Annotated in this window: 65 protein-coding genes and 1 pseudogene (1 of these 66 cut by a window edge); 25 read left to right on the forward strand and 41 right to left on the reverse strand. The window is 69.0% G+C overall.

What is annotated here, in order from left to right; translation table 11 throughout:
* Positions 1-125 precede the first annotated feature (125 nt).
* The 13 genes and pseudogenes from IPN92_06865 to IPN92_06925 all read right to left on the reverse strand — a co-directional run bounded on the left by IPN92_06865 (position 126) and on the right by IPN92_06925 (position 12,457).
* Entirely contained in the window at positions 126-1,061 is a 936-nt protein-coding gene (locus IPN92_06865) for a hypothetical protein (protein MBK8638010.1), read from the reverse strand.
* Positions 1,045-1,212, reverse strand: a complete 168-nt coding sequence (locus IPN92_06870) for a hypothetical protein (protein MBK8638011.1) — start codon at positions 1,210-1,212, stop codon at positions 1,045-1,047. Before IPN92_06870 ends, IPN92_06865 begins: the two co-directional genes overlap by 17 nt.
* A 10-nt stretch (positions 1,213-1,222) precedes the next feature.
* Complete coding sequence (locus tag IPN92_06875; GenBank protein ID MBK8638012.1) at positions 1,223-3,418, reverse strand: hypothetical protein; 2,196 nt, start codon at positions 3,416-3,418, stop codon at positions 1,223-1,225.
* 11 nt (positions 3,419-3,429) lie between these two features.
* Positions 3,430-4,668: a phage tail protein gene (locus tag IPN92_06880; GenBank protein ID MBK8638013.1), complete on the reverse strand. Its 1,239-nt coding sequence runs from the start codon at positions 4,666-4,668 to the stop codon at positions 3,430-3,432.
* Complete coding sequence (locus IPN92_06885; GenBank protein ID MBK8638014.1) at positions 4,661-5,764, reverse strand: baseplate J/gp47 family protein; 1,104 nt, start codon at positions 5,762-5,764, stop codon at positions 4,661-4,663. The genes IPN92_06880 and IPN92_06885 overlap by 8 nt, the downstream gene beginning before the upstream one ends.
* Positions 5,761-6,129 (reverse strand): GPW/gp25 family protein, encoded by a 369-nt coding sequence (locus tag IPN92_06890; protein ID MBK8638015.1) that lies wholly within the window; start codon positions 6,127-6,129, stop codon positions 5,761-5,763. Before IPN92_06890 ends, IPN92_06885 begins: the two co-directional genes overlap by 4 nt.
* Positions 6,126-7,589 carry a tail fiber domain-containing protein gene (locus IPN92_06895; GenBank protein MBK8638016.1) on the reverse strand — a complete coding sequence of 488 codons (1,464 nt, stop codon included), beginning with the start codon at positions 7,587-7,589 and terminating at the stop codon, positions 6,126-6,128. Before IPN92_06895 ends, IPN92_06890 begins: the two co-directional genes overlap by 4 nt.
* A complete protein-coding gene (locus IPN92_06900; protein MBK8638017.1) occupies positions 7,589-8,161 on the reverse strand; it encodes a phage baseplate assembly protein V in 573 nt (190 codons plus the stop codon). Before IPN92_06900 ends, IPN92_06895 begins: the two co-directional genes overlap by 1 nt.
* The gene (locus IPN92_06905; GenBank protein MBK8638018.1) at positions 8,158-9,156 is read right to left on the reverse strand and encodes a Cro/Cl family transcriptional regulator; all 999 of its coding nucleotides are present in this window, start codon (positions 9,154-9,156) and stop codon (positions 8,158-8,160) included. Before IPN92_06905 ends, IPN92_06900 begins: the two co-directional genes overlap by 4 nt.
* 1 nt (position 9,157) lies before the next feature.
* Positions 9,158-9,385, reverse strand: a complete 228-nt coding sequence (locus IPN92_06910; protein MBK8638019.1) for a tail protein X — start codon at positions 9,383-9,385, stop codon at positions 9,158-9,160.
* Entirely contained in the window at positions 9,382-10,062 is a 681-nt protein-coding gene (locus tag IPN92_06915) for a phage tail protein (GenBank protein ID MBK8638020.1), read from the reverse strand. The genes IPN92_06910 and IPN92_06915 overlap by 4 nt, the downstream gene beginning before the upstream one ends.
* A complete protein-coding gene (locus IPN92_06920; GenBank protein ID MBK8638021.1) occupies positions 10,059-11,057 on the reverse strand; it encodes a hypothetical protein in 999 nt (332 codons plus the stop codon). Before IPN92_06920 ends, IPN92_06915 begins: the two co-directional genes overlap by 4 nt.
* Positions 11,058-11,524: 467 nt before the next feature.
* Positions 11,525-12,457, reverse strand: a pseudogene (locus IPN92_06925) (phage tail tape measure protein).
* A gap of 41 nt (positions 12,458-12,498) precedes the next feature.
* On the opposite strand from IPN92_06925, the gene IPN92_06930 reads away from it, so the two are divergent.
* Positions 12,499-12,762 carry a hypothetical protein gene (locus tag IPN92_06930; protein ID MBK8638022.1) on the forward strand — a complete coding sequence of 88 codons (264 nt, stop codon included), beginning with the start codon at positions 12,499-12,501 and terminating at the stop codon, positions 12,760-12,762.
* Between the two features lie 91 nt (positions 12,763-12,853).
* Here the strand turns inward: IPN92_06930 and IPN92_06935 are convergent, their stop codons facing one another.
* The 27 genes from IPN92_06935 to IPN92_07065 all read right to left on the reverse strand — a co-directional run bounded on the left by IPN92_06935 (position 12,854) and on the right by IPN92_07065 (position 31,012).
* On the reverse strand, positions 12,854-13,111 hold the full coding sequence (locus IPN92_06935) for a hypothetical protein (protein MBK8638023.1): 258 nt from the start codon (positions 13,109-13,111) through the stop codon (positions 12,854-12,856).
* 3 nt (positions 13,112-13,114) lie between these two features.
* Complete coding sequence (locus IPN92_06940; protein MBK8638024.1) at positions 13,115-13,636, reverse strand: phage major tail tube protein; 522 nt, start codon at positions 13,634-13,636, stop codon at positions 13,115-13,117.
* 12 nt (positions 13,637-13,648) lie between these two features.
* Positions 13,649-15,073 carry a phage tail sheath subtilisin-like domain-containing protein gene (locus IPN92_06945; protein ID MBK8638025.1) on the reverse strand — a complete coding sequence of 475 codons (1,425 nt, stop codon included), beginning with the start codon at positions 15,071-15,073 and terminating at the stop codon, positions 13,649-13,651.
* A 401-nt stretch (positions 15,074-15,474) separates the two neighbouring features.
* Positions 15,475-15,705: a hypothetical protein gene (locus IPN92_06950; GenBank protein MBK8638026.1), complete on the reverse strand. Its 231-nt coding sequence runs from the start codon at positions 15,703-15,705 to the stop codon at positions 15,475-15,477.
* Complete coding sequence (locus IPN92_06955; protein MBK8638027.1) at positions 15,702-16,250, reverse strand: hypothetical protein; 549 nt, start codon at positions 16,248-16,250, stop codon at positions 15,702-15,704. The genes IPN92_06950 and IPN92_06955 overlap by 4 nt, the downstream gene beginning before the upstream one ends.
* Complete coding sequence (locus IPN92_06960) at positions 16,250-16,699, reverse strand: DUF1320 domain-containing protein (protein ID MBK8638028.1); 450 nt, start codon at positions 16,697-16,699, stop codon at positions 16,250-16,252. The genes IPN92_06955 and IPN92_06960 overlap by 1 nt, the downstream gene beginning before the upstream one ends.
* Positions 16,696-16,977 (reverse strand): hypothetical protein, encoded by a 282-nt coding sequence (locus IPN92_06965; protein ID MBK8638029.1) that lies wholly within the window; start codon positions 16,975-16,977, stop codon positions 16,696-16,698. Before IPN92_06965 ends, IPN92_06960 begins: the two co-directional genes overlap by 4 nt.
* Entirely contained in the window at positions 16,974-17,375 is a 402-nt protein-coding gene (locus tag IPN92_06970) for a hypothetical protein (GenBank protein ID MBK8638030.1), read from the reverse strand. Before IPN92_06970 ends, IPN92_06965 begins: the two co-directional genes overlap by 4 nt.
* A 13-nt stretch (positions 17,376-17,388) precedes the next feature.
* A complete protein-coding gene (locus IPN92_06975; protein MBK8638031.1) occupies positions 17,389-17,895 on the reverse strand; it encodes a hypothetical protein in 507 nt (168 codons plus the stop codon).
* Between the two features lie 10 nt (positions 17,896-17,905).
* On the reverse strand, positions 17,906-19,042 hold the full coding sequence (locus IPN92_06980; protein ID MBK8638032.1) for a hypothetical protein: 1,137 nt from the start codon (positions 19,040-19,042) through the stop codon (positions 17,906-17,908).
* Positions 19,039-19,551 (reverse strand): hypothetical protein, encoded by a 513-nt coding sequence (locus tag IPN92_06985; protein ID MBK8638033.1) that lies wholly within the window; start codon positions 19,549-19,551, stop codon positions 19,039-19,041. Before IPN92_06985 ends, IPN92_06980 begins: the two co-directional genes overlap by 4 nt.
* 4 nt (positions 19,552-19,555) lie before the next feature.
* Positions 19,556-19,753 (reverse strand): hypothetical protein, encoded by a 198-nt coding sequence (locus tag IPN92_06990; GenBank protein MBK8638034.1) that lies wholly within the window; start codon positions 19,751-19,753, stop codon positions 19,556-19,558.
* Positions 19,753-20,694: a major capsid protein gene (locus IPN92_06995; protein ID MBK8638035.1), complete on the reverse strand. Its 942-nt coding sequence runs from the start codon at positions 20,692-20,694 to the stop codon at positions 19,753-19,755. The genes IPN92_06990 and IPN92_06995 overlap by 1 nt, the downstream gene beginning before the upstream one ends.
* Positions 20,695-20,708: 14 nt before the next feature.
* A complete protein-coding gene (locus IPN92_07000; protein MBK8638036.1) occupies positions 20,709-21,056 on the reverse strand; it encodes a DUF2190 family protein in 348 nt (115 codons plus the stop codon).
* Positions 21,057-21,066: 10 nt separating this feature from the next.
* Positions 21,067-22,107: a hypothetical protein gene (locus IPN92_07005; protein ID MBK8638037.1), complete on the reverse strand. Its 1,041-nt coding sequence runs from the start codon at positions 22,105-22,107 to the stop codon at positions 21,067-21,069.
* A 230-nt stretch (positions 22,108-22,337) separates the two neighbouring features.
* Positions 22,338-22,820, reverse strand: coding sequence for a phage virion morphogenesis protein (locus tag IPN92_07010; GenBank protein ID MBK8638038.1), 483 nt, complete (start codon positions 22,818-22,820; stop codon positions 22,338-22,340).
* A 170-nt stretch (positions 22,821-22,990) separates the two neighbouring features.
* On the reverse strand, positions 22,991-24,235 hold the full coding sequence (locus IPN92_07015) for a hypothetical protein (GenBank protein ID MBK8638039.1): 1,245 nt from the start codon (positions 24,233-24,235) through the stop codon (positions 22,991-22,993).
* The gene (locus IPN92_07020) at positions 24,228-24,467 is read right to left on the reverse strand and encodes a hypothetical protein (protein MBK8638040.1); all 240 of its coding nucleotides are present in this window, start codon (positions 24,465-24,467) and stop codon (positions 24,228-24,230) included. The genes IPN92_07015 and IPN92_07020 overlap by 8 nt, the downstream gene beginning before the upstream one ends.
* On the reverse strand, positions 24,460-26,160 hold the full coding sequence (locus IPN92_07025; protein ID MBK8638041.1) for a DUF935 family protein: 1,701 nt from the start codon (positions 26,158-26,160) through the stop codon (positions 24,460-24,462). Before IPN92_07025 ends, IPN92_07020 begins: the two co-directional genes overlap by 8 nt.
* A complete protein-coding gene (locus IPN92_07030; GenBank protein ID MBK8638042.1) occupies positions 26,160-27,710 on the reverse strand; it encodes a terminase in 1,551 nt (516 codons plus the stop codon). The genes IPN92_07025 and IPN92_07030 overlap by 1 nt, the downstream gene beginning before the upstream one ends.
* Complete coding sequence (locus IPN92_07035; protein ID MBK8638043.1) at positions 27,667-28,242, reverse strand: DUF3486 family protein; 576 nt, start codon at positions 28,240-28,242, stop codon at positions 27,667-27,669. Before IPN92_07035 ends, IPN92_07030 begins: the two co-directional genes overlap by 44 nt.
* Positions 28,243-28,244: 2 nt before the next feature.
* Positions 28,245-28,541 (reverse strand): ArsR family transcriptional regulator, encoded by a 297-nt coding sequence (locus tag IPN92_07040; GenBank protein MBK8638044.1) that lies wholly within the window; start codon positions 28,539-28,541, stop codon positions 28,245-28,247.
* Positions 28,538-28,969 carry a hypothetical protein gene (locus IPN92_07045; GenBank protein MBK8638045.1) on the reverse strand — a complete coding sequence of 144 codons (432 nt, stop codon included), beginning with the start codon at positions 28,967-28,969 and terminating at the stop codon, positions 28,538-28,540. Before IPN92_07045 ends, IPN92_07040 begins: the two co-directional genes overlap by 4 nt.
* Positions 28,966-29,268: a hypothetical protein gene (locus tag IPN92_07050; protein ID MBK8638046.1), complete on the reverse strand. Its 303-nt coding sequence runs from the start codon at positions 29,266-29,268 to the stop codon at positions 28,966-28,968. The genes IPN92_07045 and IPN92_07050 overlap by 4 nt, the downstream gene beginning before the upstream one ends.
* Positions 29,269-29,322: 54 nt before the next feature.
* Positions 29,323-29,697, reverse strand: coding sequence for a hypothetical protein (locus IPN92_07055; protein ID MBK8638047.1), 375 nt, complete (start codon positions 29,695-29,697; stop codon positions 29,323-29,325).
* Positions 29,694-30,233: a glycoside hydrolase family 108 protein gene (locus tag IPN92_07060; GenBank protein ID MBK8638048.1), complete on the reverse strand. Its 540-nt coding sequence runs from the start codon at positions 30,231-30,233 to the stop codon at positions 29,694-29,696. The genes IPN92_07055 and IPN92_07060 overlap by 4 nt, the downstream gene beginning before the upstream one ends.
* Before the next feature lie 338 nt (positions 30,234-30,571).
* Positions 30,572-31,012: a helix-turn-helix domain containing protein gene (locus IPN92_07065; protein ID MBK8638049.1), complete on the reverse strand. Its 441-nt coding sequence runs from the start codon at positions 31,010-31,012 to the stop codon at positions 30,572-30,574.
* A gap of 53 nt (positions 31,013-31,065) precedes the next feature.
* On the opposite strand from IPN92_07065, the gene IPN92_07070 reads away from it, so the two are divergent.
* The 8 genes from IPN92_07070 to IPN92_07105 are packed head-to-tail and all read left to right on the forward strand — an operon-like array spanning position 31,066 to position 35,464.
* The gene (locus IPN92_07070) at positions 31,066-31,410 is read left to right on the forward strand and encodes a hypothetical protein (GenBank protein MBK8638050.1); all 345 of its coding nucleotides are present in this window, start codon (positions 31,066-31,068) and stop codon (positions 31,408-31,410) included.
* On the forward strand, positions 31,407-32,006 hold the full coding sequence (locus IPN92_07075; GenBank protein MBK8638051.1) for a hypothetical protein: 600 nt from the start codon (positions 31,407-31,409) through the stop codon (positions 32,004-32,006). Before IPN92_07070 ends, IPN92_07075 begins: the two co-directional genes overlap by 4 nt.
* 4 nt (positions 32,007-32,010) lie before the next feature.
* On the forward strand, positions 32,011-32,940 hold the full coding sequence (locus IPN92_07080; GenBank protein ID MBK8638052.1) for a Rha family transcriptional regulator: 930 nt from the start codon (positions 32,011-32,013) through the stop codon (positions 32,938-32,940).
* Positions 32,940-33,392 carry a Rha family transcriptional regulator gene (locus tag IPN92_07085; protein ID MBK8638053.1) on the forward strand — a complete coding sequence of 151 codons (453 nt, stop codon included), beginning with the start codon at positions 32,940-32,942 and terminating at the stop codon, positions 33,390-33,392. The genes IPN92_07080 and IPN92_07085 overlap by 1 nt, the downstream gene beginning before the upstream one ends.
* Positions 33,389-33,688: a hypothetical protein gene (locus IPN92_07090; GenBank protein ID MBK8638054.1), complete on the forward strand. Its 300-nt coding sequence runs from the start codon at positions 33,389-33,391 to the stop codon at positions 33,686-33,688. The genes IPN92_07085 and IPN92_07090 overlap by 4 nt, the downstream gene beginning before the upstream one ends.
* A complete protein-coding gene (locus tag IPN92_07095) occupies positions 33,685-34,467 on the forward strand; it encodes a hypothetical protein (GenBank protein MBK8638055.1) in 783 nt (260 codons plus the stop codon). The genes IPN92_07090 and IPN92_07095 overlap by 4 nt, the downstream gene beginning before the upstream one ends.
* Before the next feature lie 53 nt (positions 34,468-34,520).
* Positions 34,521-35,153 carry a DUF3164 family protein gene (locus IPN92_07100; protein ID MBK8638056.1) on the forward strand — a complete coding sequence of 211 codons (633 nt, stop codon included), beginning with the start codon at positions 34,521-34,523 and terminating at the stop codon, positions 35,151-35,153.
* A complete protein-coding gene (locus tag IPN92_07105) occupies positions 35,150-35,464 on the forward strand; it encodes a helix-turn-helix domain-containing protein (protein ID MBK8638057.1) in 315 nt (104 codons plus the stop codon). The genes IPN92_07100 and IPN92_07105 overlap by 4 nt, the downstream gene beginning before the upstream one ends.
* A 258-nt stretch (positions 35,465-35,722) precedes the next feature.
* On the opposite strand, the gene IPN92_07110 is transcribed toward IPN92_07105, so the two are convergent.
* A complete protein-coding gene (locus IPN92_07110) occupies positions 35,723-36,022 on the reverse strand; it encodes a hypothetical protein (protein MBK8638058.1) in 300 nt (99 codons plus the stop codon).
* Positions 36,023-36,113: 91 nt separating this feature from the next.
* Here IPN92_07110 and IPN92_07115 point away from each other — a divergent pair, with 91 nt between their 5' ends.
* The 16 genes from IPN92_07115 to pglZ form a co-directional block, all read left to right on the forward strand.
* A complete protein-coding gene (locus tag IPN92_07115) occupies positions 36,114-37,094 on the forward strand; it encodes a hypothetical protein (protein ID MBK8638059.1) in 981 nt (326 codons plus the stop codon).
* A gap of 98 nt (positions 37,095-37,192) precedes the next feature.
* Entirely contained in the window at positions 37,193-39,124 is a 1,932-nt protein-coding gene (locus tag IPN92_07120) for a DDE-type integrase/transposase/recombinase (protein ID MBK8638060.1), read from the forward strand.
* A gap of 20 nt (positions 39,125-39,144) precedes the next feature.
* A complete protein-coding gene (locus IPN92_07125) occupies positions 39,145-40,449 on the forward strand; it encodes an AAA family ATPase (protein ID MBK8638061.1) in 1,305 nt (434 codons plus the stop codon).
* Positions 40,446-40,985, forward strand: a complete 540-nt coding sequence (locus IPN92_07130) for a regulatory protein GemA (GenBank protein ID MBK8638062.1) — start codon at positions 40,446-40,448, stop codon at positions 40,983-40,985. Before IPN92_07125 ends, IPN92_07130 begins: the two co-directional genes overlap by 4 nt.
* Positions 40,982-41,581, forward strand: coding sequence for a hypothetical protein (locus IPN92_07135; protein ID MBK8638063.1), 600 nt, complete (start codon positions 40,982-40,984; stop codon positions 41,579-41,581). The genes IPN92_07130 and IPN92_07135 overlap by 4 nt, the downstream gene beginning before the upstream one ends.
* Entirely contained in the window at positions 41,574-41,828 is a 255-nt protein-coding gene (locus tag IPN92_07140; protein MBK8638064.1) for a hypothetical protein, read from the forward strand. The genes IPN92_07135 and IPN92_07140 overlap by 8 nt, the downstream gene beginning before the upstream one ends.
* The gene (locus IPN92_07145; GenBank protein MBK8638065.1) at positions 41,821-42,066 is read left to right on the forward strand and encodes a hypothetical protein; all 246 of its coding nucleotides are present in this window, start codon (positions 41,821-41,823) and stop codon (positions 42,064-42,066) included. The genes IPN92_07140 and IPN92_07145 overlap by 8 nt, the downstream gene beginning before the upstream one ends.
* A gap of 221 nt (positions 42,067-42,287) precedes the next feature.
* Positions 42,288-42,470, forward strand: coding sequence for a hypothetical protein (locus IPN92_07150; GenBank protein MBK8638066.1), 183 nt, complete (start codon positions 42,288-42,290; stop codon positions 42,468-42,470).
* Positions 42,471-42,705: 235 nt separating this feature from the next.
* Complete coding sequence (brxC, locus tag IPN92_07155; protein MBK8638067.1) at positions 42,706-45,909, forward strand: BREX system P-loop protein BrxC; 3,204 nt, start codon at positions 42,706-42,708, stop codon at positions 45,907-45,909.
* A 58-nt stretch (positions 45,910-45,967) separates the two neighbouring features.
* Positions 45,968-46,288, forward strand: a complete 321-nt coding sequence (locus tag IPN92_07160; GenBank protein ID MBK8638068.1) for a type II toxin-antitoxin system Phd/YefM family antitoxin — start codon at positions 45,968-45,970, stop codon at positions 46,286-46,288.
* Positions 46,289-46,336: 48 nt separating this feature from the next.
* The gene (locus IPN92_07165; protein MBK8638069.1) at positions 46,337-46,576 is read left to right on the forward strand and encodes a hypothetical protein; all 240 of its coding nucleotides are present in this window, start codon (positions 46,337-46,339) and stop codon (positions 46,574-46,576) included.
* Complete coding sequence (locus tag IPN92_07170) at positions 46,573-46,968, forward strand: type II toxin-antitoxin system VapC family toxin (GenBank protein ID MBK8638070.1); 396 nt, start codon at positions 46,573-46,575, stop codon at positions 46,966-46,968. The genes IPN92_07165 and IPN92_07170 overlap by 4 nt, the downstream gene beginning before the upstream one ends.
* 56 nt (positions 46,969-47,024) lie before the next feature.
* On the forward strand, positions 47,025-50,627 hold the full coding sequence (gene pglX / locus IPN92_07175; GenBank protein MBK8638071.1) for a BREX-1 system adenine-specific DNA-methyltransferase PglX: 3,603 nt from the start codon (positions 47,025-47,027) through the stop codon (positions 50,625-50,627).
* Between the two features lie 32 nt (positions 50,628-50,659).
* Positions 50,660-51,145, forward strand: coding sequence for a type II toxin-antitoxin system VapC family toxin (locus IPN92_07180; protein MBK8638072.1), 486 nt, complete (start codon positions 50,660-50,662; stop codon positions 51,143-51,145).
* Positions 51,138-51,341, forward strand: coding sequence for a hypothetical protein (locus IPN92_07185; protein ID MBK8638073.1), 204 nt, complete (start codon positions 51,138-51,140; stop codon positions 51,339-51,341). Before IPN92_07180 ends, IPN92_07185 begins: the two co-directional genes overlap by 8 nt.
* A gap of 64 nt (positions 51,342-51,405) precedes the next feature.
* Positions 51,406-53,830 carry the 5' portion of a BREX-1 system phosphatase PglZ type A gene (gene pglZ / locus IPN92_07190; protein ID MBK8638074.1) on the forward strand. 182 nt of this gene lie beyond the right edge of the window, so only the first 2,425 of its 2,607 coding nucleotides appear in the window; its start codon is at positions 51,406-51,408; the stop codon falls past the right edge of the window.

Raw genomic sequence — 53,830 nt, forward strand, 5'->3', positions numbered from 1 at the left:
ACGCGCGCGCGAAATTTGAAGTGCCAAACGCACGAAAACTCGGTAGTAAAAAAGTGCGCGCATGGCGCAAACGAATTTCGCCATGCGCGATGGGCTATCCGCCGCAGCGCGTTCAATAGCTGCCGTCACGCCGCCCCGATGTTCTCCATCCGCTGCGTGGAGGTGGCTGCGGTGCCACCCCAGAAAACCGTCACCAGGGTCTCCTTGCCGGCCCCTGACTGCACGGCCGGGGCTGACGTGGCGCCCAGCCAGCGGCCGCCGGTGAGGCCGCTCCAGGTCACGGTGAAGGCGCCGCTGCTGATAATGCGCAGCACGTAGAGCCCCACGGGGGCCGCGGTGGTGGTGATCGTCAGGGCACAGTTGGCGCTCAGGCTCAGCTTCTGGCGGCCGCCATTGGTCAAGGTGATCGTCTTGGCGGCGCCGCTGGTGCCGTTGTCGTATTCCGCCTGATAGCCCAGGGTCTTGACACCGCCGAGCGCGTTATTACCCAGCCCCAGGGCGCCGCTCAGGGTGCCGCCCGCCAGCGGCAGGGCGCCCACCTGGGAGGCGGTGGCCTGGTGCGGATTGTCCATGGAGGCGACATGATTGCTGGCGGCGAGCGACGCGCTCGCCAGGGCCGCCAGCGTGGCCGCCGGCGCCGTGCGCCAGTTCGCCGCCCCGGTGATCGCTTTCAGGCGATTGGCCAGCCCCCCCAGCAGCACCGTCAGGGCGCCGCTATCGCTGGCGGGGGCGCTCGTATCGGCAAGGGTGCGCGGTCCCAGATTCTCATCGGTCACGCTCCCCGGGGCATCCAGCAACATGCCGGCCTGCTGGGCCGCCGTGACCTGGGCGGCCAGGACGGCCACGTCGGCCGCCAGCGTCGCCAGCGGCCCGGACATGGCCAAGGCCACGCGCTCCAGGCCCTGGGCGGCCACTTGATCCAAGGCCGCCTCCCACGCCACCTGGACCGCCTCCAGGTTAGCCAGACGCAGGTCCAGGTCGGCAAAGATGCGGTTAAAGGTCGCCTCGCTCAGCGGCGTCACCGCATCCCGAAAGCGGTAGCGATCAAACAGCCGTGGCATCGTCGATCGCCTCCGCGTGTTGGATCACCAGATCCCCCCGCAGCTCGCAATCCCAGCCGGGATAGAGGGTCACCTGGTCCGAGATCACCAGGCGGCTATTCAAGGTCACCCGGTACTGGCGTTCCGGGTCGATGGTGGCAAGATCAAGCATGGTGGCCTCCTTAAGCGGCGATATCGATACGGTTGAGGACGACGAACGGCTTACTCCCCGAGGTGCGGGTACCGCTCAGCTTGATCTCGTAGCTACTGCTGGACGGGATGGTGAAGGTATAGGTCTTCAGCGTCGCCCCGTTCTGTTCCGTGGTCACCGTGGTACTGGCGGCGGTCTCGGTACTGCCCCCGGTGACGATCTTGGGCGTAATGGTGTGGTTGACCGCATCCCAGTCCGCGATCAGCAGCTTCAGGGTCACGCTCGTGGTCGCCGCCCCCAGGGTGCGGGCCGTCGACCAGGCCGTAAAGGCCAGATCCGGACGACTGACCCGGATCGCCCCCGTCGTCAGGCTAAAGGCCGGCTGCACATCCTGAGTCCCCAGCAGCACCACCCGCAGGTTGACCAGGGACGGCGCCGAGGCATCGTTCCCCAGGCGCATCCCGGCATCGCCCACCGCATACCAGGCCCCCGCCCCCTGCGGCTGGATCTCATAGCGCAGCTCGCAGCCATCCGGCACCAGATGCGGGGCATCGATCGAGATATCCGTCAGGCCATTCGCCAGCGACAGCGGCTGCAACTGCACCTCGGTCCGCGTATGGGTAAATTTCGACACCCACACCTCGAACATCAGGTCCTTGGTCAGGTCGCCCTGGAAATAGTCACCGTCCGAGCCATAGAAGAGGGTGCCCTGGGTGTAATCGTTGCCGCTCACCACCGCCACGCGATGGCTGCCGGTGGTAATGACCACCAGGGCATAGCGCTCGCCGCCCTCCAGAAAGACGTGTTTCGAGATAAAGGTGGTGGGGTTGGGGTAGAGCTGGAGCGCGCTGGCCTGGCGCGTCGCCCGCGTCAGCACCTGCGACAGATCCGGCTTGCCGCCCACGGTCTTGCACAGCAGCACCTGCACATCCCCCGCCGGGCTCCCGCCCGAGGTCCCGATCGCCGTGAAATACAGCTTGAACGACATGGTCCAGCCGGCGTTCGGGGTAATAAAGGTCTGGGCCAACAGGGTCCCGGTGACCGTCTCGGTCGTCTCTACCGGGGCATAGAGCTCCGCGGGGCCGCGATACCAATAGCCCGGCCAGGGCCGATTCCAGTTCGGCGTCGGCGAGTTCCACCCATACCAGAGGCGATAGTCGTTGAGATTAAAGCCATAATCCCAGCGCCACGCCTGTTCGACCAGATCCCGGGTGGTAAAGGTCTGGGACTGGTACTGGCTCAGGCTCAGGTCGCCGGCATAGCCGCTGGTCGCCACCCGGGGCACATGATTGTGCACCGGGATGCGCATATTCGACGCCTCCTCCGGGATCGGCGCCAGGATCCCCGGCTCCAGCGGGTTGAACAGCGCCAGCGGCAGATTAGCCACCGAGGCAAAGGGAAAGTGCAGGCCGTTGTCGACCCGGGCGCTATAACCCGCGTGAGCCGCGTTCTGCTTGGTAGCGTCGGTAAAGGCGTCGGCGTCATAACTGGCATAGCTGGCCGGCAGTTGCAGGCGATTCTTGACCGTCGCCACATCCCCCGCCAGCTCCATGAACACCGCCTTATCCACCTTGCTGGCGCTGCGCTTAGCCAGCGCCACCAAGTCCGTAGCGATCGACTCGATGCGCGGCTCGGCGGCCGCCTGCCAGGATTCCAGCACCGCCAGCCGCTGGCGCTGGTCAAAGCCATTCGGCACCTGGCTGGCGGTCTGCATCTCCACGCGGTCAATGCCCGCCGGGGTCAGATAGACATAGGCCACCGCCAGGGTGCCGGACTGCAACACCGGCGGCTGCGGGTCGGCGCTCTCCGTTCCCGCCAGCGGATTGACCTCGGCATGGCGCACCCGCTCCATCGCCACCGCCTGCGGCTCGGTGGCCCCGGTCTGGAGATCCACCAGGAAGTCGCGCGGCTCCACCTGGGTATCCACCTCCTGGCCCCACACCACCACCGCCACGATGCGGTTAGTCACCAGCGGCACGTACTGAAACAGATTCAGGGCCTGCTCCTGCTCGCCGACATAGACGGCGCCGCCATTGAAATAACGCCCCGGCTGCACGGTCACCTCGGTATTGCCCGTGGCCGCGGTGGCAAAGCCGGCATAGTGCTTCTGATCGCTGACGGCATCCGCCACCAGATGATCGAGGGAGCCGCGCACATAGCCCTGCAAGGCGTTGGGATCGGCGGCCTGAAATTCCTGACGGTCGCGAAAAATAACGGTTTTTTCCATGGAGAAAGGTCTCAGATTGATCGTGAAATGATTTGCCCGGCGCGATAACGCCCCGCCAGCACCCCACCGCCGCTCGCCAGCACCTGGCGATCATGGGTATCCAGCCACACCCGATCCCGCGCCGCCACCGCCAGCCGCAGCGTCGCCGCCGCCGGCTCCAGGCGCGACGGCGCGCGCGGCGCCAGATAGCCGGCGCAGAAGCGCCCCGTCAGCCGTGGCGAGGCCCGCCCCGGCAGCGCGGTGCGCAGCTCGGCGGTATAGGCCGGCATCCCCAGCTTCATCGCCCCCACATGCAGCGACTTGCCCCGCGCCACCAGCGGCACCGCCGGGTCGAAGAGATGGAAGCGCCGATACAGCCGGTCCCGGGCGCCGTTGTCCGCCAGATAGCCGGTCACCCAGCCCCCCAGATGCGCCCCATGGGCCGCGCCTCGCTCCGCCGTGACGGCATAGCGGATATCGATCAGCCCCAGCCCCGGGCGCGCCGGGTGCTGGTGCAACGACTCGTCAAAGTCCAGGTACGGCGTCGTTAAGGTGATGTTAAACAGGCGCCCGCCCCCGTCCTGGCTCACCAGGAAGGCGCGCGGGATCAGGCGCGTCGGATAGGTGCCGAAGCCCGCCGCCCCCGGCCGGCGGATCGCCAGATCCAGTTGTGCCTCGGCCTGGGGGCGGACGATCTCACGCACCAGGGTGGTGATCGGCGTCTCCACCCCGTCCGCGCTGCGCGCGAAGGACCGCCAGCCCAGGCGCAGCACCGCATCCGTCACCGTCGGGTAGTGGCGTCCGCCCACGAAGGCGGCGTTGCAATACCAGCCCGGGGCCAGGCGCTGGCCGCGGGTGCGGTAGCGGTACAGGCGCAGTTGCGGATAGCGCGCCAGCCAGGCATCGCGCTCGCCCTTGGTCAGGGTCGGCGCCAGATAGACCTTGGCCGGTGGCGTCACCGCCCGCACGATGCTCAGCCCCGCCCGCCCCCCGGCCCGGCGCAGCCCCGCCAGGGTGCCCTTGAGGCGATGATCGGCGATGCTGTCGAGGATGAGCTGCCGCCGCTGGGCCTCCGTCGTCACCCAGTCCCAGCCCTCCAGGCCGCCGACATGAAACTGCTCCGCCAACAGCGGCAGCGCCGCCGCCGGCACCCGGCGCAGGTGATAGACCAGCAGCCGCGCCAGATCCAGGCGCCCCAGCCGCGCCTGGGCGCTCTCCATCGCCAGGCCGCGGTCATCGCGGATCGAGGGTTGCAGTAGCCGCTCAGTCATCGCCGAGCCCATCCCAGGTCACCGTCACCCCGGTACAGTCCGGCCACTCCTCCGGGCGCAGCACCTGCAAGGCCGGGGTCGTCACCGTCACCGCATAGACCCCGCCCACGCGCTGCGCCCGCTCGCTCCACTGCGAGGGCACCAGGTCATGGCCCAGGGACGCCCGCAGCCGGTCGGCAAAGGCCGTCAGACTGGTCGTCACCGCCGCCGTCACCGCCGCCGCGTCCGCCCCCTGGAGGCCCTGCAGCCGCACCGCCACGCTATAGGGCACCCGCGTTGGCGGCGCCACCGTCACCCAATCCGTCAGCGGCCGCACCCGCTCCCCGCCGAGGCGCAGCCGGGCCGCCTCCAGCAGCGGGGCGTCCGGCAGGCCACTGGCCAGCAGCGGATAGACATTGACCCGCCCCGGCGCCGGCGAGGTCACCGCCACCGCCGCCACATCCTGGCGCAGGCTCAGCACCTGCCAGCGATAGGCCTGGGCCGGCCCCGCCACCGCGAAATGCTCCGGCGCCAGGGTGATGCGCGCTCGCAGCCGCTCGTCATCCTCCGCCGCCAGGCCCCCGGTGCTCACCGCCGTATTGGTCACCGTCAGCCCCTGGCCCGGCAGGTCGATCAGGGTGGTCACCGCCCCGGCGGCCAGGCCATTCGCCGCCGGCCCGGCCGTGGTCGCCGTCGCCGTCACCGTCACCGAGGTCTGTCCGACCGCCAGCGTCGCCGCCGCGTCGGTGGCAAACTCTGCCCCGGCGCCGCGCGCCCGCGTCCCCGCCGGGATGGCCAGGGCCGTCGTCGCCGGCGTCGCCAGGCCAAATTGCAGGCTGGTACGGGCCGCCGCGCCCGGCAGGCGCCACGTCCCCACCAGCTCCCCCAGGTAATCCAGCATCGGATAGCGCGAGAAGGCCACCAGATTGAGCTTGGCCGCCTCCTGGATGCCGATGCGCACCAGGGTCTCGCGGTAGGCCGCCAGGTCGATCAGCAACCGCTCCACCTGGGCGGGATACAGGGTCTTGCCGGTGAGCTGCTCCCAGCCGGCGATAAGCTCCGCCTCCACCTGGTGGGGGTCGCGGCTGATAAAATCCGGCTCGGGTAAGGCACTCACAGCGTCACCTCCGTGGTCAAGGGGTCCTGGCCGCCCCGCCAGGTCCAGACGATCCGCAAGGACACCTGGGCCAGGCTAAAGGTCGGGGTAATACTCACCAGATCGACGCGCGGCTCCCAGGCCAGGATGGCCTCCGCCGCCGCCGCGATCAGATAGGGGGTCGCCTCCAGCTCGGGCTGGTCGAGGAATTGCAGCAGGTCGGCGCCAAATAGCGGCCGATGGGGATCGGCGCCCCGCGGCGTGGTCAGGATCAGGGCGATGGCCTGGGCGATATCGGCGTAGCCCGTCACCACCCCCCCCAGCTCGCCCAGGGTCGGCTGCCAGAAGCGGTCGCGGAGGCCGGCGACAGGGACGGGAGCGGTCATGGCCGGCCCCGCTCCAGGGCGTCGAGGCGGTCGGATAAGGCGCCCACCGCGTCCACCACCAGGGCCAGCATGGCGCCGATATCCCAGCCGAGCGACTCGTCATCGGGGCCAATGCCCGGGATCGTTGCCGCCGCATCCGGCGCGGCTACCGCGATCTGTTGAGCACTGAACCCCAGGCGCTCGGGAGTAGTAGCCGGTTCATTCTTCCGGCGGTAATGAATGACCCCCGTTTTCGACAAGCCAGACAACTGCGATAACGCCGACCCCCTGGCAAAGGGACGAATGCCACTCTTCAGCCGTTCATCGGAACTGGGGACAAAAGCCGAAGCATTGACGGCCACATAGGCATTATTGGCTAAGTTCTTGACATACATGCCACCATCGCCCAGCGCCACCGTGGCCGTGGTGGAAAAGGCAAAGGCCGCCTGACTGGTGCGGATGCCATTGGTTACCCCGTCGTCAGCAGCAACCTTATCCGCCGTCAGGGTGGACGCGGCAAACGCCTGGCTTGCCGAGCCCGCCACCGCCGCCGCGCCGATCAGCGAGCGCATCGCGGCATAGGATGCCTGAGCTAGCAACACGCGCCCGTATGCCGTGAAATCCGTCACGTTAGCGGTGGTCGCGCCGTTAAAGAACGGTAGTTTGTCCGCCGCCAGGGTCAACCCACCCAGGGCCGTAAGGGCGGTCGTCGGGGCCTGAGCGCCGATATCAGCCGCCGTGAGGTCGCGGGTCACCAAGGCCGTCACCAGACCATTGACCACACCAATCCGTTTGTAAACAGTAGCGCCAGATAGGTTGTTGGTGCCGTCCGTAGGGCTGTCATAAGTGCCCGCCGCGGACACTCCCAGGGTGTCGCGCATCGTGGCCGCGTTGCCATCGTCCAGCAGGTCGCGCGCCGCATCCGTGACGGTGATGAGCTCGGCGGTGGTGGCGCCGGTGTAGCGCACCACCGTGTTATTCGCCGGGGTCAGCCCCTGCGTCGCCCACAGGCTGGCGGGCATCGGGTGCCGATGATCGCCGCGCGCCACCTTGGTCGAACCCCCCGCCGTGGCCGTCTCCGCCAGGCCCAGGATCGACGTAGCGAATCCCGTCATGCCATGGACCTGGGCATCCGCCAGCGAGGCCTGGACGTGGTTGTAGGTGGCCTTGAGGCTGATCGCCGGCGGGGTGTCGTTGGCCGCCGCGCCGGTGATGTCCTTAATCTGGTCACTGGTGGTCTTCAGGCTGATCGCCGGCGGCGTGTCGTTGGCCGCCGCGCCGGTAATTAGCTTTATCTGCTCGCTGGTGGTCTTCAGGCTGATCACCGGGGGCGTGTCGTTGGCCGTCTCGCCGGTGATGGCGATGACCTGCTCGCTAGTCGTCTCCAGGTTGATCGCCGGCGGCGCCGTCCAGGGCGTCAGGCCCGTGATGCGCGTCACGAAGTCCTTGGCATCGCCGATAAATTGCTTGAGGCTGGCCATCAGATATCGATATCCCCGTCAATCGTCACCAGGCCCGTCACGGCGATGGTCGGCGCCGCGAGGTCCACGGCATTGGCCTCCAGGGTCAGGGTCGCCGCCGTCAGGCGCGCGGCGCCGCCGCTGATCTCCAGCCCGGCCCCGGAGGTGGTGACGCTCAGGGTCTCCGCCTGCACCGTCGCCGCCTGGCACTTGATGGTGATGGCCCCCTGAGCCGCCGACAGGTCCACCAGCAGGCCGTGCTCGGACTTGCTGTAGCGGATGACGCTGCCATCCTCGAACCAGGTGCCGAACTGGCTGGCGTCCGCCCCGCCCGGGATCGGGTCGGGGTCCGAATAGATCGACCCCAATACCACCCCATCCTCGCAGAGGGCATCCGTCAGCAGCGCCACCTGGCTCCCCGGCTCCGGCAGGCCATAGTGGCGATCCTTCATGGCCGTGGGCGAGGTCATCGGCAGCCAGGTCGTGACCAGGTCGCCCTGCTCCGGCAGCCGCACCTTGAGGCGCGCCCGCCCCGCGTCCACCTCGGTGACGATGCCGTAGCGGAACTGGCCCGTCTTCGGGTGGGCGCTCATGCCGGCTCCACCCGATAAAGCTGCGCCTCGGACTCATAGCCCCCGCCCCGCGCCAGGCGATGGGTGGAGCGCTCGACGTGGTACTTGCCGTCCAGTTGGTAGAGCCCCGTCAGTTGCAGATTGATCCCCGCCACCAGCCGCACCTCGCCCACGATCGTCAGACTGCCCGCCAGTTGGCGCTTATCCCGGCGGTGCAGATGGGCCTGGGCCTGGCGCTCCGCCAGGTCCTGGGAGCGCACCCGCTTCAGTAGGCGGTGGCTATCCCCGGGCGCCGCCTGGCGCGCATCCTTACCGCGCCGCGCCTGCTTCTGATCCGGGTCCTGGTAGTCCACCGTGCCCTCCTTGTCGGTATCCTGGCTCTTGAGCGCCAGGCTGAAGGCCTTGAGGTCGCGGCGATCCAGGGTCAGCACCGCCCCCCGCGCCTCCAGGGCCGGGATCGACCAGAAGTCCAGAAACGACCCGCGCACCGCGAAGGCATAGTTGTAGTCCTCCGCCAGCCGGCACAGAAACGGCAGGTCGCGCTCGTGATTCTGGGTGACGCGATCCAGCCGGATCGCCGCCTCGATGTCATGGCGCGGCGTCAGGCCATTGCGCTGGGCCACCGTCTCGACGATCTCCACCAGCGTCGTCGCGTCATAGCCCACGCTCTGGCTCGTGCGTAGCGTCGGCGTGACCACCGTCGCCAAAGCCTTGATCTTGACCGTATCCGGCGCCCCGTCCCAGGCGATCTCGTCCAGCTCGAAGGCCCCGCAATTCAGGATGCGCCCGTCGGCATAGCCCAGGGTAGCGGCCAGTTTGGCCGCTAACTCGGGAAACCAGGCCCGTTTCCAGCGGTGATCGCGGTCCTCGCAGGTCAGTTCCAGGGTATCGGACTCGCCGTGCTCCACATCGGTATAGGTCAGGCTCGTCACCAGGTCGGAGATATCCGCCCCGATGGCCGTGCCGTCATAGGTCACGGTATAGGCCGGATCCTCGACCGGTTGGGTCAGGGCCATCTCAGAGGCCCCGCTTCCAGGGCGGCAGGTCTGCCGGGGCCGTCGGCGCGAGGGGCGCCGCCAGCACCGGCACCGCCAGGCGCAGCCCCGAGGGCAGGATCGGCACGATGGGGGCGTGCGGATTGGCCGCGATCAGCGGCTCGTAGCGGTAGGGATCGCCGTAATAGCGCCAGGCCAGGTTATCCCAGCGGTCGCCATCGCGGGTCACGATCTCCAGATAGGTACTCATGACAGCAAGGCCCGCGCCGTATCCAGGGGCTGGCGCACGATGACGCTGCCCACGTCATTGACCAGCGGCCCCAGGGGGCCGAAGTTCTCGGCGAAATCGCCCACCAGGCCCAACCCCAGGGCCCCGGCCTCATCCAGCAGGGCGCCGCCAATGGCCTGGGCCGCCGCCTGGGCAAAGGCCGCCGGGTCCTGGGCGATCGCCAGGGCCGTGCCCAGCAACTGCCCCGCCGGGTTATTGCCCAGCAGCGCCGCCCCCAGCCCGCCCCAGAAATCGCCCCCCGACCCGCCCACCAGCCGCGGCGCCACATACTCCTTGAGGGTAATTTCCAGCGTCAGGGCATAGGGCCGCCCGCGCGGGTCGGTATGCTCTACCACCCGCTGGATGGCGGTAATGACGTAATCGCCCTCGAAGATGCCGGCGGCAAAGAACAGCTTGAGGGCCTGATGGCGCTCCGCCGCCGCCGTCAGCTTGCGGTACTCCGCCTGGGGATCGCAGTAGCGGGCATGGAGCTGGCAGGACAGGGTGCGCGTCTGCAGCTCGTCGCCGGTCCATTGCAGCCGGCTCTTGCCCTCGATGATGGCGTGCTCGGCATAGGCATAGCCCGCCTGCCCCGCGAAGCCCTCCACATGGGTGATCAGGTCCAGCCGCACCGTCCCCAATTGCAGATAGGTGCTCATACGTAGCCCCGCCGCGCCGCCGCGTGCTGGCTGGCCGCCGCCACCCGCTCGAACTCGCGCTGCGACAGCTTCAGGGCCTGGGTCACCGCCGCCTTGGTCTCCTCCGGCTTGCCCCCGGCGACATGGATCGTCGGGCTAAAATTCACCACGCTGGAGCCGCCCCCGCCACCCCCCGCGCCCTTGGCGGGCCCCGTCAGGCGCTGGGGGCGGGGCGGCAGGGCCGGCCCCCGCCAGGCTGGGGAACGCAGGCTGGCCTCTTGCGGCGGGATGGCGCCCTTGAGCGCCGCCGGAGGCCGGGCCCGGCGCAGCGCGTCCGTAACCCGGGCGCGGCGGACAGCGCTGACCGGCCGCGCGCGCTTGAGGGCGGCCGGCGGCGCCAACTGCTGGCGCAAGTCCCGCGCCGCCCGGCCCGCCGCCGCGCCCAGCCCCGGCGGCACCAGATCGCCCAGGCGCGCCTGACCTTCCCCGATCCCCGCCCGCACCGACCCGGTCAGCAGCCCCAACTGCCGCAGCACCTGGCCCGCGCCCGCCCGGATGCCCCCGGCCAGGCCCTGGGTCAGGAAGCCACCAAAGGCCGCGAACACCTTGGAGGGCGACTGGATGCCCAGGGCACTGGTAAACCAGCCCTTGATCGAGGTACCGACGCCGACGATCGCCGCCTTGGCCGCCTCCAGCTTACTCATGATGCCCTGGATCAGGCCGTCGATCAGCGCCGCCCCCGCCGCCAGCATGTCACCGACAAAATTCTTGATCTTCCCCGGCAGGCTGGCGATGGTCGCCAGCAGCTCCGCCGCCGCCTTGCCCCAGCGCTGCCCCAGCGTCTGGGCCGCGTCCCCCGCCGCCGTCGTCGGCCCCACCAGTTGTGACAACCAGTTGCCCAGCGGCGCCAGCTTCTCGCCCACCCAGGCCAGGGCCTTACCCAGGCCCTTCATCACCGCATCCAGGGCCGCCGCCGCCTCTTTGTTCTGGCGCAGCTCGGCAACAAAGCCCTGCATAAAGCCCTGGGCAAAGCGCCCCGCCTGCTGCAAGCCATCCGCCAGCCCCCGGCCCAACCCTGCCAGGATCGGCGCCGCCGCTTGCGCCCCGGCCTGCAGGCTGCCGCCCACAACTCCCGGGCCTTGGCCAGCGCCCCCGGTATCCCGGCCTTAAAGCCCTCCCACACCCGGCCCAGGGCCGCGCCCACCGGGGCCAGGCCCGCTTGCAGGCCCGCCCAGAGCTCCCGACCCTTGGCCAAGGCCCCCGGTATCCCGGCCTTAAAGCCCTCCCACAGGCCGCTTAACCGGCCCATGGCCTCCGGCACCCAGGCCACCACCGCATCCCAATTCAAGGCCACCAGGGCCGCCCCCGCCGCCACCACCAGCCCGATGGGGCTGACCAGGGCCGCCAGCGGCCCCAGCAGGGTCAGTACCGACCCCGCCGCCAGGCTCAGGGCGCCGCCCAGCACCAGGGCGGCACTGCCAAAGGCGACGATGCCCGCCGTCCACTTGGCCAGCAGCGGGTGCTGCTCGATAAAGCCCGCAATCGCCACCGACACCTCGCCAAACCAGTTGGTTAGCGCCTTCAGCTCCGGGGCGATGGCCCCGGCCCAGGCCGCCAGGGTATTGGTAAAGGTGCCCGCGGCCGCGTCCCACAGATTGGCCAGGGTGCCCAACTGCTCATTGACCCGCCGGTTGAGATCCGCCTGCGCCGCTAGCTTGGCCGCCACCTCCTCGTAGCCCGCCTTACCCTTGTCGATGATGGTGTTCAGCGCCTGCAGCGTCTCGCTGTCGTCGCCCCACACCTCCTTCAGCGCCTCCAGCCGGGCGCCGGTATTGACGCCCTTGAGCTTTTCCAGTTGCTGGAACAGGTTATCCAGGCCCGCGAACTCGCCCTTCTTATCCATGAAGTTGAGATGGACGCCGAAGTCCTTGAGGGCGGCATTGGCGTCCTTGACCTTGCCCGCGTCGAAACCGCCCTGGAACAGCTTGCGCAGAGCATTGCCCGCCGATCCCCCGGCCAGGCCGGCCTGATCCAGCATGGCCACCAGCGGCGCCATGGCCTGAGCGCCCGCCAGCCCCTCCTGCTTGATGGTCGTCATGGCCGGCGCCAGGGCCGAGAAGGCCGCCAGCATGTTGCCGGGGTCCACCCCCAGGTAGAAGGTGCGCTGGATGGTATCCGCCAGGTTGACCATGTCCGCCGCGCTGGTCTTGGTGGCGTCCTGCAGCTTGGCGGCAAACTCCGCCGCCGAGGCCGCCGGCATCTTCAACATCACCCCCAGCTTGGCGGCGGCCTCGCCGGTGCCGGCCAGAATGGTCTGGGCCGTCACCCCCTGGCGCACCAGCATGGTCATCATCTGCTGGAAATCGGCGGTGGTGCCCGGCAGGGTATTGCCCAGGCGCAGCGCCAGGGCATTGATCTGGTCGAACTCCTTGAGCGACCTGGCCGCCGGCGCCCATCATGGCCACCTTGAGCTGCGTCGCCGCGTCCTCCGCCTGGGCAAAGGCGTCTACCGGCCCCTTCATCGCCGCCAGGCCCGCCGCCCCCCCGGCCATCATCTTGGCCCCGGCGATCTGCATGGACTGGCCGGCCCGCGCCACCCCCTCCAGGCGCCGGCGCACCCCCTCCAGCCCCGCCGACAACTGGTCGCGCAGGGCCAGGATGACCTGCAGCTTCATGTCGGCCATGGGGGCTTATTCCTCCGGCGCCGTCGCCGACGCGTAGGCCAGGGCCTCCTGGCACCAGCAGGCCAGCTCCCCCGCCGGCATCGCCATCAGTTCGCCATGGCCCCAGCCGGTCATGTGCGCCAGGTGCATCACCGCCCTGGCGCCGGGGTAGGGAGCGCCCCCATCTGGCCGGCGATGGCGGTCTGCACCGCCACCACGTCGCGCAGCGGCCAGTCGAGCAGCTCCTCGTAGAGCACCGGCTCCCCGGCCACCGTCAGCACCTGGGCGGCCAGGGCCAGGGCCAGGGCGTTGACATCGTCCGTCAGGCGGCTCGCCGCGATCAGGTCGCGGCCCTTGGCCTCCCGCAGGCTGGCCAGGCGGCCATCACTCAAGGTCAGGTCGGACATGGCTTAGCCCCCGATGTTGGCGCGATAGGTGGACAGCAGATCCTGGCCCTTGACCTTGTAGATGTTGGCGAAGGCGTCGAACTCGACCACATCCACCCCGTCCACCACCACCTTGCAGTAGCTCACCGTCATGCCGTTGGTGATCTCCACGTTGTCGTGCTGCTTGTAGTTGCCGGCCGGGATGGAGTCGAACTGGCCGGTCAGGAACACCACCACCGGCACCTCGGCGATGCGCCCGGCGCTGGAGTAGGTCTCCAGGCTGGAGCGCACCTGCACCGACACCGCCTTGAAGGGGTCCGCGGCCTTGGCCAGCACCTCCTTGTAGAAGCTGGACCACTTGAACTTGGCCTCCATCTTCTCGATGCCCGACCAGGATTCGATGGTCCCGACCATGCCCAAGGCCTTGTGCTGGCTCATCTTGTGCTTGATGTTGGGCAGATCCACCTCCTCGGCGCGGCCGAGAAAGGAGGTCCCGTCCAGATAGACGTTGGCGTTGGTGACGCGGTTGATGTCAATTTTGGCCATGAGGGGCTCCCGTTACGCCGCGCCCACGACGCCGGTCAGCGTCTTGAGCATCTGGATGTCGATAAAGGACTCGAAGCTGATGCGCTCCAAGGGCGGCGGCGGCATGAACTGCACGTCAAAGGTCAGATGCCCCAGGGCGATCTCGGTATAGGGATTCTTGGTCTTATCCCAGAAGCACTTACCGTCGATCAGGGCGCCGCGCATGATGAGGGTGCGCAGGAACATGTTGACGCTCTCGGTGATGGCATCGATCAGCGCATCCGAGATCGGCTGATCCAGGAATTGCAGCATCGAATACTCGATGCTCTCGTGGATGACATCGGCGGTACGCCGCACGTTGATGAAGTTGCGCGGGTGGGTCACCGTCGGCCAGGCCGCCGAGCGGTTGCCCCAGGTACGGATGCCGGTGCCAAAGCTGTTGAACAGCGTCACGATCCCGGCCTCGTTGAGCAGGTTGGTCTCGGTGGTGGCATCGTTGATCATGCTGGTCAGCTTGATCTCCACCCCGGTGATGCCCAGGATCTCCTGGTTGGAGGCACTCCACCAGTAACCCTTCTCCTGATCCGTGGCCCCAAAGCGCCCGGCCAGGAAGGGGCTCAGCGGCCGCAGCAGCTCCGTCGCCGTCACCGCGTCGTACTTCTTGACGTGCGGATAACACAGCACCATGCGCTGCCCGGAGTAGTTGAAGTTGATGGCCCCGCTCGGGCCGCGCCCGGCGATGGCCTGCTGCACCGTGGTACCCACCGGCGCATCGATGAGGGCCATGGCCCGCAGCTTGGTGGCCAGTACCTGCAACTCCGTCGCCACCGCGTTGGCCGTCGAGAAGCCAGGGGCGATCAGCAGCTTGGGATAGAAGCCCAGCGCCTGATAGGTATCCAGCAGCGCCTGCATGCCCGTGCGGTTGCCGCTGCCATCCACCCCGCCAATGATATCCGTGCCGATGGCCTTGCTCGGGTCCAGCCAGTTGTAGGACACCAGATCGCCCGTCGCCAGATTGCCGCCGCTGACCTTGGTCAGGGTGCCGGCGCCGGCATCCAGGGTGTAATCCCCCGCCGCGCCCCCGGTCAGGGTCGCCGCGCCCCAGACCAGCGTCACCGCCACCTCGGTGGTGGCGAGGGCGTTGCCCGCCGTGCCGCCCACCTTGGCGGACACCTGGAGGTTGGTCGCCGTCTTGGTGCCGGCGGTCACGTCGGCATGGGGCACCGTCGCCAGGCCATAGGTGGTCCCGGCCCCGGCCGCGCCATTGATGGCCGCCTTGAGGTTATCCAGGAAGGCGGTGGCGGTACCGCCGATCAACACCTCGTTGGCCACCCCGGTCAGGGCGGTCTTGGCGGTGTAGGTGCGGCCGGCGATGATGACGGTATCGTTGGCGGTCGGCGCCGTCCCGGTACTGGACAGGGCGCCGGTGGCCACCACCGGCGCCGCCAGGCGCGTCACGCTATTGGTGCTGTCCTTGACCACCACGCTCGACACCTGGGGATGCGCCAGTTGGCCCACCAGTGTCGTGGCGTTGAGCGTCAGCCCCTCGTTGCTGACCGCCGTCACGTCCGTGGCCGGGTCCAGCACGTTGACCACCAGGCAGATGGGGCCATTGCCCTGATCGAAGATGGCATCCAGCGCCCAGGGGATGCTGAAGCCGCTGCGATCCTGGCCGAAATACTTCACCGCGTCGCGGTCGTTGGTCACCAACTGAAAGGTGTTGAGGGTGCGGTCCGCGCTCGCCACGTCCAGCAGCGGCGCCGTGCCGATCAGGCCGATCACCGCCGTCTTGACGCCGCGAATCGGGCGCGGGCCGATGTCGAGTTCAATGGTCTCGACGCCATGCAAAAAGTTCGCGCTCATGCGTCACTCCCGGTCGCGGTCTTGGTTTTGGGGGGGCGCGCCACCGGGGCCGGGTCGGCCTCGGGCACCGGCGTCAGGCGCCCGGTGCGCACCAGTTGCGCGATGTACTCATTGTCCGCCGGGGCCTCGACCAGGCCGCCCGGATGGAATTGCAGGTCCAGCGGCCCCGCCTCGCCCCGGTTGAGGGAGACACTGGCCACCGGCCCCTGATAGATAAACTGACTCATTCCGATTGCTCCGTGGTGACCGAGCCATCGGCGGCCCGGGTGATCGTGACAGAAGTGGCGGCATCGTCGAGGGTCGTCAGGCGCACCAGCGGCGGCCCGGTCTCGATCTCGTCATCGACCACCGCCAGGGTGTCGGTGACATAGGTAACCCCGTAACTCCAGAGGCCATCCTCGGCATTCAGCAGGCGCTCGGCCTCGCCGCGCAGCGGCCCGCCATGGGGCGGACGCCAGCCCAGCAGGGCGGCGCGCACCTGGTCCAGCACCGCCACCGCCCCGGTCGCGCCGTGCAACTGACGCGCCTGGACCAGCAGCGACACCAGCACCTCGCGCCGCTGCGCCACCGCGCTGCTATCGCGCCAGGGGCCACCCTGGCTGCCCGGCTGGCCGAAGCGCGCGGCGCCGTAACTGACCAGCACCGCCCCCGCCGGGTGCAGCAGGCGCGGCGCCGTGTCGCTCTCCGGCACCAGGGCCACCGCCAGGCCCGGCAAGCGCTCCGTCAGGCGTGCCACCACCCCGTCGAGTAGCTCCAGGGTCGGCGCGGCCATCAATAGCGGCTCATCAGGTCATCGCTGAACAGGCGTTCCGGGGCGCTGACGGTCACCCGCCCCGCCTCGGGGGCCAGGGTCTCGGCGCCGCCCCCGGTGGGGGTCAGCGCCAGGCTCATCCGGCCGTCGCGCACCGCGTCCAGGGCCGCTAGGGCCTCTTTGGCGGCCGCTACCACCCCGGGGGGCAGCTCCAGGCCATCCAGGCGGCGTTCGTACAGCCAGCGCCGCGCCAGGGCCAGCGCCCAGTCGCGCAGCTCGCGCGGCACGCTGGCCAGGGGCAGGGCGTAGCGCTGGCGCAGCCGGGCATCCACCTGGGCATCGGCATAGGCGCGGGCCTCGGCGATAACGTCCCAGTCCGGTACGCCCGCCAGCGGGTCATCGGCGGAGAGCTGGAGCAGGGTGCGCTCCGGCATGAGGCTGAGGAGATCCTCGTTGGCGGTATAGCTCATGCCGGCGCCTCGGGATGGGTAGCCTGGCCGGTGAAAATCCAATGCAGATCGACGTCTAGCACCCGTGCGCGCACCGCGGCGATGATGTGGCCATAGGGGATGGCGCCAGACCGCCGGCAGTCATAGGGCGCCTTGACGCCCAGCCCCAGCCGCAGGGCCAGTTGGCGGTCGGTCAGGCCGGTGGCCAGGCGCAGGCGATCCATCACGGGATGGGGGACGCGCGGCGTAGCGCCGGTCTGGCCGGGGATGCGCGGGACCGGGGCGGGGCGGGCCATCACGGCTGGGCGTGGCCTGGGGGCTGGCCGGCATAGCGCAGGCGGGGCCGGGGGACAGGGGCGGAGGCGGGGCGGTTACGCAGGCTTTGGATATCCAGGAAGATGGGCTGGCGCAGCGTCTCCGCCACGGTCGCGGCGGGCTGGGTGCAATGGCAGAGCCGCTCGCCGTGGGCGGTGTTACCGCATTCGCAAATGCGCAGCAGCTCGCCACCCGGGGGGACGGGCCAGGATAGCTCGCGGTCATCGGGGCCGAGGGACACCCACTCCGGGCCGTCCGGGACGGCGGCGGCGGACGCAGGCCGGGACATGGTAAACACCAGGTAGACCGCCAGGGTGGCCAGGATCCACGTCAGCCAGATGGCCAGGCGGTACAGCCAGCGAGCACGATTCAGGGGCGTCATGGCGGTCTCCAGGTCAGGCGACGATGCTGGCGGCAGCATCGAACAGGGCATCGAGTGCGGCCTCGTCCAACCCCAGTGCGCCGGCCGGGCCATCAGGGTTGGTCAGGGCCAGCAGGGTGGGCGAATTACGGCGGAATTCTTGGGCGTGTTGCCAGGCCAGCCGCGCCAGGGCCGGGGTGGCGGGATCGGCCATCAGGGCCTCGACCTGCTCCAGCAGCCCGGCCTGGGCCAGAGCGGCGCGGGCCTGAAAGGGGCTGATCGTGGTCTGCTCCCGCCACTGACGCTGGGTCTCGGCGGCGCGCTCCGCCGGAGTCCCCAGGGCCTTGGCGATGGCCACCAGGCGCCCGTCGCGGGTCTCGAAGACCGGCGCGGCATAGCCCAGGGTGGCCCCCGTGGGCGGCTCGTGGCGCAACTCGACCTGGCCCTCGGCGGCCAGGGCCGTCCAGTAGTCGCGCCGCTCCGGGCTACCGGGCGGCAGGGGCGCGGGGCGCAGTTCCGGGGGCAGGGGGTAGAGGTCCATCAGCGGGCTCCTAGGGGGCAACCTTGGGGTAAATGTAGAGGCCGCAGCGCAGCCCGGCGCCGGCGAAGGTGGTCAGCAGGCCGCTGTCCAGCCAGGGCTGGGCGTCGTTGCGCCACAAATAGCCGGTATCCAGGGCCAGATACCAGCCGCCAGACAAGGCGGCGGTGGGTAGGTCGACACTGGTGGCGATGGCGGTAAAGGCGGTGTCCGGCAGGTAGACCTGCCCCCGATCCGCCCAGGCGGCACCGACCAGGGTCCAGGTGGCCACGCCATCCGACTGCCAGGACTGGCTGAGGTCGGTGGTGACATAGATGGCGCCACTGGCCACGCTATCGGCGGCGGGCAGACTGGCCTGATCGGCGACATGGCCGTCGACCTGGCTGGTCATCTGCCACAACCGGGCGGTGTCGGTCACCAGCCAGATGGCACTGGCGCTGGCGGTGGCGGTCGGTAACGCTGCGACCGTGGCCACCGCGCCCAGCCACTCCCCGCCCGCGGGCAGGCCGGTATCGGTCCATGCCACAACGTCGTAAGGGGCGCGGGTCCAGACGTGGCCGTCGGCCAACACCAGCACGCGCATCCCGGCCGGAGCCATCAGCGACAGATCGGCGACCAGGCCCACGGTGCCGTCGAGATTTTGGTCCGGGGCACTGAGCACCCGCACCTGCACCTTGGTGCGCGGCGCCAGGGCCACCGGCGCCGCCAGCATCTCGGGGGTACCGGTCAGGGTGGTGGTATCCCCCGCGACGATGCGCGGCGCGGTGCCGGGCGCATAGACCGAGGCCAGGGGCTCCCCCACCCGCAGGTCCAGGGTGATGTCCGCCCCCACCGGCGCGGTCATGACATCGCAGACCATGCCCGCCAGGTCGCCATAACTGGGATAAAACAGGGTGGCGTCCTGGGGGGCGACCAGGGCGGTATCGCTCAGATACAGCAGGGTCTGCACCACGGGCCGCTCGCCCTGCAGCGCATCGGTGATGCCGTAGCCGTCCAGGGTGGTCGGCCGGGCGGTGAGATCCGCGAAATCGAGGCTGTCCCAGCTCGCCCCCGGGGTCCCCGGGCGCTTTTGCAGCACCTGGGGCTCCGCCAGCAGGCTCGGCGAGAGCAGCAGGAGCAGCAGGGCGAGGGCGGCGCGGCGGTGGCTCATAGCAATACCCATTGACCGTTGATGACTTGGACCATGGCGCCGTCGGGGAGCGTGGCCGGATCGGGCAGCAGGCGCTCCTGGGTAGCGGTCAGCAGGGCCGCGGTCTCGGCCGCCGCCGCCACGGCCGCATCGCGGGCCTCCAGATAGGGGACCAGCAGCTCCGCCAACAGCTCCGCGGGGGGGATCAACTCGGCGGCCACCAGGTCGGCCAGGTCCACCACCACCGCGGTATCCGGCACCTGGACCAGATAGTCCTCGCTGCGCACCCGCGTCTTGATGGTGATGGCGTACCAGGTCGCCGCGCCGGTGGCCAGGGCAATGGCGGACTGGGGGACCAGGGTCAGGAGGCGATCCGTGTCCAGGGGCAGGTCCGCGCATTCCGCCACCAGGCGACTGCCCGACCACCCCAGCACCGGGCGGCCATCGGCGGTCACCAGCCGCACCGACACCGTCGTCGGCGCCAGGGCGCTGTACTGGCTGCTGGGGGCGGGAATGCGGACCTGCGTCATGGCGTTAGCCCGGCGCCGGCGCCGCGCGGCGGCCAGCGGCCCCCTGGCCGCGGGTGGGACGCTCGACCGCGGGCAGCACCGCCACCACCCCGGCGAGCACCAGGGGCGCCGCCGTCGGGGTGTCCAGGGTCACCACGCCCTCCGGGGCATAGTCCACGCCGTCATGGCGCAGCGGCTCCAGCACCCGGTAGAGCGCCGTCATCAGGCGACGGCCGCCGAGATCAGATACCCCGCCTCGGCGCCGGCCAGCACCGGGGCCACCTCGTCGGTCACCGGATAGATCCAGCTCTTGGCGTTGCGGTCCTGATAGGGCTGTTCGACGATGGGGTAATTGTTGAGCTGGTAGGTGTAGCCATAGCTCGGGCGGCCCCGATCGCGGACGCTGCCCAATTCGGTGAAGGCAACGACCACGAACTTGCCCCAGACATCGCTGATGACATCGGCATCGGTCGCGGCGACGGCGTCGCCGATCAGGACCTGACTGACACCGAACAAGGCGGCGATCAAGTCGGTGGTGGCGCGGTCGCGGCCGGTGTATTTGATGCGGTCGAGGACCTTGGGATGCTGGACCAACTTGCTCCAGACCACGGCGCCCATCACCACGGTGTTGGGCCGGCGGCCAATGGCGGCGCGGACGGCCTCCTTGGCGGTCTCGACATCCTTGGCCGGGTCGCTGGTGCCGGAGTAGTCGGACCATTGACTGGTGCCGGAGAGGGTGGTTTTGTTGGCCGCGGCGTAACTGCCCGCCGTGGTGGCCAGGGTGGCCTGGGCCTTTTCCAGCCGCAGGGCAATGATGTCCTGGACGGTGGCGATCGAGGCGGCACCGAGATCGATGCCGGGCGCCACGGCGACGTCTTCCATCAACTCGAACGGCACCACGCCTTCCAGGCTATGGGACTCCAGGGCGTAGGAGGTGCTGGCATAGCCGAACTGCACGCGCTTGGTGGCACTGCCCGGCACGCGGCCGGTGTTGTAGGTGCGAAACGCCTCTTTCGAGAACTGGATGATCTTGCCGCCGCGTTGGACGACGGGGACCGTCGGGAACAGGGCCGGGCCGACCATGTCGGCGTTTTTGTAGCCGCGGGCGATGGTTGTCAGGACCGGATCGACGACGCGCGCCGTGGACAGGGACATTTGAGGCATGGGGCTCTCCTAAATTAAGCGGCGTTATCGAGAAGCAGGCATTCGATGAGATCGCCCGCGGCGGCGGCCGCTTCGAGGGCGACGCCCAGGCGGCCACCGGCGGTCACCCAGGTAATGGCGCGGCCCGAGGCGTCGGCCTTGAGGGTGGCGCCGACGGCAATGGCGGCGCCGGCCTCGACGACGGCGGTACCCAAGACATCGACCGGGACCTTGTCGCCGGACACGCCCCCGAGGCGGGCGACGCCGATGGCGTTGCCGTCGGCCCCGGTCTGGGCCCCGGTGGAGGTGACAAAGCGCCGCGGGGTGACGGTGCCGGAGAGGGTCAAGGTCAGGGTTAGCAGGGACAGGGATTGCTGGCTCATGGGGTGGTCCTCACTGGCTCACGGCGGCGATCGCCGCGGCGAGGGTTAACTCGGGGTGCTGGTCCTGGTGGGCCTTGGCCTTGGCCAGCAGGGCGGTGCCCACGGGGTCGGCCTGATAACCGGCGGGGGCGCTGAAATTGACAGGGGCGGGCCCCGCGCCCGCCGGGGCCCCGGCGTGCTCGCGGTAATCGACCTGCACCGGCAAGCGGCCCAGGAAGGCCCGCAGCCAGGCCACGGCCGTTTGCGCCTGGGGCGGGGCGTCGTCGGTCACGGGCTCGGCAAAGTCGACCTGGGCGGGCGCGTCCGGCGACAGGCTCGCCAGCAGGGTCGCCACCGAGGCGCTGTCGCGGGGCAATAGCCGGCCCTGGGCGACCAGTGCCTCGGCAAAGCTGACGCAGGCGGCGCGGGCGCGGTCCGCCTCGGCCTGGGCCAGGGTGGCGGCGCGCGCCTCCAGCTCCCGCTCGCGGGCGCTCAGGTGCGCCTCGCGCTCGGCGAACTGCGCCGTCAGATCAGGGTCCGCGGCGGTTGCGGGCAACCGCGGGGTCGGGGTCGTCGGATCAGGCATGGGGGCTCCCGGGGACTCGGTAAAGGTGAGGGTCAGGGTGTCGGGGTCGGCCGCGGCGAAGCTCGCCCGGCGCAGCCCCTTGATGGCCGGCGGGGTGGCGCCGAGAAAGCCCAGATGGCGCGGGTACAGATGCCCCGGCTTGGGATTGGCGGCGGAATCCGGCAGGTACAGGGAAATCGAGTGATAGCGCAGGCGCCCGGCGCGGTGCGCGGCGGCGAAGTCCGGGTCGATCTCCGCCGGCACCCCCTCCACCGCCTGGGCCACCGGGTCGTAGCGCAGCGCCGCCAGCCAGCCGTAGGCCGGGGCGTCGTGGGTCGGATGCCCGACCACAATCGGCGCCTGGTAGAGGTCCGGGTCATAGACGGCGCACATATCCGCCAGCTCCGCGGCCGGATAGTCGCGGCCGCGGCCATCGCTGGCGATATGGCGCCCGGCGCGCAGCAACTGGATGGTGGCGGGGGGGGCGAGGGGGAGAGCGTCTGTCATGGGGGCTAGGGTGCGCCCCGGCGGGCGGCATGGCGCGGCGCGGCCCCGCACCCCCGCACCCGGGGCGCAACCCCAAATGCGTCGATTTGTCGCATTTGGGGATCTCGCGCCGCGCGAGCCCCTGAGCGGCCCCAGGAGCCCGCCACCGAGCGAGGCGCCATCCGACTATTCCCGGCGCCCGCCGCGCGCTTCTAGCTAGTTGCGCAACGCTTGCGCAACCCCTTGACGCCTCACGGCGCCAGGTAGTCCGCCAGGATTTCCAGCACCCGGTCGCGGTCGTCGTCCGAGAGCCCCAGAAACGGCCGGGGCTGGATATCGCCCCAAGGGATAGGCGCCCCGCGCCGGTTGGTGCCGCTGGCACCCTTGGGCTGGCCGAACTGCTGGACGGCCGCGTATTTGCGATCGGACCCCACCGCCAGCCCCCGCCCGCCGTCCAGTAGTTGGGGATGGATGAGATCCCCCAGATAGCCCCCCTCGGTCAGGATGTGGCGGTTACGCTTGCGCGCCCGGGTGGTGGGGGTGTTCTCCGCCCAGCGCTGGCCGTCCGGGCCCGACTCGCTGGCGAAGCGGTCCTGGGTACTCTGGACCAGCACCTCGCCGATCTCCGCCAGGGCCGGGGCCAGGTGCCCGGCCCGCCGCGCCAGGAGTTCGAGCGTGCCGCGCACCTCGCGGTCATCGATCGTGACGGTGATGGGGAGGTTGGCGCCGGCCATGGGTCAGGATGTGCTATGCTCTTGGTAAGCCCTAGTTGATAAATTCTCGCCGCGATAGCCGCCCTGACGGTCAATACGGCAGGGTGTCCAGCACCCGGACTGGACGGGGTGCAACGGTCGAGATGCGAGCCGACCGGACCAGGGCCGCGGGGTTCTCCGGGTGTACCCCTTCACCATGGCGCAATCCTTCCGGCGCGCCGCTTGCGATCCACTTCCTCCTGGCTGCCCTTACGGATCGACATCAGGTAATTCTCGCGCCCGTCGCGGGTGCGCTTGATGACAGCCACCGCCCAATCGCCGTCCTGCTGAAAGAACACCAACCGGGTGTCACCTTCCTGGCCGACGTATTGCGCGGCGTCGATGATCGCTTGCAGCCGCGGATAGCCCGCCGCTGGCAGTTCGTCGGCGGCGTGATGCAGCGCTTGCTTGATGAGGGTGTCATCCGATAGCCAGACGGCTTGCGAGGTCGCGTCCAAGCGGGCTTGCGCGCGCGCATCCAGCACGCCGACCGCGTACTGCTCGCCGCGCGCCAGGCGCTCGCGGATCGCGGTGGACACCGCGCGCCCGTCGCGCCCCGCATATTCCGGCCTCGCCAACGCCTCCGCCACGCGCGCGGCGATGAACGCCTGCCAGCGCGCGAACACCCCATCCCGCAGGTTGGCCGCGACCAGCTCGCGCGCCAGCTCGTAGGGATACTTATCCAGATCCGGGTGCCAGGTCGCCCCCGGCGCATAATCCCAACCGGGGTCGATGCCCTGGGGGATGTCCCGATACACCTCGCCGGTGCGCTTATCGACCCAGTCATAGGTGCCATCGTCCGGCGCCTGATCCGGGCCGTCCTTGCCCAGGCGTGCCAGGTCACGGTCGGCCAGGGTCTCGATGCGGCAGCGGCAGCCCCAGCCGTTCGGCGGCCAGTGGCTCCGCCACCAGGGGTCATCGTGGCGCAGCACCAGCCCGTCCCAGCTTTTATGCAGCAGGCGCGGGTGGGTCACCGTGTCATTGTGGCGATAGCGCCAATAAGGCCGGCGCCCGGCGATGGCCTGGGCCTGGGCATAGCGCCCGGCGGCGTGGCTGGTGCGCAGATTGGTGCCATAAATGACCCGCGTCCGCCAGGCATGGCCCCCCGCGCTGTCCGCGCCGGTCCAGCCGGTCCAGCCGTGCTTCTCGACCAGCGCCTCGAAGTCGCGGCGAAACTCCGCCAGGGTCCCGCCCGCCGCCACGCCCTGGAGCACGGCGGCCCGCAAGTCCGCCAGCAGATCCGCCTTCAGCGCCCCCGCCACCACGAAGGCGCGGTCATGGGCCGCCTGCCACAGGTCGGTCCAGCGTTCGCTGGGCAGCTCCACCTTGGCCTTGAAGAAGGCGATCTGCTCGGCGAAGGGCAGACTGCCATAGGCCGCCAGCGCCGGGTCAGGCATGGGGGCGGCCGGGGGTGCGGATGCAGCCGGGCTGCCCGTAGTCCACGCGCTGGGCGCACTCGGGCCGGCCGGGGCCGCTATCGATGTAGCGGGTAAAGAGATGGCGGCACCCCTGGCAGGGGTCGCTGTCGCGCGGCGGATTAAGGGGCCGTTCCTGGCGGTTTAAGCCCGGCTTAGGGGCGCCCCCCGCCCAAGGTGAGGCATCGATCAGGCCCGCGGGGCGGTTAGTCATGGCCGGGCGCCCCCGCATCCTCCACCGTCACCGCATAGCGCCCCGCCAGATCGGCGGCGGCCAGGGCCTCGCCCATGATATTGGCCAGGTCGTCCCCCGGCAGCGCCGGGTAGAGGGTCAAGAGGTGGGCGGCGAAGTCCGCCGGGGTGCGCCCCGCGCTGATATAGGCGTCCAGATCGCGCCGCACCCGCGCCAGCCAGTCGTCCAGGACCGGCGCCGCCGCCCGCCCCAGCGCCGCGACCTGGGTCTCGGCCCAGTCCGGCGTGGCGGCGGGGACGGCCTCGCGGTGATCCGCGGCGTCCGGGGTCTCGTCCGCGGGCTCGTCCGCGCCCTCGCCCTCGTCTTCGCTCGCGTCCCCGCCCCCGTCCTGGGCCACCACCGGCGCCACCGGCGGCAGCGGCTCCAGCTCCACCCCATAGGTGGTGGTCAGGTAGGCCACGGTCAGGCGCTGGCCGAGGCCCGCGGCCAGGTCCATGATGATGCGATCGCGCTCGGCCAACGGCTTGAGATCCTGCTCGTCCTCGACCCGCCGCCACACCTTGGGGGCCGGCACGTCGCCGAAGTTCCAGTCCGTGAGCCAGCGCGCCGGGCCGACGTTAAAGCTGCCACACACCAGATCGGCGTCGGCCTTGGTGATGGCCGTCGCCACGTCCTTGGAGCGATCCTCCCCGCCCAACCGCCCCGGGGTACTGTCCGCCGCCGCGCTGTGCCCCACCAGCACCTTGCTGATGGCGGCGTCCATGATGGCGTGGACGGCGGCATAGTCGGCGGTGCCGCCGCGGGCGGCCTCCAGCAGATTCAGCACCATGCCCTGGGGGATGATGAGGCCACTGTCGGCGCGGATGGCGCGGGTCGCCTCCAGCAGCTTGGCGCGCTCGGCGTCGGGGGTGCCCACCGGGTACTCCCCCACCACCGTCGGCATGCCGAACTTCTCCAGGAACAGCAACCACAGCCGGATATCGGCGCGCTTGAAGTACACCGGCCAATACAGCCAATGGGCCAGGCCCAGGCCATAGGGATCGTCGGTACTGTCGTTGTTGGCGGTATAGGTCCAGAACTTGCGCCGCGGCAGGGGCTCGCCCAGGGGGTGGGCCGTGGTCAGCAGGCGCAGGGCGCCGCTGGGGGCAAACGCAAAGCGCCGCGCCTTGCGCACCTGCACCCGGTCGAGGACCACCTCCCGCCCATCGCGCTGCCACAGGCACTCGGCGACCCCAAAGCCGGGAAAGATACCGTGCAACATGCACTCGCTGACCGCGTCCCAGCCCGGCAGCGGCTGCGCCTGCTCGCCGTCCTCGGTATCGACCTCGCCCCCCAGGTCCTCCAGCATGGCCCGCAGGCTCTCCGCCGCCTGCCGGGCCCGCGCCTTGCTGTACTGGCCGCGGCGCTGGCCGGGCAGGACCTCCCACTCGCGCGCCACCAGCGCCTTCTTGCGCTGGGTGAGCCCGGTCTGCACCTGGGGATCGCTCTGGATCTTCTCGTAAACCTGATAATCCCCGCCGGCCTGGCCCAGCAGCAGATAATCCTGGGGGGGCAGCAGCGGCAGACCCTCCACGTAGCCGCGGGTGATATCGCGGCCATCGCGCGTGGTCGCCACCTCCCCGCGCGGCACCGCGCCGCCCTCCGCGTAGTGCGCGGCGGGCCGCCACACCCCCCCGGGGCCGGTCACCCAGCCCCCGCTTTGAGTCGGGTTCATCAATCGCTCCCGGGCCAGGTCATGGCCCCCAGTCCGCCCACGCTCCCCCACCCATGGCGGGTGAGGGTCGCCCCGCCCCCGCCGCCGCCCCAGTGGGCGCCGTCCAGCGCCCCCGCCAGGGCGCTCGGGCCCGCGCTGACGCAGTCGATGGGCCCCAGCCGCAACTGCCCCACCAGCCAGCCGAAGGCGCCGCTGGCGGCGTCCACCTGGTCATCGTGGGCGGATTTGGGAAAATTCTCGGCCTCCGCCAGCCAGGCCGCGTTCCAGGGCCCCACCACCATGGCCACATGGCCCTGGCCCTCGCCGGCGCCCTGGCTATAGCTGGACAGGGGCGCCGCCTTGGTCTCCTTGCTGGCCGTCTCCGGGATGACGACGGTCGGGTAGCCGATCAGCATCCGCACCAGATAATCCGCCTCCATCACCCCGGCCTGGCCGGGATCGCGAAACAGCCCGATGGTCGTGGCCGGGCCATCGCGCTCCGCCGTCGCCAGGATGCGGCCCTGCACCTGGCCGGGCCGGCCGCGGAAGCGCTCGATGTGCTCCAGATAGACCTCGCCGCTGGCGGGGTCGAGGCTCATCAGCACCCCCGCCGTCCAGTCCGGATCGGGATAGGACTCCGACGGCAGCGAGGCGGCGCGGTCCCAGCAGCGGATGCGGATGCGCCGCCCCGGCAGCTCCGGCGGCTGCACCAGCCGAAAATCGCTGGCGCGGAAATAGTCCCCGGCCGCCGGGCGGATCTTCCAGTTGCCGTGCTTGAGCCGTTCCGCCTCCACCCGGGGCAGGTTGCCCAGGCGGGCCAGATAGCCCGGATCGGCCGCCAGGCCCAGGGGGTTGTCCTTGAAGGAGCTGGCGATGAAGGTCACGGACAGCGGCTCGCAGCCCGGGTGGGCGCGCGCCAGTTCCTCGCGGCTATCCGCCCACGCCAGCACATCGTTGACCCGCGCCAGCCAGCGCATCACGCCGGAGCGCGCCGGGATGGCATAGCCGCTGTCCGGGTCGATCCACCAGGCGATCAGCTCCGCCACCCAGGAATCCGGGTCCGGATTGGTGGTGGCGCGGATGTAGGGCCGGACGGTCCCGGAGGGGTCGCGGTTGCGGCTCACCAGGTACCAGAACTGGCCCGCGGTGAAATGGGTCAGCTCGTCCAGGCCGATCAGGGGCAACTGGGCGCCCTGCCAGGAAAATTTGTCCTTCTCGTGCTGGAGATGCGAAAAGCTCAGCTTGGCCCCGGACGGAAAGCGCCACTGTTTGCCGCCCACCCCCTCGGCGCCGAGCAGGGGATAGATCTTCTCGGCGGTATCCCACAGGCCGCCCTCGGCGGTAATCTGCGGCGAGGTGCGGCGAAAGATGACCCCGCCAAAGTCGGGGTCCCCGGAAAAGCGCGCGCCCTCCAGCAGCAGGGCAAAGGTCTTGCCGCCGTAGGCGGCGCCGCCATAGATACAGATATCCGCCGGCGAGGCCAGAAAGGCCTCCTGGGGCCCCGGCTGGGCCCGGAAGACGGTGGGCTCAGCCACCGGGGCCCGCCCCGCGGCGCTGGTTGTCGGGCAGATAGATCTGCACCGCCGCGGCAATGCGGTCGGCGGTATCGCCCGACACCCCCGCCGCCAGGGCCGCCTCGCGCGCCGCCGCCTGCACCGCGCGCTGTTGCTCCGCCGACCAGCGCCGCGAATAGACCGCCGCGCGCTGCGCCTGGGTGATGGGCGCCGCCAGCTTGGCCAGCAACGGGATGCGCTCCTCGATCGACAGATGCCCCGCCTGGCGCAAGTCCTTGGCGGTGCGCACCAGTTGATCGGTCACCAGGCGGCTGGCCAGGTCATTGAGGCTGGCCTGCTCGTCCGGGTCGGCGCCGACCATCACCCGCGCCAGCTCCGCCAGGGTGCGCACCTCCGCCAGGGTACCCTCGTACTCGGCGCGCAGCTTGCTGACCACCTCGCCGACGGCCGACTTCTTGAGGCCATAGCCCTCCGCCGCCAGCCATTGCGACAGCCCGGCCAGGTCCCCCCAGCCGCGCGCCGCCGCCTCGGCGTTGAAGCGGTCCCGCACCGCGGCGGGCAGGGTATCGAACAGGGGTACGCGCGGCATGGTCAGGCCGGGGCCGCCACGCCCGGATGCGCCGCCAGGCCGGCGGCGACATCCTCGCCGCGCACCGTCAGGCGCGCCACCGGCGCCGCCTGGCCCAGCACCTGGATCAGACCCGCCTCGTCCAGCCACTGCAGCAGGGCGTCCAACTGGTCGTGGCTGACCTGATGGCGGGCCGCCGTCAGCGGCGCGCGCAGGGCGCCGGCGGGGGCGCACTGGTCGGCGGCCCCGGCCAGGTGTTGCAGGATTAACAGGCGCTGATCCGCGATCAGGGCCTGGCGGTAGTCGCGAGGGGGGGTCATGGGTGGTCTCCGGCGCGGGGGCCATGGGCCAGTAGATGTTGTTCGACGCGCTCCAGGGCGTGCCCCAGGCCCTCCAGCAGGCCGGTGATATGGCCCAGCTTGGACTCGAAGGTATCCATGCGCACATGGGCGCGCTTGAGGTCCTCGTGGCTCACCCCCAGGCGCAGCGCCGACTCCAGCGCCGCCATCCGCTGGCCGCGGGCCACGCACTCCGCGGTGGTGACCCGGCCGTTCTCCAGCTTGGTCAGCAACTGGTCCTGGTGGGCCTGCTCGGCGGCGATGCGCGTCGCCAGCCCCTGCAACTGGGCGAGAAAGGCGCGCTCGCGCCGCCCTAGGGCGGCCCACAGGGCCAGCCCCCCGCCACAGGCCCCGGCCACCACGAATTGCAGCCAGTCGCTGGCAAGGTGCGCCCAGTCGATCTCGTTCACGCCGCGCCACCGCCCGCCGCCTTGAGGCGCGCCACGGCGATCTCGATGGCCAGGTTGAGCAGGTAGCCGGCGGCGCGCGCCGCCAGGTCCGGCAGCCACACCCGCAATTCGGTGTGCACCCAGGCCGCCTTGTCGGGGCCGAGCAGCTCCAGGCCCTGGGCCTGGGCCACCAGGGCGTCGATGGCATCCAGAATCCGGCCATCCAGCCAGCCCAGCAGGGCGGCGCGCAGCACCGCCAGCACCTGGGCCTGGGGCAGCTTGGCCAGCAATGAGGTTACGAGACGGGCGAGCACGTTCATGGGGGTCTCCGCGGTCAGAAGGTACAGGTCAGGCCCGGGCGCAGTGCCCGGGGGTCAGGATGAGTGAGCATCGAGGGGGCCAGGCCGCCCAGGGTCGGCCGGCAGGCCAGGCGCGGCGGCCCCGGCGGCTGGGCGCAGCCCACCAGCCCGGCGCAGAGGCTGATCGCTACCCAGGCCCGGCGCCACGCGGCGGCTGATGGGGCGGGTCGCCTGCACGCGGCCCCACCAGGCCAGGGCGGCGCCGAGCAGGCTGAGGGCGTTAAGCAGGGCATCGGTGAGGGCCTCGGTGTCGATCTCCCAGCCGGTCAGCCGCAGGCCCTGGGCGGCGACCACCACCAGGGCGCCGATGATGGCGCGGGACTGCCACCACGCTTTAGGGGCGGGGTCCGGGGCGGGGTCGGCGGCGATCGGGGCGGGGGCGGGGCTCATCGGCGGGTCTCCAGGGTTTTTTTTTCGGCGATCAGGGCCAGGGCGGCATCCCGCGCCGCCAGCACCCGGTTGGTCCAGCCGTTTTTGAAGTGCGGCCAGGTCTTGAGCCGCCGCAGCCAGGCCAGGCGCTGCACCACCAGGGTGTGCACCAGGTCCTCGGCATCGGTGGCGGCCAGCGCCGTCCAGTCGGCGGCGGTCAGGGCCCCGGTCTCCGGCGCCCCCAGGGCCGCCTGCAGCAGGCGCAGGGCGCGCCCGGGGCCGGCATGGACCGCGGTATCGAACACCAGCAGGTCCACCCCGGCGGGCAGGTCGGGGCCCCGCGCCGGGCGCCAGTAGCCGCGGCGATAGACCTCCGCCGCCTGCGCCCAGCTCAGCTTTTTGAGATCGGCGCAGGTGCCGCCGGGATTGAGGTGGGCGCGAAAGGTGCCCAGGGTGATGCCCAGATTGGTGCAGCCGCCGGGGTCGTGGGGGTCGCGGACATAGCCGCCCTCCAGGTGGCGGATCAGCTCCAGGGCGCGGGGTAGATTCTGGTCCATGGGTCGCGGGCGGTGGCCGGTGGGGGTATCCCTAGCCTAAGGGCCCGCCGGGGGTGGGGCGCGGCGCGGTGCCGCACCCGGGGGGCTGACCACCGGGTGGCGACTACTTAGCCAGCCTGCGGGGATTACTTACCACCTTGCGGCGACTACTTACCACCTTGCGGGGATTACTGATCACCTTGCGGCGACTGCTTGGCGATCATCAGCTCAAAATTGGGCTGATGATCCGGCTCATCGGAGGCGATCCGCGCTCGTCGAGGTAATCTCGCGGCGCAAAATTGCGCCGCCAAACGTCCTGAAACCTCAGGGCGGGCCGGGGCCGGGGGCCGGGGCCCGGTTCAGGCACGTTGTTGCGTCTCCAGAACGGCGACGGCCTGGCGGAGTGCGGCTAGCTGTTGCGCCGTTTCAGCGCGTGTGTAGCACTCCGCCAACACCGCCTCCCGGCTCCCGTCGTCCAGTTGGGCGATGAGGCTCAGCAGGGCGGCGATGCGCCGATCCCAACCCGCGAGGGCCGCCGGAATCACCGGCGCCGGGGTCGCGTCCGGCGCTGGCGCACCGGGGGACGGGCGGTACATCTCGCCCTCACCCGTTAGTAGCCAGTCAAGCGAAATGCCCCGTTGATCTGCGATCTGTTCGCAAATTTCGAACGGTTTGGTATTCCGTGCTCGCCACGTACTGATGGTGTTTTTGGCCTTTCCAAGCGCCTCAGCAAGATCAGTGTCGTTTTTAACGCCAAGGATTTGACGCAGGCGATCTAGGACGTCCCCGGCGGTTCGCATTTTTCGATAAATCCTCTTGCGGTTCGCAAAATGAGGGCGTATGCTTTCATACTATGAAAACAAGCATACGCCATCACCGCCCCCCCTGCCGACCCTGGACCGCGCCCAGCCCGCACGGCGTCATCGCCGCCCTCCGGTCGCGCGGCCAGTCGGTCCTGAGCTGGGCCCAGGCCCACGCCTACGCGCCGTCCTCGGTGTACATCGTGATCAATCGCTGGATCGATCACCCCGACCGCCGCGGCCGGCTGCCCCTGGGCGGCGTCTCCCGCGAGATCGCGCGGGCGCTGCGGGAGGAACTCGGCCCCGAGCTGATCCCGCTCCCCCCGACGGCCACGCCAACCGCCCCCCCGTCAACCCCGCCGGCGGGTGGCCGGCCCCGTCAGAGGACAGCGCCATGAGCTCTCGGTTTTCGTTCGTTCGCTTCCGTCACCACGACCTGCTCTGCCTGGAGCAGGACGACCAGATGTTGGTCGCCATGCGCCCCGTCGTCGAGGGCATGGGGCTCGACTGGAAGTCCCAACATGCCAAATTGTCCGCCAATTTTGACCGTTGGCGCGTGGTGATAATCACCACGCGCCAACCCGGAGATGACCGGGTGCGCGAGCACCTCTTCATCCCCCTGGAGCGCCTCTTCGGCTGGCTGATGACCATCAGCCCGAACAAGGTCGCCCCCGCGATCCGCGCCACCGTCATCGCCTATCAACAGGAGTGCGACCGGGTGCTGGCCCGCCACTTCGCCCACGAGCTGACGGCGGACGCCGCCTGGTACCGCGACCACGCCGCGACCCTGCGCGCCGGCTGGTACGCCCGCTACCCCCTGTGGCTCGACCTGCGGACCGGCGCCGCCCTGGGCGAGAGCCGGGCGCAGATGGCCCGCGACCTGGGCCGCCACCCCTCGACCATCGGCCGCAACCTGCGCCGCATGCGCGCCGTCGGCCTGCTCACCACCCCCGAGACCCCCCGCCGGCGGGCCGCCGGCCCCGTCAGAGGATAGCCCCATGACCGCCGACCTCTTCCCCGAGACCCTCCTGGTCAGTTGCGAGCATGACCGGGTGTTCACCACCAGCCTGAAGATTGCGGAGCACTTCAGGAAGCAACATCAGCACGTCCTACGGACCATCCGCGCCATCATCGACGCCTCTCCTGAGGACGTTTGGCGGTCCAATTTTGGACCGCGAGATTACCTCGACGAGCGCGGCAAGACCCAGCCGTTCTACGAGTTGACCCATGACGGCTTTGCCATCGCGGTCATGGGTTTCACCGGCCCCGCGGCGCTGGCCTGGAAGTGGCAGTTCCTCGCCGCCTTCCGCGAGCTGGAGCGCCAGTTGCGCGCCGTGCGCGAGCGGGACGCGACCGCTCTCCAACTACGTGGATTGCTCTATCGGCGTGATCTCACCGTCGCCGCCTGGGCACGAGGACGTGGATACGAACCGGGAACGGCTCAGCGGGTGATCCTGCGGTGGGCCCGCCACCCAGGGGGAGACCCGCACCCAGGCCCGCATTCGCCGCGACCTCTCCCTCGACCTTGGCATCCAGATCCCCCCCGGCATCGACTGGACCGCGGCCGCACCAACCGTTGCCCGGCGGCCGCGCCCAACCCCCCCTTCACCCCCGCCGGCGGGTGGCCGGCCCCCTCAGAGGATAGCCCCATGACCGCCGACCTCTTCCCCGAGACCCTCCTGGTCAGTTGCGAGGATGACCGGGTATTCACCACCAGCCTGCAGGTGGCGGAGCACTTCCATAAGCGCCATACCCACGTGCTGCGTGCCGTGGAAAGCCTGCTTAAGGACCTGCTTAGCGAGCCCCAAATTGGGTCGAGCGAGGAGTTCGCTGGGCTCATTTTGAGCCCAGCAAGGAGTTCACTGAGCCCAAAATTGGGCCGAGTGAGGGGTCTAGCCAGCCCAATTTTGGGCCGGCTGGCGCCCTGATGGAGGAGTGTCGCCGGCTCAATTTTGAGCCCGCGACCTACCTCGATGCGCAGAAAAAGACCCGCCCAATGTACCGCCTCAGCCATGACGGTTTCGCCCTCTTGGCGATGGGCTTCACCGGCAAGGAGGCCCTGGCCTGGAAGATCCGCTTTCTCGCCGCCTTCCGCGCGCTGGAGGCCGAGCTGCGCGCCGTGCGCGAGCGGGACGCCGCCTGGTACCGGAACCACGCGGCGACCCTGCGCGCCGGCTGGTACGCCCGTTACCCCCTGTGGCTCGACCTGCGGACGGCCGCCATCCTGGGCGAGACCCGCGCCCAGATGGCCCGCGACCTGGGCCGCCACCCCTCGACCATCAGCCGCAACCTGCGCCGCCTGCGCCAGGTGGGCCTGCTCACCACCCCCGAGACCCCCCGCCGGCGGGCCGCCGGCAGCTCCCCGAGGATCGCGCCATGAGCCACTCCCTGTCCGCCCTGCCGTCCCCGACCGCGGCGCGGCCCGCCCGCCGCGCCACCCTGCGCCTGGCCCTGCGCGTCATGGCCGCCTGCGCCGAGCTGGTGTGGCGCGGCGCCCGCATCCACAGCGCCCACGTCCACCCGGCGCCGGCCATCCTCATCGCCGAGCCCGGCCCCGGCGTCATCGCCGCCTACGGCTACCGGCCGCCACCGCGCGGCGGGCGCGGTCCGGTGTGTTGTATCGCCCAGCTCGGCGGGGTGCGCGTCTATTGGTATAGCCGGGGGGTGGCGGCATGACGGCCCCCACCCAGTACCCGGTCGGCTCCCTGCCCGCCGCCGCCCTGACCATCCTCGGCCCGCCCCTGGGGCGGCTCGGCCCGGTCCCGCTCCCCACGCGGGAGCAGCGCTACGCGGTGCGCTATGACTGCTGCGGGCGGCACGCCACCCTCACCCACCACTCCCTGGCGAAGCGCATCGCCCAGGGCCTGCGCACCTGCCAGCCCTGCGGCCGCCTCGCCAGCCGGGCGGCGCGCCTGACGGCGGGCGGCGCGGTGCTGACCGCCGACCGCGCCTGGGGCTATTACCCCGAGGGCGCGCCCCTGGCCGAAGGCGGGGTGACCATCCAGCTCCTGGCGGTGGCCGGCACCACCCAGGCCACCACCTGGTACCAGGTGCGCCATGACTGCTGCGGGCGGGACGACCTGCTCAGCCATGCCGCCCTGCGCGAGCGCCAGCGGCTGGGCCACCAGCGCTGCGGGTCCTGTGGCCGGGCGGCCGGCGGCAGCGCCGGGGGGGCACGCCGGCACCAGGAGGCCGCCGCGCGCCAGACCGCCGCGCGCTGCCAGCAGGCCGCCGCCGACGCCCGCGCCCTGCTGGCGCGCACCCTGGCCCCGGACACTCGCGACCGCGCCTGGGGCGATTACCCCGAGGACGCCCGCGAGGCCCTGTTTGACCCCGCGGTGGCCTGGCCGCGCCCCGCCAGCCTGCGCGGCCAACCGCCCTGGTGGCCCGGCGCCCGCCCCGGCCCCTACGCGACCGCCACCCCCTATCCCCTCTCAATCGGAGACCGCCCATGACCGCCATCACCCCCGCCGCTGACGCCAGCGTCCCCGCCCGCGTCACCTTCAACATGAACGATTACCGGATCGACGCCCAGGGCCGCCTGGTGCCCATCCCCAACATCCCCGAAGTCGAGCGGCTGCGCGACGAGCTGGTCCACGACCTGGTGGAGGACATGCGCCTCCTCAGCGGCGAGCTAGCGATTCTCAAGGCCGAGCTGCTCGACCGCCTGGCGGAGCACATCGCCCTGGTCGCCAGCGAGTACGACATCGCCATCACCGGCAAGCACGGCAACGTCGTCCTCGTCAGCTACGACGGCCGGCGCAAGATCGAGCGCGTCAGCGCCGACCGCGTGGTGGTCGGCGAGCAGATCCACGCCGCCGAGGGCCTGGTGCGCGCCTACCTGGCCGAGGCCACCCGCGACGCCACCCCGGCCCTGGTGGCCATCGTCGATCGCGCCTTCCGCCGCCACCCCAAGACCGGCCAGCTCAACGTCGCCCGCCTGCTCGACTTCATCGCGGTGCGCATCGATGACCCGCGCTGGCGTTCGGCCCAGAGCGCTATCCGCGACAGCCTCCAGGCCCAGGGCAGCGTCACCTACTTTCGCGCCTACGAACGCGACGACGCCAGCCAGCCCTGGCGCCAGGTGGTGATGGACTTCTCCGCCATCGCCCCGGCGGCGCCCGCGGCGGTGGCGCCATGAGTGCCGGCAACGCCCGCGTCGAGAGCGCCGGGCGGGTGCTGGACGTACTGCTGTTGCTGATGCGCGCCGATTTCGCGGCGGGCCTGTCGCCCTCGGACATCGCCCGCGCCCTGGGCCTGAGCGCCTCCGCCGTCACCCGCTACCTGGCGACGCTGGAGGAGCGCGGCTGCCTGGAGCGCCTGACCGTCACCGGCCGGGTGCGCCCCAGCGTGCGCCTGGCCCAATACGCCGTCGGCATCCTGCGCAGCCTGGAGTCCGCCACCCAGCGTACCCAGGAGCTCACCGCCCGCATTACCACCCCGCTGAATTAGGAGACGCCATGCACGCCCACCCACCGCCCGACCGCCACCACGACGCCTGGGGCTTTCCGACCGACGCGCCCCTTCTCGAAACCGCTATCGCCCCGGCCCGCCGGGTTCCGGCAGGGACGCCATTCGCCTGGCTGCGGGAGTTGAGCCCCGAGGTGGTGGCGACGCTGACAGGCCTCGCCAGCCGTGGCCTGGTACAGATCCATCCGGAGGCGGGGTACGGAGAGGCGGAAGTCCAGCGGTTGTTGCTGGGGCTCCCGTTCATCGGCGCGGTCGAAACGGGCCTGATTTCTTTAGCGTATAGGCCAGGGTCTGCTCGATCCAGCGGCTTGACCTCAGGGTCTCTGGCTGATCGCGGAACCAAACTTCCCCGTCGCCAAGGCCAGCGCGCAGAACAGCCAGATCCAGGACCCCCGCGCGGTGCAGGCCCTGCGCCAACTGACAAAACGCAAACCGCAGGGCCTGCAGTTCGCCGTCCTGACGAGCCGCATCCCACGGCGGGTAATCGCCCGGGTCGCCGCCGGCAATGATGGCGTTGTCTGGCAAGTCGTCGATGTTCATGGGGACCCCTCCTCGGAGCCTGTTAGGTGTAGGAACCCACAGCGTATCCGGGGCGGGCGTCCCCGCCAAATTTAACCCCTAGGAGCCCCCCATGGCCCGCACCGCACTGACCCTCCCCACCGACCTCATCCGCGCCGAGGATGCCATCCAGATCCGGCCCGAGGCGCTGGCCGCGGAACGCCAGATGGCGGCCCTCGACGCCCAGCGCCGGGAGCAGGCCACCCAGCTCGCCACCCAACTCGCCTATGACGGCGAACTGACCCCCGCCGCCCTGATGGACGGTGTGCGGATCTACCAGCGGCGCACCGTCGAGGACTGCCTGGCGCTCGGCAAATGCCTGCTACTGCTCCAGGAGCTGACCGACCGCGGCGCCTGGCTGCCGACCCTCGCGACGCTGGGCATTACCAAGCGCACCGCCCAGCGCTTCATGATGGCGGCCTACAAGACGGCCAAAAGCGTCAATTTGGCGCTTATGAGCCGCCATTTAGGTTCCGCTTCCAAGATGTTGGAGTTGTTGGTTTTTGATGACGACGAGGCCGGCGACTTGCTGGGCGGCGGCACCGTCGCCGGCCTGACCCTGGACGCGGTGGAGTGCATGACCGCCACCCAACTGCGCGCCGCCCTGCGCGACGCCCGGGAGACCGTCGCCGCCAAGGAGCGCCTGCTGGAGGTGAAGAGCAAGAAGATCGACGACCTGGACACGGCGCTGGCCAAGCGCCAGCCCGCCGAGGCCATCCCCCACGCCGACCTGGAGGCCCATGGCCTGGCGGTGCGCGCCGAGCTGTCGCGGCGGGTCTTCCACTGCGAGATGGACCTGGTGGGCGAGCTGCCGCCGGCCATCGAGGCCCTGCTCGAGCATGGCCGCGCCAGCGGCGAGCCGGTCCACGACCTGATCGCCGGGCACCTGGGGCAACTGGCGGGCGATATCGAGTCGCTGCTGCTGCGCTACGGCGCCGACATCCCGCGCGGGCGGGCCACGCCGGATGCGGACATCTGGGACGCCGTCAATGCCGAGATCGCGGCCAAGGCGGCGGCCGAGGAGGGCCATGACCCGCCGCGGCGCATCAACTAACCAGAATCAACAGGTTGGAGACGGAACCTAAATCGCGACTAATAAGCGCCAAATTGACGCTTTTGGCCGCGGCGCCCCACTCACCCCCGGGAAGCCCCATGCCCAGCCCCGCCCAACACGCCGCCCTCGCCCAGTTGGCCACCGCCCTGGCCGCCGCCCCCCATGGCGGGCGCGGCGCCCTGATCGCCCAGGCCGCCGCGGCGCTGGGGGTCTGCCCGGCGACGGTGCAGGCCTGGCTGCGGGGCCATCGCGGGCCGCGCCGCCAGCACGCCGACAGCCTGGCGCGCCTGGTGGCGCAACGAGAGGAGCAGGCCACGCGGGACCGCCCGGCGGACGCGGCCGGGGCGCCGGCCGCCACCCCGGCAGACGCGGACGCCCTCGCCGCCCGGGCGGCCCTCACCGCGGCCGAGGCCGATCTGATCAGCACCTGCCTGCGCGAGGCGGGGCGGGCCAACGGCAAGCAGCTCATGTCCCTCAAGCAGGCGGTGGCGACGCTGCGCACCCAGGGCCTGATCCGGGCCGAGCGGCTGGACCCGGCCACCGGCGAGGTCCAGCCCCTGTCCCTGTCGGCCATCAGCCGCTACCTGACCCGCTACGGCCTGCATCCGGAGCAACTGCGGGCGCCCACCCCCCACCAGGCCCTGCGCACCGCGCACCCCAACGCGCGCTGGGAGGTGGATGCCTCGGTGTGCGTGGTCTACTACCTGCCCACCGGGGCCCTGATCCAGGACATCGACCCGACCCGCCATTACAAGAACCGCCCCGAGCACCTGGCGGCCATCGCCACCGAGCGGGTCATCCGCTACGTCCTGACCGACCACACCACCAACGCCACCCTGTGGCGCTACTACCCCCACGCCGAGAGCGGGGCGACCACCGTCGCCTTCCTGGCCTGGGCCGTGGCGCCCAAGACCAACCCCGCCATCCCGGTCCAGGGCGCGCCCTTCCGCCTGGTGGTGGACCCCGGCGCCACCGCCGCCGGCACCGTCCAGCGCTGGTGCGACCTGCTCGGCATCGAACTGGCGCCCACCCGGCCCAAGAATCCCCGGGCCAAGGGCAGCGTGGAGCAGGCCCAGAACCGCATCGAGACGGTGTTCGAGTCCGGGCTGCGCCATCAGAGCCACCGGATCAAGGATTTCAACGACCTCAACGCCCTGGCGGAGACCTATCAGGCCCACTACGGGGCCCACCAGGTGGTGGGCCGTCACGGCCTGACCCGCTATGCCGCCTGGGCCAGGATCACCCCCGAGCAACTGCGCCTCACCGAGGGCGAGGCCGTGCTGCGGGCCCTGGCCACCCAGGCCCCGGCGACCCCCAAGGTGGGCGGGGACCTGACCGTCGCCTATCGCGGCCAGCGCTGGCGCGTCCAGGACCTGCCGGGGGTGGCCATCGGCGCCAAGCTCGCGGTGCTGTGGTGCCCGCTGCTGGGCGCGGCGGGCACCGGCCACGCCGTGGCGGTGCTGACCGATCCGGAGACCGGCCTGACCCGCTATCAGCCACTGCCCATGGTCGAGCGCGACGACTGGGGCTTCGATAGCGAGGCGCCGCTGGATGGCGAGGCCTATGCCCGCCTGCCGGACACCCAGATCGACCGCAACCGCAAGCGCCTGGCCCTGCTCGCCAGCGGTACGGAGAGCCTGAAGGAGGACGAGCGGGCACGCCGCCGCAAGGACTTTCAGCCGCTGGCCCACCTGGATGAGGGGCGCGGGGTGGACCCCTACCGCGCCGCGGAGACCGCCCCGCCCATCACCTGGCTGCCCCAACGCGGCACCGAGCACCGGGTCACCGCCCCGGTGCTGGCCACCGAGCTGCTCGACCCCCTGGACGCCGCCCTGCGCCTGGCGCCGCGGGTCCAGGCCCTGGGCGGCTCCTGGGGGCCGGACCAATACCAGTGGCTGGCCCAACGCTATGCCGCGGGCGTCCCGGTGGACGCCCTGGAGGCCCTGGCCCGCGAATGCGCGCCGGGCGCCCCGGCGGACGAACCCGCGCCCGAGCTCGCGCAGGCCGCCGGCCTGCGCCTGGTGCGCTAACCGAGAGGAGGAGAAACGCGATGCGAGACGATGACGAGACCCGCGCGGTCGAAACGGCGCGCGGCGCCCACCTGGCGCGGCTGTTGCGCCGCCACGGCCTGACCCGCCGCGCCCTGGCCCAGGGCCTGGGGCTGGCGGCCAGCACCGTGACCCATTGGCTCAACCAGGGGCGCCGCCCAGCGGCGGCCCGCGACGAGACGGTGCGGGACTGGTTGCTCGCCCAGGGGGTGGCGCCGGGGGTGGCGGCGTGGGAGACGGACGCGACGGACGCGGCGGACGAGGCGAACAGGGAGAGGCCGGCCGCCGCCTGGCGGCCCACGTGGCCCCAGGACCAGGACCCGCTGGCGGGTCCGGAGGCCACGGCGGGGCCGGCTAGCCCCGCGCGTGGCGCGTACCATCACATCACTTCAGAGGACCCTGACATGCTACTGCGCCGCCAACCCCTGCATCAAGCCGCCCGCCGCCACTTTGGCCTGAGCTGCGACCCCTTCGCGCGCGATCTGGCGTCCCACGCCGACGTCTTCGAGAGCCCCGACATCCGCTACGTGCGCGAATCCCTGTGGACCACCGCCCGCCATGGCGGGCTGCTGGCGGTGGTCGGCGAGTCCGGCTCCGGCAAGACCACCCTGCTCGACGACATCGAGGACCGCATCCGCCGCGAGGGCGCGCCCCTGGTACTGGTGCGCCCCGACGTGACCGGCATGGAGGCCACCGACACCCAGGGCCGGGTGCTGCGGGTCGGCCACATCCAGGAGGCCATCATCCACGCCCTGGCCCCCGACGCCCGCCTGCGCCAGAGCCCCCAGGCCCGCGCCCAGCAACTGCGCGCCGCCCTCATCGCCGCCCGCGAGAGCGGCAAGGCGGTCTGCCTGGCCTTCGACGAGGCCCACGCCATGCCCATCGCCACCCTCAAGCACCTCAAGCGCCTGCTGGAGATCAAGCACGGCTTCAGCCGGCTGCTGGCCATCCTGCTCCTCGGCCAGCCCGAGCTGGGGCTGCGCCTGAGTGAGCGCAACCCGGAGGTGCGCGAGGTGGTGCAGCGCTGCGAAGTCGTCACCCTCGACCCCCTGGACGACCAGTTGGAGGCCTATCTGGGCCACAAGCTCCAGGCCGCCGGGCGCGCCCTGGCGGACCTCATCACCCCCGACGGCCTGGACGCCCTGCGCGCCCGCCTCGGCATCACCGCCGCGGCCACCGGGGGCGGCCTGGGTAGCCGCGCCTACCCGCTAGCCGCCGGCAATCTGTTCGCCGCCGCCCTCGGCCTGGCCCAGGCCGCCGGCGCTCCCCGCATCACCGCCGCGGCGGTGCGGGCGGTGCGGACATGAGCGCCCCGACCCCGCCCAGCCCGGCCCCCGACCTGGCCGCCCTCCAGGCACGCCTGGCCGCCGGTCTGGACGCGGACCCGGCCCGCGCCGCCCTGACGGAGCGCCTGGCCCGGGAACAGGCGCGGCGCAGCCGCCAGCTCGCCCAGATCCACCTGGCGGCCAAGGCCCTGGACCTGGACGAGCACAGCTACCGCGCCGGCATCGTGGCCCTCAGCGGTGGGCGCGTCAGCAGCGCCGCCGGTCTCGACCGCCGCGAGCGCGAGGCCCTGCTCGCCGACTACCAGCGCGGCGGCTGGCGGCCCACCCTGCCCAAGGGGGTGCGCGCCACCCGGCCGGCCCGCCCCAAGGTCGACCTGACCAGCAAGGTCCGCGCCCTGCTCGCCGATGCCCGCCGCCCCGACGCCTACGCCGACGCCATCGCCGACCGGAGTTTCGGCCTGCCGCGCTGGGAATGGCTGGACTGGGAACAACTGCGCAAGCTGGCGCAGATGCTCATCATCGACCAGCGGCGCCGCGGCCGCCGGACAGCGCCATGAGCCTCGCCGGCACCTGCTGGGCCTGCGGCGAGAGCGGCCCCCTGGAGCTGTTCCTGGCGGACGCCACCCACCGCGTTGCCCTCGGCGCCGCCCTGCGCCTCCCCGCCGAGGTGGCGGAGCTGGTCGTCCCCTATCTGGGGCTGCACGCCCCCCTGGGGGTACCCGGGCGGCCCCGGCGGCGGCTCGCCGCCGCCAAGCTGGCGCGCCTGCTGGCGGAGCTCCAGGCCCTGCTCACCAGCGGCCAGGTCACCCGCCACGGCGACAGCCGCGCCGCGCCCCTGGCGGCCTGGGGCGCCGGCCTGACCGCCATCCTGGCCAGCCGCGACGCCGGCACCCTGACGCTACCCCTGAGCGGCCACGGCCTGCTGTGCGAGATCGTCTATCGCCAGGCGCGGGGCGCCAACGCCAGCGCCGCCGCCGATCGCCCCCTGCACCCCAGCCACCGGCCCGCCGTGCTCGATCGCGGCGGCCCGGACGCCCCGGTCCCGGCGCCCCCGCGCCCGGCCCCGCGGCCCCCCCGCGCCCGCCCCGCCGCCCTCGGCGCCCTGGTGGCGGCCCTCCAGTTACCCACCGCCCCGGAGACCCCCCATGACTGAAGTCCGCCTCGGCTACGGCCGGCCCCTCCCGCCCCCCGACGACCTGGCCGCCGCCCTGCTGGAGGTCCTCGACAGCGGCGACGCCCTGCTGGAGGACCTGTCCCTCTGCCAGCTCCCGGCGGGGCTGGCTAGCGTCCGCACCGATTCCGGCACCCTCATCCGCCACGGCGTGCGCTGGCGCCGCGCCGCGGACCGGCTCCTGGTGTGCCTGGACCGGGAGGCGCTCGGGGGACCAATACATGGATGAACTCCTGAACAGCGCGGCCCTGGCGGCCCTGGGGATCGGCGGCGCCATCGCCCTGGTGGCCTGGACCACCACCTGGCTGGACGAGCGCTGGGCGCGGCGGGCGGCGGACCGGGCCGCCGCGGCGCGGCGCGCGGCCCCGAGCGCGGACGAGGCGGAGCTGGCCGCCGCCCTACGCGACCTGGAGGCGGAGCTGGACCGCCTCGCCGCCGCGCTCCAGCGGGTGGAGGGGCGGCCCTGAGCGCCGTCCCGGGCCCCGGGCGCGGCCCCCTGACCCAGGCGCTGGCGGCGGCCCTCGGCGAGGCCGGGCTGCGTCACCTGGTCGCCGCCTATGGCGGCCAGCGGCTGCGCGTCCACAGCCGGCCCCAGCCGGACAGCGCCCTGGCCCAGCGCCTGGGCGCCGCCATCTATGCCGCCCTGCAGACGGAATTTCGCGGCGAGGAGCTGGACATCCCGCGCCTGATGCGCGAGTCCTGGGCTGAGCGCGCCGCCCGGGTGCGCGCCCGCGCCGCCGCCGGCGAGACCGCCAACGCCATTGCCGCCGCCGAGGGCCTCTATCTGCGCCGGGTGCGCGAGATCCTGGCCCGGCCGGCGCCACCCCCGGCCACGGACGGCCGAGCCGCGCAGTTGCCACTGCAATTATAGGGGTTAGCCCTTGACAGAGAGGAACGGAGATTCGGTCGTCAGAACGGGCGTTCGGGCGTTCGGTTGGCCCGGCCAATTGTCCCAAATTGGGACGATCCGAGGGCGGCGGTTAAGGGCGATTTTTGGCTTTCCCAGTTGTTGCGCCCTGCGCAATTCATTTCTATTTTCGTCTCGCTAAATCCACCTTCTTCCGGCCTCTTCCGGCCAATTTTCGTGCGCGCGGCGTTTATTTTTCGTGCACGTGCTCATCATCCTGTTCAACATCGACAGCAAGGCCGACAGCGGCAGTGGGCGCGACATCATCCTGCGGGTCTTTCTCAAGGTCTTTAATCAGAAGCGCGGCTACAGCGGCGATCATCCGCATATCGCCGAGCTGGAGCGGCGTCTCGACGCGCAGGGCAAGCTGGACATCTTCAAGACCGCTTTTCGCACCGCCGCCGGTGTCGACTGGGAACAGGAGCGCGACGGCTACAGCTTCTATGCCGACGAACTGGTGCAGGCCCTGTCGGAGACGCTGGGCATGACCCCGGAAGGCGCGCGCGCCTGGCTCGACAAGTCGGAAGAGGACTTCAAATCCCTGCTCACGGTCGAGAACTTTGCCCGCTGGGTCCGGGAGTATCTGGACAGCCGCGGACCCGCGCACCGTCTGCTCTTCCTGGTGGACGAGATCGGTCAGTTCATCGGCCAGGACACCCACCTTATGCTCAACCTGCAAACCATCACCGAGAACCTCGGCACCGCCTGCGCCGGCCGGGCCTGGGTCGTGGTGACCTCACAGGAAGACATCGATGCCGTGCTGGGCGAGGTGCGTGCCGCCCGGGCCAACGACTTCTCCAAGATTCAGGGCCGCTTCAAGACCCGGCTGTCGCTGTCCAGCGCCAATGTCGATGAGGTGATCCAGAAGCGGCTCCTGAGCAAGACCCCGGCCGCCCAAGCGACTCTCGCCACCGTTTACCGCGATCAGGCGGACATCCTCAAGAACCAGCTCAGCTTCAGTCACGTCGGCATGACCTTCAAGCCCTATGCCCATGCCCTGGACTTCGTCAGCGTCTATCCCTTTGCGCCTTATCAATTCCAGTTGGTGCAGAAGGTCTTCGAGGCCATCCGCCGCCACGGCGTCACCGGCCTGCATCTGGCGCGTGGCGAGCGTTCCATGCTCGACGCCTTCCAGTCCGCCGCCGTGCAACTCTCGGGCGCGGCGGTCGGCGTGCTGGTGCCGCTCCACCGCTTCTATCCCGCCATCGAGAGCTTCCTCGAAGGCATCGTCAAATCGACCATCGACCACGCCGCCGGCAACGACAAACTGGACCCCTTCGATGTCCTGGTCCTCAAGACTCTGTTCCTGATCCGCTATGTCGACGAGATCCGCGGCAGCCTGGACAACCTGGTGACGCTCTTCATCGACCGCATCGACGCCGATCGTCTGGCGCTACGCCACCAGATCGAGGCCAGCCTCCAGCGCCTGGAAAAGGAAACCGTGATCGGGCGCAACGGCGAGGACTTCTTTTTCCTCACCAACGAGGAGCGCGACATCAGCCGAGAAATCAAGGATGTCGATCTGAACTCGGCGGAAGAGGCCAAATTCCTGGGCGAGCTGCTCTTCGAGGACGTGATCAAAGGTCTCCGCAAACACCGCTTCGCCGATAACCACAAGGACTTCGGCCTCAACCGCCTGTGCGACCTGCACCCCCACGGCGCCCGCACCGAGGGCGATCTGGTGCTGTCCGTCGTTACCCCCCTGGCGGACGATTACGCCCTCTACAACGACGGCAAATGTACCCTCCAGAGTGCCGCCGAGGGCGGCCAGCTTATCCTTCGGTTGGACGATGACAAGTCCCTGGGGCGGGAGCTGCGCACCTACCTGCAGACCGATAAGTACGTGGGCCGCCGCAACGATGGCACCGCCGCCACGACCACGGTCAAGATCCTGCGTGAACGTCAGGAAGAAAATCGCGAGCGCCGTCAGCGTCTGGTTCTGCAACTGGAGCGGTTGTGCCGGGAGGCCGGCTATTACGCCGCCGGTCAGCCGCTCCAGCCCAAGGGCGGCACCGCCGCCACGGCGGTGACCGATGCCCTGAATTACCTGATCCGCAACAGCTTCAACAAGCTCGGCTACCTCGCGCACCTCTCCGCCAATCCCCAAGCCGAGATCAAGGCCGTGCTCGGCGCCACCGACGTGGACGATCTGGGGTTCTCGCTGGAAGCGGGTCAGGGCAACCAGCAGGCCCTCGAAGAACTCCTGAGCTATGTCAACCTGATGGCCAGCGCCAACAGGCAGATGGTCCTGGAAGACCTGGTGGAGACGCGCTTCGGTCGGCGTCCCTACGGCTGGCCCGAGTGGGAGGTGGTGCTGCTGGTCGTCCGTCTGGTCAGAAAGGGCGACATCAGTCTGGTGATCGACGGCGCCACCCTGACCAACGACAAGATCTTTGAGGCCGTCATCGCCCCCAGCAAGTGGCGGCGCCTCCTGGTGGTCAAACGCCGGAGCGTCGATCAGGGGCAACTCCAGCGCGCGCGCCACCTGGCGAAGGAGGTTTTCGGCAACATCGCCCCGGACGGCGAAGAGGCCCTTGATGCCCACCTGCGCCAACAACTGGGTGGCTGGCGGACCGACCTCATCCAGTACCAGCCGCTGGCCGAGACCGGCAACTATCCGGGTAGTCCGGAGATCGCCGACGCCCTGGGTGTGATCGCCAAGCTCCTCGCCGAGTCCGAGAGCCTTGGTCTCATCGCCCGATTCCTGGAGCGGCAGACCGACCTGCAAGACCTCTCCGACGATATCCACGAACTGTCCAACTTCTACGACACCCAGCGCCCGACCTGGGAGAAGCTGCGGCAGGCCCAAACCCGCTTCCGGCCCAACCGCGACGGGCTGGAGCAGGACGGCGCGGCTGCCAAAGCCCTCGCGCGCATCCAGGAGATCCTTAGTGCCGCGGCGCCCTATGGCCTGGTCAAAGAGGCCGAGGCCCTGATCCAAATCGTCGAGCGGGTCAACGACGCCCTGGTGACCCAGCGCCGCGACCAGATCCTGCCCGGTATCGACGCCCAACTTGCCAAGATCCAGGTGGAACTGGATGAGGCCAAGGCCAGTGGCGACCTGCGCAACCAGTGTCTCTACCCCTTGCGGCAGCTCAGGGGCCAGGTCGAGAGCCAGTTCAGCCTCGCGCATATCAGCCAGGCGGCCCAGCAGGCCATCGACCTCGGCGACGCCGCCTTCGCCCGGATCGAGGCGGCGGGACCACCCGTCCAGCCGCTGGTTCATGATCGCGACGATGCGCCACCTAAAGCCACGGTCAAGCCACGGCGCGTCGTCAGAGCGGCGGCATTGGCGCCCAAGACCTATCTGGAGACGCAAGCCGATGTGGATGCCTACCTGGACAAGCTGCGGAAAGCGCTTGAGTCGGCGATCGGCAATCACGAACGCGTGGAGATTCGTTGAGCCCATCTCCGGGGACGCATGCTATCCTCCAGGTATCCCCTAAACGGAGACCTTGAGCATGCAGACCGTCGGTATCAAAGCCCTGCAAACCAATCCCGGCGTCCTCGGCAAGGCGCTCGACAATGGGGACTATCTGCTGATCACCCGGCGCGGTAAGCCGATCGGTGTGGCGGCTGCCTTCGATGACAAGCTGCTCGACCTCGGATTCCAAAAATGGCTCGCCATCCGCGCCTTCCAGGCAGGCGATCTCAGTCTGGGTCAGGTCGCGCGGATCTTTGACAAGCCACGCGACGCGACCATGCGGCTGCTGTCCGATCTCGGGATCCCCATCGCCGATTACGATCTCGTGGAAGAAAGCGCAAGTCCAGCAGTTGGATGAGTAGCAAGTGGTGTTCAATCGAGCCAACCCGAGACAGGCAGAATCAGCATGAACCCCGTCCGCCTCATTTATGACGATACGCCGGACTTCATCCCGATCCCTGAAGCTTTGCGTCACCGCAAGACCGAGATCATTGTCTGGCCGTTGGATTCCGACCTAGAAGCAGCAACGCCAGCCTTGCGGATGGGCCGTCGTCGTTCGCCTCCCGCCGCGCTGGCTGGAAAGGTCCGGGAGATCGGGGACGTGATGAGCACCGTGCTGGCGTCCGATTGGGGCATTGAGGCATGATCGTGCTGGACACGCACATCTGGCATTGGTGGACCAATCAAATCGATGGAAAGCTCACCAGCGGGCAAATCGCCCTGATCGAGGAAGCGGATGACATTGCCGTCTCGGCGATTTCCTGTTTCGAGATGGCCTGGTTGCACACGCATGGCCGTATCGATCTCGGCATGCCGTTCAGTGATTGGCTGTCCGAGGTCGAAGCGTCCGCGACGGTTGTTTTTCTGCCGGTCACCCCATGGATTGCGGCCCGCGCCGTCGCACTCCCCGAGCACCATAAAGACCCCCAGGATCGCCTCATCATCGCCACCGCTCTGGTTCATCAGGCGCATCTGATGAGTTTCGACGGTCACTTCCCGTCTTATCAGGAACTGGATGGTCGCTTGATCGCGGGATAGTCCGGTGCGTCACCACGCCGTTGCTGAGAACCGTATTGGTCACAGGGAAACGCTCGATGCAAACCGCCAAGCTCAAGACCTACGCCCCCAAGGCCCGGCGCGATTTCATCGCCGCCGTCACCCGTCGCGCCGCCAAGTTCGGACTGAGCTACCAGGGCGCTTCGCCGGTCCGCGAGGAGGGGCAGGTTGTCATCATCGAGGGTCAGCCCTATCCGCAGCGCATCGCCGCCCAGCGCGACAAGCTCGCCAAGCGGATCGCGCAACAGGGCTTCGCGCCGGTCATGGAGGCCGCCGCCTACACCTGGTTCAACCGCTTTGCCGCCATCCGCTACCTGGAACTGCACGGCTACCTGGACCACAGTTTTCGGGTGCTGAGCCACCCCGACGGCGGTGCGCTCCCGGAGATCCTGGAACACGCCCAACACCTGGCTTTACCCGGCCTGGACCGCGCGCGGGTCATGGACCTCAAGCTCGACGGCACCCGCGACGAGGAACTGTACCGCGATCTTCTGCTGGCCCAGTGCCGCGCCCTGCACCAGGCCATGCCCTTCCTGTTCGAGTCCCTCGACGACGAGACCGAGCTGCTGTTGCTGGACAACCTGCTCCAGACCGACTCCCTGATCCGCGAACTGGTCACCGCCATCCCCGAGGACGACTGGCGGGAGATCGAGATCATCGGCTGGCTCTACCAGTTCTACATCTCCGAGAAGAAGGACCAGGTCATCGGCAAGGTGGTCAAGAGCGAGGACATTCCCGCCGCCACCCAGCTCTTCACGCCGAACTGGATCGTCAAGTACATGGTCCAGAACTCGCTCGGGGCGCAGTGGCTGGCGACCTATCCCGACTCGCCGCTCAAGGGCCAGATGGCCTACTACATCGAGCCCGCCGAGCAGACCGAGGAGGTCAAGGCGCAACTCGCGGCCATCACTCCCGATAGCCTCAACCCCGAGGAGTTGACCCTCATCGACCCGGCCTGCGGCTCCGGGCACATCCTGGTCGAGGCGTATGAGCTGTTCAAGGTCATCTATCTGGAACGCGGCTATCGGCAGCGGGATGTGGCGCGGCTGATTCTGGAGAAGAACCTGTTCGGGCTGGACATCGACGGACGGGCGGCGCAGTTGACGGGTTTTGCGCTGATGATGAAGGGTCGGGCGGATGATCGGCGGTTGTTGGAGCGGGGGGTATCGCTCCATGTGATGGCTCTGGTGGATAGTGCGGGGTTTGATGCGGCGGGGCTGGCGGAGGGCGTGAAGCTGGCCGACTACGGGCTGAAACCTGGGGATCTTACCGAGCTGAAGCGGCTGTTCGAGCACGCCACGACCTTTGGCTCGTTGATTCAGGTGCCGGCGGGATTGGCAGCGGAGCTCCCGGCGCTGAAGCAATTGAGTGAGGCGACTAGCCAGGATCTCTTTGCCTTCGATGCGCTCAATCGACTGGGATCGTTGGTGCGACAGGCCGAACTGCTGGCGGCGCCTTACGATGCGGTGGTGGTGAATCCTCCTTACATGGGAAGCGGTGGAATGAATGCTTTGATGAAGAATTTCGCTAAGCACTTCTTTCCCGATGCAAAGGAAAACATCTTCGCCTGTTTCATCGAACGCTGCTGCCTCCTGGCAAGTGACGTTGGTTACAACGCTATGGTCACGATGCACAACTGGATGTTCCTATCCTCATTCCAGAAGATGCGTGAACGTCTGCTTCGGGTTAAAACTATCGGGTCGATGGCACACCTCGGCGCGGGTGCCTTCGGGAGCATTTCTGGGGAGGTGGTCCAGGCCACAACGTTTGTGCTGAAAAACAATGCAATAAATGGCTACAAGCCATTGTTTTTCAGGCTTTTAAATGGGGATGAGGACGATAAAAAAGCAGCATTGCTCAAAGGTGATTATCTCTTCGATGGAACGGAACAATGGGAATTCAAGAAAATCCCCGGCAGTCCAGTGGCTTATTGGATTAGCCCGATTGTGCGAGATGCTTTCGTTGCCTTTACATCTGCAGGGTCGATGCTTGATCCGAGAGAAGGCATGGCCACGGGAAACAACGACCAATATGTCCGTTGTTGGCCGGAGGTGGCTATTTGGAATGTTGGATTCGGCTGCGAGAATCGCACTATTGCTCAGGAATCGGGGAAGTGCTGGTTTCCCTACAACAAAGGCGGTGAATTTCGAAAATGGGCCGGTAACAATTGGTTTATTGTGGACTGGTTTGATGATGGTCACGAACTGCAAACCAAGATGCATCCATCTGGAGCGCGGATCTGGGCTCACAACTTCAACCTGGAGTTCATTTTTCGCTCATTTCTCACCTGGTCTGATATCACATCTAAAGGGCTCTCTGTTCGCCTATATCCAGCAGGCTATCTTTTTGATGCGACGGGCCTTTGCGCGTTCTCTAAGAGCGGTGCAGCTAGAGACGTGATCATACGCGCAGCGGGTCTTTGCAACTCGCATCTCGGTACGATGTTTACCCAGATTCTCAACCCGACTCTCCATTTTAAATCCGGCAATTTTAGCGACCTACCAATTAATGAAAACGTTGATGTCTCCTCTTTGGTTCTCCGCGCTGTTTCTATCGCAACCGAAGATTGGAACGTCTACGAGCAATCCTGGGACTTCCAATCCCTCCCCATCCTGAAAGCATCCACTGAACCCTCACCGACACTTGAAGCCAGTTACACAGCCTGGACCACCAAAAACCGCCAAACCATCGCCGAAATGAAACGCCTCGAAGAGGAAAACAACCGCCTCTTCATCGACGCCTATGGTCTGCAAGGCGAACTCACCCCCAACGTCCCCATCGAGCAAATCACGCTGACGGTGAACCCCGCCTACCGCTACGGCAAGAAATTGACGGATGACGAGTGGTCGGTTGCGCATGGCTTCGGCGAGGAGCTGGAGACCCGCTTCCGCGAAGACACCATGCAGGAACTGGTGTCCTACGCTATCGGCGGCATGATGGGCCGCTACAGCCTAGACGCTCCGGGCCTGATCTATGCGCACAGCGGCAACCAAGACTTCGACCCCAGCCGCTACGCCCGCTTCCCCGCCGACGCCGACGGCATCCTCCCCATCACCGACACCGACTGGTTCGACGACGATGCTACGCATCGCATCATCGAATTCATCTCCGTGGCGTGGGACAAGGCCCAGCTCGAAACCAACCTCAAGTTCCTGGCCGAAAACCTTTCACCGAAGAAGGACGAATCCAGCCGCGACACCCTCCGCCGCTATCTGAACGACCGCTTCTTCAAGGACCATCTCCAAACCTACAAGAACCGCCCGATCTACTGGTGCTTCTCCAGCGGCAGGCAGAAGGCGTTTCAGTGCCTGGTCTATCTGCACCGCTACCACAGCGGCACCCTGGCGCGGATGCGGATGGAGTACGTGGTGCCGCTACAAGGCAAGATGGCCGCCCGCATTGACTCGCTCGCCGACGACATCCAGGCTGCCAGCAGCTCCGCCCAGGCCAAGCGGCTCCAGAAAGAACGCGACAAGCTCACCCGGCAACTGGAGGAGCTGCGCCGCTTCGACGAGCAACTGCGCCACTACGCCGACCAGCGTATCGCCCTGGACCTGGACGACGGCGTCAAGGTCAACTACGGCAAGTTCGGCGATCTGCTGGCCGAGGTGAAGACGGTGACGGGGCAGAAAAGCGACTGATGCAATCTTTTGAAAAGTAGGGAGTCTCTCGATTGAACCCAACCGTCTATCTCGAAACCTCGATTGTCAGCTATTTGACGGCTCGGCCGACGAGTAATCTCATTGCTGCTGCCTGGCAGAAGGAGACACTCGATTGGTGGGAGACACGAGGCGGCCGGTTTTCAATCTATATTTCGGATCTCGTCATTGAGGAGGCGAGTCGTGGTGATGTCTCGGCGGCGGAAAGACGGCTCGCGGCGCTTTCGGGCCTGGAGGTGCTGCCCCTCACGGATGAGGCAACTGCCCTCGCGAAATGGCTGCTTGAAGACGGTGGAGTTCCGAGGAAGGCGCTTGACGACGCCTTGCACATTTCAATCGCCGCGGTGCATGGTATTAGCTATCTGCTGACTTGGAACTGCCGTCATATCGATAATGCCGAAACAAAGCCCAGGATTCGAGCCATTTGCGCTGCCCACGGTTTTCAATGCCCGGAAATTGCTACTCCACTGGAACTGATGGGAGATCAAGATCATGTCTGATGCCATCCTCAATGAGTTATGGGAAATCAAGGATCGTATCGCCAGTGAACACAATTACGATTTGGACCAATTGGTCGACGATTTACGGCGAAAATCGGATGCCAGAGATGTAAAGCAGGCAACGAGAATTTTCATGCTCCACGACCAAGGCGTAGAGAGTTGCGATCAGTCATCCTCCCCTGCCGGCGCAAGATGAACTCGCATGTCTTTCGTCACCTATACCGAGCTGCTCAAGGGTTGAGTCTTAAAGGACCGGGCCGATGGAGATACAGCGTATTGAAAGCGCCCTCGCTGACCAGTTCGTGGCGGAAGGTCACCGCCTCGTCTTCTGGAATGACCCGGACCGGGAGTTCGAGGAGCTTCTCGCCACCCTGAACCTGGGGGCGGTCACCCTGCTGCGGCTCGACGAGCATCCGGCGCTGGCGGTCAAGGTCCGCCTGGAGCAGGAGGATCCAACCGGTCGCTATCTGCTCTATGCCCCGTGCGAGCCGCCGGAACCCGAGCAGGACTGGCTACTCGATATCCGCCTCTACAGCGCGAGCTTCCGGGCCGACCGTGCCTCCATGCTGCTGGCGGAGCTGGGCCTTACTCAGCAGGCGTTGCGTCCGCATCTGGCTGAACGGGCCAAATTCTTCGCCAGTCGAGAACGGCTGGAGCGGCTGAAGAAGCTGGTGAACCCTGACGATGGCGCGCTGGACCTCGACCGCAAACTCATCGCCGTTCTGGTCAAGGCCGATCAGCCCGAGTTTTTCACGGTCGTGATCGCCCTGTTCGACGCCATCCCCGAGGGGAATCTCGATGTTTCTCCACCGGCTTGGGACGAACTGGAGAGGCAGGGGGTGCGGGCCTCGTTCTGGGCCTTGGTGGCGAGCTACTTCGGCTATCGGGAGGAGACGCCGAGCCTTAAAAATCTGCTGATCCGGTTGCTGGTCTCGGATCTCGACCACGCCTGTCAGGCGGCCCTTCCGGAGGGACTGAAACACCTCATCCTCGCGCGGCAGGGCACCGCCAATGCGGTGGTCTGTCTCGCGCAATGGCGCGACAGTCTGACCCGTGGGCCGTCCTATGAAACCCTGTCCGCCGCCGTGGCCCAGGCCATCAAGCTGGCGGCGCACCTGGGCGCGCTGAGCATCGATGACCTGGCGGAGGTCAAGACCTTCCTGCTGGTCGAGCAGACCATCGCCAGCCGTCTGCGCGACCGGGTGCTGGAGACCCTGGAGACGATCAAGCCGGACCTGATCCGCGCCATGGCCTCCCGCCGGCAGGACGGGTATTGGGCCGCGCCGGGGTTGCCGGATACCCCGTCCGCGCCGCGTCGGGCGTTGTTCGCGGTCTATCAGGCGCTCCAGACCGCCGCCGATCTCTTTGCCCTGCGCAACGCGCGGGTGGGGGGCCTCGGCTACCCGGACGCCAAGGCCCTGTTCAGCGCCTACACCAGCGACCTGTTTCGTTACGATCAGCGCTACCGACAGTTCTGCGAGTTCGCCGATGCCGCCGAGTCATGCGACTGGGACATCCTCAAAGCGCTGCGGAAGCAGGTCGAGCAGGTCTACGGCAACGGCTTTGTGGCGGAACTGGCGCGGCAGTGGCATAGGCATCTGGAGTCTGGCCTGCTGGAGCAGTGGCGAATCGAGGGGGTTGCCAACCAGCAGGGATTCTACGAACGGGAAGTCGCGCGCTTGCTGGCGAAAGGAGCGGATCGCCGGGTCTTCGTGATCATCAGCGATGCCTTCCGCTATGAAGCCGCCCAGGAACTCACCGAGCAACTCAACGGCCAGTATCGTCTCGACGCGACGCTGTCCGCGCAGCTTGGGGTGCTGCCCTCCTATACGGGGCTGGGCATGGCGGCGCTGTTGCCCCATCGGGTGCTCGATTACCAGGAGAACGGCGGCCTCCGGGTCGATGGGCTGCTCTGCGGCTCTCTGGAACAGCGTGGCAAGGTGCTGGAGGCGGCGCAAGGCGTCGCGGTGAAAGCGGAGACCTTCATGGCCATGAAAAAGGACGAGGGCCGCGCCTTCATCAAGCCGTTTCGGGTCGTCTACGTTTATCACAACCAGATCGATGCGGTGGGCGACAGCGCCGCCACCGAGGACCACGCCTTCGACGCGGTCCGCCAGGCCATCGATGAGCTGGGCAGTCTGGTGGGCAAGATCGTCAACAGCCTCAATGGCAATCATCTGCTCATCACCGCCGACCACGGTTTTCTGTTCCAGGAGACCCCGCCGGGGGAGACCGACAGGAACCGTCTGGCGATGGAACCCGACGGCACCCTGTTGGCGAAAAAGCGCTATCTGTTGGGCCGCAACCTGCCCGAGAGCGATCAGGCGTATCGGGGCTCCACCCAGGTGACCGCCGGGGCCGGTGGCGGGATGGAGTTCTGGGTGCCGAAGGGGGCCAACCGCTTTCACTTCGTCGGCGGCTCGCGCTTCGTGCATGGCGGGGCCATGCCCCAGGAGATCGTCATCCCGGTGATCCGTGTGCAACACGTCAAGGATGCCGCCAAGGCGAGCAGGACCAAGACCCACACCGTCGGGGTCAGTGTGCTGGGCAACAACTTCAAGGTCACCACCAACCGGCATCGCTTCCAGTTGATCCAGACCGAACCGGTGGGCGAGCGGGTCAAACCGGTGACGCTGAAGATCGGCCTCTATGATGGCGACGACCCGGTCACTAATCTCGAAACCC

The sequence above is a fragment of the Chromatiaceae bacterium genome, assembly GCA_016714645.1.
Classification (GTDB): domain Bacteria; phylum Pseudomonadota; class Gammaproteobacteria; order Chromatiales; family Chromatiaceae; genus M0108.

What these genes read in the sequence shown, in the direction of transcription:
- IPN92_06865 (MBK8638010.1), bottom strand. Translation starts at nt 1,061, where the DNA reads ATGCCACGGCTGTTTGATCGCTACCGCTTTCGGGATGCGGTGACGCCG.
- IPN92_06870 (MBK8638011.1), bottom strand. Translation starts at nt 1,212, where the DNA reads ATGCTTGATCTTGCCACCATCGACCCGGAACGCCAGTACCGGGTGACC.
- IPN92_06875 (MBK8638012.1), bottom strand. Translation starts at nt 3,418, where the DNA reads ATGGAAAAAACCGTTATTTTTCGCGACCGTCAGGAATTTCAGGCCGCC.
- IPN92_06880 (MBK8638013.1), bottom strand. Translation starts at nt 4,668, where the DNA reads ATGACTGAGCGGCTACTGCAACCCTCGATCCGCGATGACCGCGGCCTG.
- IPN92_06890 (MBK8638015.1), bottom strand. Translation starts at nt 6,129, where the DNA reads ATGACCGCTCCCGTCCCTGTCGCCGGCCTCCGCGACCGCTTCTGGCAG.
- IPN92_06895 (MBK8638016.1), bottom strand. Translation starts at nt 7,589, where the DNA reads ATGGCCAGCCTCAAGCAATTTATCGGCGATGCCAAGGACTTCGTGACG.
- IPN92_06900 (MBK8638017.1), bottom strand. Translation starts at nt 8,161, where the DNA reads ATGAGCGCCCACCCGAAGACGGGCCAGTTCCGCTACGGCATCGTCACC.
- IPN92_06905 (MBK8638018.1), bottom strand. Translation starts at nt 9,156, where the DNA reads ATGGCCCTGACCCAACCGGTCGAGGATCCGGCCTATACCGTGACCTAT.
- IPN92_06910 (MBK8638019.1), bottom strand. Translation starts at nt 9,385, where the DNA reads ATGAGTACCTATCTGGAGATCGTGACCCGCGATGGCGACCGCTGGGAT.
- IPN92_06915 (MBK8638020.1), bottom strand. Translation starts at nt 10,062, where the DNA reads ATGAGCACCTATCTGCAATTGGGGACGGTGCGGCTGGACCTGATCACC.
- IPN92_06920 (MBK8638021.1), bottom strand. Translation starts at nt 11,057, where the DNA reads ATGCAGGGCTTTGTTGCCGAGCTGCGCCAGAACAAAGAGGCGGCGGCG.
- IPN92_06930 (MBK8638022.1), top strand. Translation starts at nt 12,499, where the DNA reads ATGGCCACCTTGAGCTGCGTCGCCGCGTCCTCCGCCTGGGCAAAGGCG.
- IPN92_06935 (MBK8638023.1), bottom strand. Translation starts at nt 13,111, where the DNA reads ATGTCCGACCTGACCTTGAGTGATGGCCGCCTGGCCAGCCTGCGGGAG.
- IPN92_06940 (MBK8638024.1), bottom strand. Translation starts at nt 13,636, where the DNA reads ATGGCCAAAATTGACATCAACCGCGTCACCAACGCCAACGTCTATCTG.
- IPN92_06950 (MBK8638026.1), bottom strand. Translation starts at nt 15,705, where the DNA reads ATGAGTCAGTTTATCTATCAGGGGCCGGTGGCCAGTGTCTCCCTCAAC.
- IPN92_06955 (MBK8638027.1), bottom strand. Translation starts at nt 16,250, where the DNA reads ATGGCCGCGCCGACCCTGGAGCTACTCGACGGGGTGGTGGCACGCCTG.
- IPN92_06960 (MBK8638028.1), bottom strand. Translation starts at nt 16,699, where the DNA reads ATGAGCTATACCGCCAACGAGGATCTCCTCAGCCTCATGCCGGAGCGC.
- IPN92_06970 (MBK8638030.1), bottom strand. Translation starts at nt 17,375, where the DNA reads ATGACGCCCCTGAATCGTGCTCGCTGGCTGTACCGCCTGGCCATCTGG.
- IPN92_06975 (MBK8638031.1), bottom strand. Translation starts at nt 17,895, where the DNA reads ATGGACCTCTACCCCCTGCCCCCGGAACTGCGCCCCGCGCCCCTGCCG.
- IPN92_06980 (MBK8638032.1), bottom strand. Translation starts at nt 19,042, where the DNA reads ATGAGCCACCGCCGCGCCGCCCTCGCCCTGCTGCTCCTGCTGCTCTCG.
- IPN92_06985 (MBK8638033.1), bottom strand. Translation starts at nt 19,551, where the DNA reads ATGACGCAGGTCCGCATTCCCGCCCCCAGCAGCCAGTACAGCGCCCTG.
- IPN92_06990 (MBK8638034.1), bottom strand. Translation starts at nt 19,753, where the DNA reads ATGACGGCGCTCTACCGGGTGCTGGAGCCGCTGCGCCATGACGGCGTG.
- IPN92_06995 (MBK8638035.1), bottom strand. Translation starts at nt 20,694, where the DNA reads ATGCCTCAAATGTCCCTGTCCACGGCGCGCGTCGTCGATCCGGTCCTG.
- IPN92_07000 (MBK8638036.1), bottom strand. Translation starts at nt 21,056, where the DNA reads ATGAGCCAGCAATCCCTGTCCCTGCTAACCCTGACCTTGACCCTCTCC.
- IPN92_07005 (MBK8638037.1), bottom strand. Translation starts at nt 22,107, where the DNA reads ATGACAGACGCTCTCCCCCTCGCCCCCCCCGCCACCATCCAGTTGCTG.
- IPN92_07010 (MBK8638038.1), bottom strand. Translation starts at nt 22,820, where the DNA reads ATGGCCGGCGCCAACCTCCCCATCACCGTCACGATCGATGACCGCGAG.
- IPN92_07015 (MBK8638039.1), bottom strand. Translation starts at nt 24,235, where the DNA reads ATGCCTGACCCGGCGCTGGCGGCCTATGGCAGTCTGCCCTTCGCCGAG.
- IPN92_07020 (MBK8638040.1), bottom strand. Translation starts at nt 24,467, where the DNA reads ATGACTAACCGCCCCGCGGGCCTGATCGATGCCTCACCTTGGGCGGGG.
- IPN92_07025 (MBK8638041.1), bottom strand. Translation starts at nt 26,160, where the DNA reads ATGAACCCGACTCAAAGCGGGGGCTGGGTGACCGGCCCCGGGGGGGTG.
- IPN92_07035 (MBK8638043.1), bottom strand. Translation starts at nt 28,242, where the DNA reads ATGCCGCGCGTACCCCTGTTCGATACCCTGCCCGCCGCGGTGCGGGAC.
- IPN92_07040 (MBK8638044.1), bottom strand. Translation starts at nt 28,541, where the DNA reads ATGACCCCCCCTCGCGACTACCGCCAGGCCCTGATCGCGGATCAGCGC.
- IPN92_07050 (MBK8638046.1), bottom strand. Translation starts at nt 29,268, where the DNA reads ATGAACGTGCTCGCCCGTCTCGTAACCTCATTGCTGGCCAAGCTGCCC.
- IPN92_07055 (MBK8638047.1), bottom strand. Translation starts at nt 29,697, where the DNA reads ATGAGCCCCGCCCCCGCCCCGATCGCCGCCGACCCCGCCCCGGACCCC.
- IPN92_07060 (MBK8638048.1), bottom strand. Translation starts at nt 30,233, where the DNA reads ATGGACCAGAATCTACCCCGCGCCCTGGAGCTGATCCGCCACCTGGAG.
- IPN92_07065 (MBK8638049.1), bottom strand. Translation starts at nt 31,012, where the DNA reads ATGCGAACCGCCGGGGACGTCCTAGATCGCCTGCGTCAAATCCTTGGC.
- IPN92_07070 (MBK8638050.1), top strand. Translation starts at nt 31,066, where the DNA reads ATGAAAACAAGCATACGCCATCACCGCCCCCCCTGCCGACCCTGGACC.
- IPN92_07075 (MBK8638051.1), top strand. Translation starts at nt 31,407, where the DNA reads ATGAGCTCTCGGTTTTCGTTCGTTCGCTTCCGTCACCACGACCTGCTC.
- IPN92_07080 (MBK8638052.1), top strand. Translation starts at nt 32,011, where the DNA reads ATGACCGCCGACCTCTTCCCCGAGACCCTCCTGGTCAGTTGCGAGCAT.
- IPN92_07085 (MBK8638053.1), top strand. Translation starts at nt 32,940, where the DNA reads ATGGAGGAGTGTCGCCGGCTCAATTTTGAGCCCGCGACCTACCTCGAT.
- IPN92_07090 (MBK8638054.1), top strand. Translation starts at nt 33,389, where the DNA reads ATGAGCCACTCCCTGTCCGCCCTGCCGTCCCCGACCGCGGCGCGGCCC.
- IPN92_07095 (MBK8638055.1), top strand. Translation starts at nt 33,685, where the DNA reads ATGACGGCCCCCACCCAGTACCCGGTCGGCTCCCTGCCCGCCGCCGCC.
- IPN92_07100 (MBK8638056.1), top strand. Translation starts at nt 34,521, where the DNA reads ATGAACGATTACCGGATCGACGCCCAGGGCCGCCTGGTGCCCATCCCC.
- IPN92_07105 (MBK8638057.1), top strand. Translation starts at nt 35,150, where the DNA reads ATGAGTGCCGGCAACGCCCGCGTCGAGAGCGCCGGGCGGGTGCTGGAC.
- IPN92_07110 (MBK8638058.1), bottom strand. Translation starts at nt 36,022, where the DNA reads ATGAACATCGACGACTTGCCAGACAACGCCATCATTGCCGGCGGCGAC.
- IPN92_07115 (MBK8638059.1), top strand. Translation starts at nt 36,114, where the DNA reads ATGGCCCGCACCGCACTGACCCTCCCCACCGACCTCATCCGCGCCGAG.
- IPN92_07120 (MBK8638060.1), top strand. Translation starts at nt 37,193, where the DNA reads ATGCCCAGCCCCGCCCAACACGCCGCCCTCGCCCAGTTGGCCACCGCC.
- IPN92_07125 (MBK8638061.1), top strand. Translation starts at nt 39,145, where the DNA reads ATGCGAGACGATGACGAGACCCGCGCGGTCGAAACGGCGCGCGGCGCC.
- IPN92_07130 (MBK8638062.1), top strand. Translation starts at nt 40,446, where the DNA reads ATGAGCGCCCCGACCCCGCCCAGCCCGGCCCCCGACCTGGCCGCCCTC.
- IPN92_07135 (MBK8638063.1), top strand. Translation starts at nt 40,982, where the DNA reads ATGAGCCTCGCCGGCACCTGCTGGGCCTGCGGCGAGAGCGGCCCCCTG.
- IPN92_07140 (MBK8638064.1), top strand. Translation starts at nt 41,574, where the DNA reads ATGACTGAAGTCCGCCTCGGCTACGGCCGGCCCCTCCCGCCCCCCGAC.
- IPN92_07145 (MBK8638065.1), top strand. Translation starts at nt 41,821, where the DNA reads ATGGATGAACTCCTGAACAGCGCGGCCCTGGCGGCCCTGGGGATCGGC.
- IPN92_07150 (MBK8638066.1), top strand. Translation starts at nt 42,288, where the DNA reads ATGCGCGAGTCCTGGGCTGAGCGCGCCGCCCGGGTGCGCGCCCGCGCC.
- IPN92_07160 (MBK8638068.1), top strand. Translation starts at nt 45,968, where the DNA reads ATGCAGACCGTCGGTATCAAAGCCCTGCAAACCAATCCCGGCGTCCTC.
- IPN92_07165 (MBK8638069.1), top strand. Translation starts at nt 46,337, where the DNA reads ATGAACCCCGTCCGCCTCATTTATGACGATACGCCGGACTTCATCCCG.
- IPN92_07170 (MBK8638070.1), top strand. Translation starts at nt 46,573, where the DNA reads ATGATCGTGCTGGACACGCACATCTGGCATTGGTGGACCAATCAAATC.
- pglX (MBK8638071.1), top strand. Translation starts at nt 47,025, where the DNA reads ATGCAAACCGCCAAGCTCAAGACCTACGCCCCCAAGGCCCGGCGCGAT.
- IPN92_07185 (MBK8638073.1), top strand. Translation starts at nt 51,138, where the DNA reads ATGTCTGATGCCATCCTCAATGAGTTATGGGAAATCAAGGATCGTATC.